At 40.8% G+C, this 57,671-nt stretch carries 56 protein-coding genes and 1 riboswitch (2 of these 57 cut by a window edge); of the genes, 20 read left to right on the top strand and 36 right to left on the bottom strand.

What is annotated here, in order from left to right; genetic code table 11:
- The 3 genes in view from BMZ78_RS04090 to BMZ78_RS04100 are tightly spaced (at most 35 nt apart) and all read right to left on the bottom strand, a layout consistent with a single transcriptional unit that may run on beyond the window.
- Positions 1-286: the 5' end (the start) of a conjugal transfer protein gene (locus tag BMZ78_RS04090; RefSeq protein WP_093228192.1), read on the bottom strand. It extends 623 nt beyond the left edge of the window; the window shows 286 of its 909 coding nt (coding positions 1-286); the start codon lies at positions 284-286; its stop codon lies beyond the left edge, outside the window.
- A gap of 35 nt (positions 287-321) precedes the next feature.
- On the bottom strand, positions 322-930 hold the full coding sequence (locus BMZ78_RS18485; protein WP_245739726.1) for a class D sortase: 609 nt from the start codon (positions 928-930) through the stop codon (positions 322-324).
- Positions 927-1,784 (bottom strand): hypothetical protein, encoded by an 858-nt coding sequence (locus BMZ78_RS04100; protein ID WP_093228193.1) that lies wholly within the window; start codon positions 1,782-1,784, stop codon positions 927-929. The genes BMZ78_RS18485 and BMZ78_RS04100 overlap by 4 nt, the downstream gene beginning before the upstream one ends.
- 502 nt (positions 1,785-2,286) lie before the next feature.
- On the opposite strand from BMZ78_RS04100, the gene BMZ78_RS04105 reads away from it, so the two are divergent.
- The 3 genes from BMZ78_RS04105 (at position 2,287) to BMZ78_RS04115 (ending at position 4,624) form a co-directional block, all read left to right on the top strand.
- A complete protein-coding gene (locus tag BMZ78_RS04105) occupies positions 2,287-2,715 on the top strand; it encodes an RrF2 family transcriptional regulator (RefSeq protein ID WP_093228195.1) in 429 nt (142 codons plus the stop codon).
- A gap of 230 nt (positions 2,716-2,945) precedes the next feature.
- On the top strand, positions 2,946-3,899 hold the full coding sequence (locus BMZ78_RS04110) for an LLM class oxidoreductase (protein ID WP_093228197.1): 954 nt from the start codon (positions 2,946-2,948) through the stop codon (positions 3,897-3,899).
- Between the two features lie 80 nt (positions 3,900-3,979).
- Positions 3,980-4,624, top strand: coding sequence for an SDR family oxidoreductase (locus BMZ78_RS04115; RefSeq protein WP_093228198.1), 645 nt, complete (start codon positions 3,980-3,982; stop codon positions 4,622-4,624).
- A gap of 245 nt (positions 4,625-4,869) precedes the next feature.
- On the opposite strand, the gene BMZ78_RS04120 is transcribed toward BMZ78_RS04115, so the two are convergent.
- The 3 genes from BMZ78_RS04120 to BMZ78_RS04130 form a co-directional block, all read right to left on the bottom strand.
- On the bottom strand, positions 4,870-5,562 hold the full coding sequence (locus BMZ78_RS04120; protein ID WP_093228199.1) for a DUF3891 family protein: 693 nt from the start codon (positions 5,560-5,562) through the stop codon (positions 4,870-4,872).
- Between the two features lie 282 nt (positions 5,563-5,844).
- Positions 5,845-6,156, bottom strand: a complete 312-nt coding sequence (locus tag BMZ78_RS04125; RefSeq protein ID WP_093228201.1) for a hypothetical protein — start codon at positions 6,154-6,156, stop codon at positions 5,845-5,847.
- 748 nt (positions 6,157-6,904) lie between these two features.
- Positions 6,905-8,089 (bottom strand): MFS transporter, encoded by a 1,185-nt coding sequence (locus BMZ78_RS04130; protein ID WP_175482281.1) that lies wholly within the window; start codon positions 8,087-8,089, stop codon positions 6,905-6,907.
- A gap of 433 nt (positions 8,090-8,522) precedes the next feature.
- Here BMZ78_RS04130 and BMZ78_RS04135 point away from each other — a divergent pair, with 433 nt between their 5' ends.
- From BMZ78_RS04135 to BMZ78_RS04150, 4 genes are all read left to right on the top strand, one after another.
- Positions 8,523-9,398 (top strand): LysR family transcriptional regulator, encoded by an 876-nt coding sequence (locus BMZ78_RS04135; RefSeq protein WP_175482282.1) that lies wholly within the window; start codon positions 8,523-8,525, stop codon positions 9,396-9,398.
- A gap of 71 nt (positions 9,399-9,469) precedes the next feature.
- Positions 9,470-9,925 (top strand): DUF2621 family protein, encoded by a 456-nt coding sequence (locus tag BMZ78_RS04140; protein WP_093228205.1) that lies wholly within the window; start codon positions 9,470-9,472, stop codon positions 9,923-9,925.
- Between the two features lie 379 nt (positions 9,926-10,304).
- The gene (locus BMZ78_RS04145; RefSeq protein ID WP_093228207.1) at positions 10,305-10,514 is read left to right on the top strand and encodes a cold shock domain-containing protein; all 210 of its coding nucleotides are present in this window, start codon (positions 10,305-10,307) and stop codon (positions 10,512-10,514) included.
- Positions 10,515-10,649: 135 nt separating this feature from the next.
- Positions 10,650-11,534: a GNAT family N-acetyltransferase gene (locus BMZ78_RS04150; protein ID WP_093228209.1), complete on the top strand. Its 885-nt coding sequence runs from the start codon at positions 10,650-10,652 to the stop codon at positions 11,532-11,534.
- A 202-nt stretch (positions 11,535-11,736) separates the two neighbouring features.
- On the opposite strand, the gene BMZ78_RS04155 is transcribed toward BMZ78_RS04150, so the two are convergent.
- Positions 11,737-13,992 (bottom strand): MMPL family transporter, encoded by a 2,256-nt coding sequence (locus BMZ78_RS04155; RefSeq protein WP_093228210.1) that lies wholly within the window; start codon positions 13,990-13,992, stop codon positions 11,737-11,739.
- 214 nt (positions 13,993-14,206) lie between these two features.
- Between BMZ78_RS04155 and BMZ78_RS04160 the strand changes: the two genes are divergently transcribed.
- A complete protein-coding gene (locus tag BMZ78_RS04160; protein ID WP_093228212.1) occupies positions 14,207-15,136 on the top strand; it encodes an RluA family pseudouridine synthase in 930 nt (309 codons plus the stop codon).
- A 23-nt stretch (positions 15,137-15,159) separates the two neighbouring features.
- Here the strand turns inward: BMZ78_RS04160 and BMZ78_RS04165 are convergent, their stop codons facing one another.
- A complete protein-coding gene (locus BMZ78_RS04165; protein ID WP_093228213.1) occupies positions 15,160-15,462 on the bottom strand; it encodes a YunC family protein in 303 nt (100 codons plus the stop codon).
- Between the two features lie 56 nt (positions 15,463-15,518).
- Entirely contained in the window at positions 15,519-15,764 is a 246-nt protein-coding gene (locus BMZ78_RS04170) for a DUF6154 family protein (protein ID WP_093228215.1), read from the bottom strand.
- Positions 15,765-16,026: 262 nt separating this feature from the next.
- Here BMZ78_RS04170 and BMZ78_RS04175 point away from each other — a divergent pair, with 262 nt between their 5' ends.
- Entirely contained in the window at positions 16,027-16,497 is a 471-nt protein-coding gene (locus BMZ78_RS04175) for a QueT transporter family protein (RefSeq protein ID WP_093228216.1), read from the top strand.
- On the opposite strand, the gene BMZ78_RS04180 is transcribed toward BMZ78_RS04175, so the two are convergent.
- The 3 genes from BMZ78_RS04180 to BMZ78_RS04190 are packed head-to-tail and all read right to left on the bottom strand — an operon-like array spanning position 16,498 to position 19,657.
- On the bottom strand, positions 16,498-17,934 hold the full coding sequence (locus BMZ78_RS04180; protein ID WP_093228218.1) for a bifunctional metallophosphatase/5'-nucleotidase: 1,437 nt from the start codon (positions 17,932-17,934) through the stop codon (positions 16,498-16,500). It abuts the gene before it with no gap.
- 15 nt (positions 17,935-17,949) lie between these two features.
- Positions 17,950-18,777: a sulfite exporter TauE/SafE family protein gene (locus tag BMZ78_RS04185; protein WP_093228219.1), complete on the bottom strand. Its 828-nt coding sequence runs from the start codon at positions 18,775-18,777 to the stop codon at positions 17,950-17,952.
- 28 nt (positions 18,778-18,805) lie between these two features.
- On the bottom strand, positions 18,806-19,657 hold the full coding sequence (locus tag BMZ78_RS04190) for a DUF72 domain-containing protein (RefSeq protein WP_093228221.1): 852 nt from the start codon (positions 19,655-19,657) through the stop codon (positions 18,806-18,808).
- Positions 19,658-19,824: 167 nt separating this feature from the next.
- On the opposite strand from BMZ78_RS04190, the gene BMZ78_RS04195 reads away from it, so the two are divergent.
- Both BMZ78_RS04195 and BMZ78_RS04200 read left to right on the top strand, forming a co-directional pair.
- Positions 19,825-20,232 carry a M67 family metallopeptidase gene (locus tag BMZ78_RS04195; RefSeq protein WP_093228222.1) on the top strand — a complete coding sequence of 136 codons (408 nt, stop codon included), beginning with the start codon at positions 19,825-19,827 and terminating at the stop codon, positions 20,230-20,232.
- A 33-nt stretch (positions 20,233-20,265) separates the two neighbouring features.
- Complete coding sequence (locus BMZ78_RS04200; RefSeq protein WP_093228224.1) at positions 20,266-21,729, top strand: nicotinate phosphoribosyltransferase; 1,464 nt, start codon at positions 20,266-20,268, stop codon at positions 21,727-21,729.
- A gap of 345 nt (positions 21,730-22,074) precedes the next feature.
- On the opposite strand, the gene aceA is transcribed toward BMZ78_RS04200, so the two are convergent.
- Entirely contained in the window at positions 22,075-23,361 is a 1,287-nt protein-coding gene (gene aceA / locus BMZ78_RS04205) for an isocitrate lyase (RefSeq protein WP_093228225.1), read from the bottom strand.
- A 17-nt stretch (positions 23,362-23,378) separates the two neighbouring features.
- Positions 23,379-24,995 (bottom strand): malate synthase A, encoded by a 1,617-nt coding sequence (aceB, locus tag BMZ78_RS04210; RefSeq protein ID WP_093228227.1) that lies wholly within the window; start codon positions 24,993-24,995, stop codon positions 23,379-23,381.
- Positions 24,996-25,463: 468 nt separating this feature from the next.
- Here aceB and BMZ78_RS04215 point away from each other — a divergent pair, with 468 nt between their 5' ends.
- The gene (locus tag BMZ78_RS04215; protein ID WP_093228228.1) at positions 25,464-26,021 is read left to right on the top strand and encodes a GNAT family N-acetyltransferase; all 558 of its coding nucleotides are present in this window, start codon (positions 25,464-25,466) and stop codon (positions 26,019-26,021) included.
- Between the two features lie 190 nt (positions 26,022-26,211).
- On the opposite strand, the gene BMZ78_RS04220 is transcribed toward BMZ78_RS04215, so the two are convergent.
- The 4 genes from BMZ78_RS04220 to BMZ78_RS04235 form a co-directional block, all read right to left on the bottom strand.
- Complete coding sequence (locus BMZ78_RS04220) at positions 26,212-26,628, bottom strand: MAG6450 family protein (RefSeq protein WP_093228230.1); 417 nt, start codon at positions 26,626-26,628, stop codon at positions 26,212-26,214.
- A complete protein-coding gene (locus tag BMZ78_RS04225; RefSeq protein WP_093228231.1) occupies positions 26,612-27,082 on the bottom strand; it encodes a Panacea domain-containing protein in 471 nt (156 codons plus the stop codon). Before BMZ78_RS04225 ends, BMZ78_RS04220 begins: the two co-directional genes overlap by 17 nt.
- 564 nt (positions 27,083-27,646) lie before the next feature.
- Positions 27,647-28,741 carry an AI-2E family transporter gene (locus tag BMZ78_RS04230; protein WP_093228233.1) on the bottom strand — a complete coding sequence of 365 codons (1,095 nt, stop codon included), beginning with the start codon at positions 28,739-28,741 and terminating at the stop codon, positions 27,647-27,649.
- Between the two features lie 133 nt (positions 28,742-28,874).
- Positions 28,875-29,684: a YihY/virulence factor BrkB family protein gene (locus tag BMZ78_RS04235; protein ID WP_093228234.1), complete on the bottom strand. Its 810-nt coding sequence runs from the start codon at positions 29,682-29,684 to the stop codon at positions 28,875-28,877.
- A gap of 193 nt (positions 29,685-29,877) precedes the next feature.
- On the opposite strand from BMZ78_RS04235, the gene BMZ78_RS04240 reads away from it, so the two are divergent.
- The 4 genes from BMZ78_RS04240 to BMZ78_RS04255 all read left to right on the top strand — a co-directional run bounded on the left by BMZ78_RS04240 (position 29,878) and on the right by BMZ78_RS04255 (position 34,575).
- A complete protein-coding gene (locus BMZ78_RS04240; protein ID WP_093228236.1) occupies positions 29,878-31,215 on the top strand; it encodes a helix-turn-helix domain-containing protein in 1,338 nt (445 codons plus the stop codon).
- A gap of 187 nt (positions 31,216-31,402) precedes the next feature.
- On the top strand, positions 31,403-32,113 hold the full coding sequence (gene dapD / locus BMZ78_RS04245; RefSeq protein WP_093228238.1) for a 2,3,4,5-tetrahydropyridine-2,6-dicarboxylate N-acetyltransferase: 711 nt from the start codon (positions 31,403-31,405) through the stop codon (positions 32,111-32,113).
- Between the two features lie 92 nt (positions 32,114-32,205).
- On the top strand, positions 32,206-33,426 hold the full coding sequence (locus tag BMZ78_RS04250; RefSeq protein ID WP_093228239.1) for an aspartate aminotransferase family protein: 1,221 nt from the start codon (positions 32,206-32,208) through the stop codon (positions 33,424-33,426).
- Entirely contained in the window at positions 33,427-34,575 is a 1,149-nt protein-coding gene (locus tag BMZ78_RS04255; protein WP_093228241.1) for an N-acetyldiaminopimelate deacetylase, read from the top strand.
- Between the two features lie 49 nt (positions 34,576-34,624).
- On the opposite strand, the gene BMZ78_RS04260 is transcribed toward BMZ78_RS04255, so the two are convergent.
- Together BMZ78_RS04260 and BMZ78_RS04265 are read right to left on the bottom strand one after the other, a co-directional pair.
- Positions 34,625-35,362: a 3-deoxy-manno-octulosonate cytidylyltransferase gene (locus BMZ78_RS04260; RefSeq protein ID WP_093228242.1), complete on the bottom strand. Its 738-nt coding sequence runs from the start codon at positions 35,360-35,362 to the stop codon at positions 34,625-34,627.
- Between the two features lie 395 nt (positions 35,363-35,757).
- Complete coding sequence (locus tag BMZ78_RS04265; RefSeq protein WP_093228244.1) at positions 35,758-36,516, bottom strand: hypothetical protein; 759 nt, start codon at positions 36,514-36,516, stop codon at positions 35,758-35,760.
- 444 nt (positions 36,517-36,960) lie between these two features.
- Here BMZ78_RS04265 and BMZ78_RS04270 point away from each other — a divergent pair, with 444 nt between their 5' ends.
- On the top strand, positions 36,961-37,809 hold the full coding sequence (locus BMZ78_RS04270; protein WP_245739727.1) for a glycerophosphodiester phosphodiesterase: 849 nt from the start codon (positions 36,961-36,963) through the stop codon (positions 37,807-37,809).
- Between the two features lie 72 nt (positions 37,810-37,881).
- Here the strand turns inward: BMZ78_RS04270 and sufB are convergent, their stop codons facing one another.
- The 12 genes from sufB to BMZ78_RS04330 all read right to left on the bottom strand — a co-directional run bounded on the left by sufB (position 37,882) and on the right by BMZ78_RS04330 (position 52,660).
- On the bottom strand, positions 37,882-39,306 hold the full coding sequence (gene sufB / locus BMZ78_RS04275) for a Fe-S cluster assembly protein SufB (protein ID WP_093228245.1): 1,425 nt from the start codon (positions 39,304-39,306) through the stop codon (positions 37,882-37,884).
- A gap of 30 nt (positions 39,307-39,336) precedes the next feature.
- Positions 39,337-39,771, bottom strand: coding sequence for a Fe-S cluster assembly sulfur transfer protein SufU (sufU, locus tag BMZ78_RS04280; RefSeq protein ID WP_093228246.1), 435 nt, complete (start codon positions 39,769-39,771; stop codon positions 39,337-39,339).
- Positions 39,758-40,978 (bottom strand): cysteine desulfurase, encoded by a 1,221-nt coding sequence (locus BMZ78_RS04285; RefSeq protein WP_093228247.1) that lies wholly within the window; start codon positions 40,976-40,978, stop codon positions 39,758-39,760. The genes sufU and BMZ78_RS04285 overlap by 14 nt, the downstream gene beginning before the upstream one ends.
- Positions 40,975-42,270 carry a Fe-S cluster assembly protein SufD gene (gene sufD, locus BMZ78_RS04290; protein ID WP_093228249.1) on the bottom strand — a complete coding sequence of 432 codons (1,296 nt, stop codon included), beginning with the start codon at positions 42,268-42,270 and terminating at the stop codon, positions 40,975-40,977. The genes BMZ78_RS04285 and sufD overlap by 4 nt, the downstream gene beginning before the upstream one ends.
- Positions 42,271-42,285: 15 nt before the next feature.
- Positions 42,286-43,071 carry a Fe-S cluster assembly ATPase SufC gene (gene sufC / locus BMZ78_RS04295; RefSeq protein ID WP_093228251.1) on the bottom strand — a complete coding sequence of 262 codons (786 nt, stop codon included), beginning with the start codon at positions 43,069-43,071 and terminating at the stop codon, positions 42,286-42,288.
- Between the two features lie 953 nt (positions 43,072-44,024).
- On the bottom strand, positions 44,025-44,231 hold the full coding sequence (locus tag BMZ78_RS04300; RefSeq protein WP_093228252.1) for a hypothetical protein: 207 nt from the start codon (positions 44,229-44,231) through the stop codon (positions 44,025-44,027).
- Between the two features lie 659 nt (positions 44,232-44,890).
- Positions 44,891-45,691, bottom strand: a complete 801-nt coding sequence (locus BMZ78_RS04305; RefSeq protein ID WP_093228254.1) for a CPBP family intramembrane glutamic endopeptidase — start codon at positions 45,689-45,691, stop codon at positions 44,891-44,893.
- A 262-nt stretch (positions 45,692-45,953) separates the two neighbouring features.
- Positions 45,954-46,826: a hypothetical protein gene (locus BMZ78_RS04310; protein WP_093228256.1), complete on the bottom strand. Its 873-nt coding sequence runs from the start codon at positions 46,824-46,826 to the stop codon at positions 45,954-45,956.
- Positions 46,826-48,163 (bottom strand): SWIM zinc finger family protein, encoded by a 1,338-nt coding sequence (locus tag BMZ78_RS04315; RefSeq protein ID WP_139203258.1) that lies wholly within the window; start codon positions 48,161-48,163, stop codon positions 46,826-46,828. Before BMZ78_RS04315 ends, BMZ78_RS04310 begins: the two co-directional genes overlap by 1 nt.
- Positions 48,164-48,193: 30 nt before the next feature.
- Positions 48,194-49,312: a VWA domain-containing protein gene (locus BMZ78_RS04320; RefSeq protein WP_175482283.1), complete on the bottom strand. Its 1,119-nt coding sequence runs from the start codon at positions 49,310-49,312 to the stop codon at positions 48,194-48,196.
- The gene (locus BMZ78_RS04325; RefSeq protein ID WP_093228262.1) at positions 49,299-51,569 is read right to left on the bottom strand and encodes a DUF5682 family protein; all 2,271 of its coding nucleotides are present in this window, start codon (positions 51,567-51,569) and stop codon (positions 49,299-49,301) included. The genes BMZ78_RS04320 and BMZ78_RS04325 overlap by 14 nt, the downstream gene beginning before the upstream one ends.
- Positions 51,566-52,660 (bottom strand): ATP-binding protein, encoded by a 1,095-nt coding sequence (locus tag BMZ78_RS04330; RefSeq protein ID WP_093228264.1) that lies wholly within the window; start codon positions 52,658-52,660, stop codon positions 51,566-51,568. Before BMZ78_RS04330 ends, BMZ78_RS04325 begins: the two co-directional genes overlap by 4 nt.
- Before the next feature lie 574 nt (positions 52,661-53,234).
- Here BMZ78_RS04330 and BMZ78_RS04335 point away from each other — a divergent pair.
- Positions 53,235-53,756: a hypothetical protein gene (locus BMZ78_RS04335; protein WP_093228265.1), complete on the top strand. Its 522-nt coding sequence runs from the start codon at positions 53,235-53,237 to the stop codon at positions 53,754-53,756.
- A gap of 510 nt (positions 53,757-54,266) precedes the next feature.
- Positions 54,267-54,405: riboswitch (cyclic di-AMP (ydaO/yuaA leader) on the bottom strand.
- 114 nt (positions 54,406-54,519) lie between these two features.
- Here BMZ78_RS04335 and BMZ78_RS04340 read toward each other — a convergent pair.
- The 3 genes from BMZ78_RS04340 to crcB form a co-directional block, all read right to left on the bottom strand.
- A complete protein-coding gene (locus BMZ78_RS04340; RefSeq protein ID WP_093228268.1) occupies positions 54,520-54,996 on the bottom strand; it encodes a CBS domain-containing protein in 477 nt (158 codons plus the stop codon).
- A 247-nt stretch (positions 54,997-55,243) separates the two neighbouring features.
- The gene (locus tag BMZ78_RS04345) at positions 55,244-55,606 is read right to left on the bottom strand and encodes a fluoride efflux transporter FluC (protein WP_093228270.1); all 363 of its coding nucleotides are present in this window, start codon (positions 55,604-55,606) and stop codon (positions 55,244-55,246) included.
- Positions 55,607-55,613: 7 nt separating this feature from the next.
- Positions 55,614-55,979 carry a fluoride efflux transporter CrcB gene (gene crcB, locus BMZ78_RS04350; RefSeq protein WP_093228272.1) on the bottom strand — a complete coding sequence of 122 codons (366 nt, stop codon included), beginning with the start codon at positions 55,977-55,979 and terminating at the stop codon, positions 55,614-55,616.
- Positions 55,980-56,142: 163 nt separating this feature from the next.
- Between crcB and BMZ78_RS04355 the strand changes: the two genes are divergently transcribed.
- Positions 56,143-56,424, top strand: coding sequence for a hypothetical protein (locus BMZ78_RS04355; protein ID WP_093228274.1), 282 nt, complete (start codon positions 56,143-56,145; stop codon positions 56,422-56,424).
- A gap of 128 nt (positions 56,425-56,552) precedes the next feature.
- On the opposite strand, the gene BMZ78_RS04360 is transcribed toward BMZ78_RS04355, so the two are convergent.
- A complete protein-coding gene (locus BMZ78_RS04360) occupies positions 56,553-56,756 on the bottom strand; it encodes a hypothetical protein (RefSeq protein ID WP_139203259.1) in 204 nt (67 codons plus the stop codon).
- A 345-nt stretch (positions 56,757-57,101) separates the two neighbouring features.
- Between BMZ78_RS04360 and BMZ78_RS04365 the strand changes: the two genes are divergently transcribed.
- Positions 57,102-57,671, top strand: partial view of a DMT family transporter gene (locus tag BMZ78_RS04365; protein ID WP_093228278.1) — the 5' portion only. It continues 282 nt past the right edge of the window; the window shows 570 of its 852 coding nt (coding positions 1-570); it begins with the start codon at positions 57,102-57,104; its stop codon lies beyond the right edge, outside the window.

A 57,671-nucleotide genomic window follows, 5' to 3' on the forward strand; every position in this document is an offset into this window, starting at 1 on the left:
TCATATTTTGCGGCAAAAACTCAGCTAAACGTTTGTCACGCTCTTCCTCCCTGTTTTTTTTCCAAACAAAATATTCACGTGCAAACTGTTCAGCAAATGACGCTTCCCCCAAATGAGTGACAGATGTTACAGATTGATCGGTTTTAGGGGTCCCTTCGACTGTACGAATATGCCGGGGTATGAGTCCTAACTGTATAGCCCAAACCAATGAAGTACTGATCGCAATATAAACCATTAACATCCAAAACAGAACCCTTATAACCTTTTGGCCAACTGATGTAGTCAATGCCCTATCCCTCCTTTGCTCTGACTCTTGGTAAGTTAATGAATTCTTTCTTTGAGAGTGGACTGGATAATATATCGCTTTGGTGCTGGACCTATATAGTAAAACGGATAGCAAGTTGTGAGTGTGAGAGTTGGTTGGTCATGTGGAACAATCACAGTGCGATCATCTGCATGAGTAATCCATGTTTTATCAATCACGTAGACAAAAGTGCCTCGGCTTGTTTTAACATGTAACTCATCTCCTGGCTTCAGCTGTCCAATTTTGCGAAAAATCGTATCACGATGCCCTGACAATACCGCATTATCCGGTTCTCCAGGCAAAACACTGCCAGCGTAATGACCAACACCTTGGGCGAGTTCATCTTCGTCCGTTCCTTCAATCACTGGCATTTGAGCTTTTAAACGCGGGATCACCAAATCAGCAAAATGCTCGCCTTTGATCGGCCTTTCTTTTGCGGAATAGATCACCCAGGAATTTTGATTTGTTTTCTCCTTTGCTTGAGCAGATGCATGAGCTGAAGCTTTGGGAGTTGGGTCGATCTCTTTTACTACATCCAGCTTTTGATAATAGCTGATCGCTGAATAACTCGCATAAGCCACCCCACATACAACAAGCCCATATGCCAGTAAGCGATCCCATTTCACCGTTTTTTGACCTTCCTATCCTTGAATAAGATATACAATGCTCCTAAAAGAGCGGCAAAACTTCCGAAGATGACTTTTTCCAAATCTCGCCCCGCAGTATCTGGCAGTTTTCCACCCTTCTCGGTTGTGGGTTTGTTTGGAGGGATCTCGGGTTTATCTGAAGGTTTGGTTTCTTTTTTCACCAAGGATGATTGATCTGAAGACCCAGGTTTGGCTGGTGGAGTCGTGATTAATCCCTTTTTGGTTCCTTGTTGCGTTCCACTTTCACCCAATGCTTTCGTTGATGTATCTTTTGCATCAGCTTGTCTGGCCGAAGAGCGTGACTCACTGGTTTGTGACTTTTTCTGAGGATCTGCGGCAATCGGTGGTGTCTTTTTGGATGAATTCTCCTTTTTCGAACTATTATTTACCCCATTGGACGGACTTTTAGGCTTTTCTGTTTTTTTATCATAATCTTCTTTATTTTTATCAGTTGTATATGTACTGGCACTGCTTTTCCTTGTTGAATCCGTTTTCTTGTCAGATGACTGCGTGGTAGAATCAACGTCGGGGTCTTTGGGTGGAAGGTTTAATTCTTCATCCTGAATATTAGCTGCCGGTTTCGTGTCTGGAAAACGATCTGGCGGATCCAAATCACTCGCAAAAGCTGTGCTTACTCCAATGGTCAAGCCTGAAACCATACATAAAGTCAGGACAGTTGTCCGAGATAATCGAAAAGGGGTACTTTTTCTTCTCCTTTTCACTTTTCGGCGCATCCGCTTTCCCATATCATTTTGAACAGGAAGATTCCATTCACTAACATGACTTCTGCTATTTTGCAGAGATTCGACTATTCGTTTCGACTGGTTCAACATCTTTCGCCTCCTTTTGCCAATTTCTTTGTATTCATATGGTGTTTTTTACCCGAACTCCATCTTTTTAATCAATTTTTTTACAAGAAGAAAAGGAGATTTGGTACATACCCTGACCAAAGCCTCCTCTTCATTCTTCGATGCATATCAACATTTGTACCAGTTTCATATTTTCGACAATAATTTGTTCTTTTTTGTCCAAAAAGTTCACTCTTTGTCCTTATATTATTACACCTAACTTCAACTTTTCAACACTTTCTATAAATTTTTGGCAGATTCAAGCAAATACTTGGTAGAATCAGCTGTTCCTGATTGCATGTTTATGCAATCATTCGGTTATTTATCAATTCTGATCAAAGATATTCCGAAACTTCATATGGCACTTAGCCATGTTTAATCCAGACCATCCCCTTCTTTGACCCCCTCCCAAAAGGGCATAATTTGCGGGAGGGTTGACAAACCTAAATGTAATATTTATGATTACATTTAGACGAGGGGTGATTGATTGAACAGTGAATTTAATATAGCCGTTCACAGTCTGGTTTTTTTAGCCTATTTACCTACCCATATGGCATCGAGTGATCTTCTTGCATCAAATGTCTGCACGAATCCCGTTCGTATACGAAGAGTCATGAACTTATTGAAAAAGAACGGATTGATTCAGGTTCAAAAAGGAACGGGTGGCGGTTATATATTGAATTGTGATCCGAAAGAAGTTACATTGGGGCAAATATACAGGATTACGTCATCAGGATCATTGGTTTCTGACTGGCGATCCGGTGATCCAAACATGGAGTGTAGGATTGCATCTCAAATCGGTGACGTAATGAGTCAAATCTATGAAGGTGCCGAAATCAGTTATGTGAACTATTTGAGTCAATTTACCATCCAGGATATCCTTGACAAACTTACAGCAGATAAAAAACAAGTCTAAAAGGATTTTCATTTCTTTTTTTGGGTAAATTGTAATTAAATTAGTTACAATTAACTTTTAATTGATGGGTAACCCAACCATGAGCACAAGCTTTTATCAAAAAGAAAATCTTCGAATAGAGAAACTCACTATATGGCTTATGATCTGAAAGTTATGGTAAAGACTGAAGACAGGATGGACACTGTCATCATAATAAAACTCGCTAGCACGTAGAAAAGAGGAATGAGAAAATGGATCAATTTCGTCAGCACCCGGGTTATAGACGCATGTTTAAAGAAAATCATATGACACTGGGATTGTTTTTCCCGATCGAATCCTATACGGGAAGTATTCCTAGAATGGATCTTGAAGAACAGATAAAACTTGCACAGAGAGCAGAAGAATTGAATTTCACTTCGTTGGTTGTCCGAGACGTACCGCTCCATGATCCCTACTTTGGAGATGTGGGCCAAATCTATGACCCATGGGTTTTTCTCGGATATCTTGCAGCAAATACGGAAAAGATTGCTCTTTTAACCGGAAGCATTATTTTAACCTTGCGTCATCCTTTGCATGTAGCAAAAGCTGCTGCTTCCGTCGACAAAATTTCTGGAGGCCGGTTGCTTCTTGGTGTAGCAACGGGGGATCGACCTATTGAATTCCCGAGTTTTTCCGTTGATTTTGAACAAAGAGCGGAATTGTTCCGGGAAGCGATGTCAGTCATCAAACAGGTTTGGAAAACCGAATTTCCTGCAATCAACACAGCGAGGGTGAATATGTCCAATGGGGATCTTATCCCGAAACCGGATTTGCATGATATTCCGGTGTTGGTGACCGGTCACAGCGGGCAGTCGGTCGAGTGGATCGCAAAAAACGCTGATGGCTGGATGTACTACCCCCGCAACTTGACTTTCCAATCAGAGCTGATCCGAAATTGGCGTTCGCTTATCAATGGATTCAAACCGTTTAGCCAGTCCCTTTATGTTGATTTAACCGAGGATCCGGACGTAGATCCTACCCCCATCCATTTGGGATTCCGGACAGGAAGAAAGTTTCTCATCCGCTTCCTTGAAAGCTTGAAAGAAATCGGTGTAAACCATGTGATGCTCAATCTAAAATACGGACAACGACCCGCATCCGAAGTGATTGAGGAATTAGGTGAAGAGGTTCTGCCGCTTTTTCCTCCATTAACCGTTGACGAATAATTACGGTTTTGAAAATAGATTGATTCCTCGCTGGGTATGTCACCCGATTATCTACTGTTCGATCATAAAGGAGGGAAATTATGAAAGTACTTGTAGCAGGCGCAAACGGGCACACTGGTCGATTGATAGTGGAGCTGCTGGGGAAAAGTCATCACCATGAAGCTTATGCAATGATCAGGGATAGAGCCCAAGCAGAAAAATTGAAACAGCTGGGTGCCAAAGAAACGGTATTGGCCGATCTTGAAAAAGATGTTTCCCATGCCGTCAAAGGTATGGATGCTGTTATTTTCGCTGCAGGTTCCGGCTCAAAAACAGGTCCGGATAAAACCATTACTGTAGACCAGGAAGGAGCCAAACGCCTGATTGATGTAGCCAAGAAAGAAGGTATCGCTCATTTCGTCATGCTAAGTTCATATGGATCTGGTGATCCGTATGCTTTACCAAATTTGGCACATTATCTTAAAGCAAAAGGAGAAGCTGATCAATATTTAATAGCCAGTGGACTAACCTATACCATTATTCGTCCGGGTTATCTAAGCTTTGAACCGCCTACGGGTAAAGTCGAAATTGCCAAGCATTTTGTAAGCATTGAAGGAAGAGGCATTCCACGTGCAGATGTGGCACAAGTAATCGTATCTTGCCTTGATATCGAAAATGCCAAAAACAAAACTTTCGAGCTCCTCAGCGGCAATCAAGCTATACAGGATGCACTCAAAGCCCTCTGAAGCAAGCATGCAGTGATCAGCGGACGCTAACGCCCCCTGAATACTATGGCTTCAGCCATCAAAGCTATAGAAAAATGGGTTGACTCTTAACCTTTTGAGTCAGCCCATTTTTCATTCAGTTAAAATGATATCTGGAGTATTTGACTAAAATATATTCTATATATTGTGGATGGCACGCTTCTTTCATCCTGTTCTTCCACAACTCAAACGCGAATCAAAATCAGATAGTTGTAAAGGTGTCGATTTTAGACCAATATCTGATAAACATATACTTGTTCATCAATGACTTCCCGGTTTTTGCTCACTACCTGATACGGAATACGAATCGTAAAGGAACGGCTAAAACAATTGGGTTCCAGACGCAAATGGGTATCACTTTCCCAGATCCACTGATATTTCTCACCTTGATACCAAATTCCATCTCGATACCAGGGATGTGTATTGGCTTGCGGTTCATTTAAACATAATGCCAAAGAAAGGTCATCACAAAACTGTAATAAAGCAAAGTTCTGTTCCACATGCTGCATTTCTGCCCGAGTGAGACGTTGCTTGAATAAACACTGTCTTTCCTGTTCCTCTTCATAAAATTTCTTTCCCAAGTCGGTCAAATCCCGTTGAAAAAAAGAAGCATAATGCTTGCTACATAGATATCCGGCATAAGGCTCTTTTGCCCCCACTTTGGATATTCCTTCTTTATATGCTTCAATTTTTTCTTTCAAGGGATAATGCAAAAAGTCAGTCGGTTGATCCGTTTTCTCATCCCATAAGAACGTTTCATCCAGTTTCATCCATCCAACATCATGGTACGAAATGGCAAATACCGTTGCAGCCAATGGTGTAATCGCTTCACGCCAATACACGGCAAACTTGCCAGATACCAAAGCGTGATCATGTTGTTTAATTAAAACAAAGTGGTCATCTTTCGGGCGAACAATCATTCTTCATAATCCTTTCTCACTATAACCAGTAGCAATCCACTTATACCCCTCTTTTCCCCTTTTTCTCTCCACACTAACCAAAGTTAGGGAATTGTCATGGAAAATAAAAACAGCGAGAGGATGAACCATCTCGCTGAAATGGTTACCAAAATGGTACCGTTCCTTTTCCATTTCTCCCGTTCCATCAAGCTGGGTAAAAAAGTCGCCAAACTTAAATGAAAAAAATTGGTTCCTGCATACGAAACCGAACCGTTTTTTCGTGACTATACCCTTATTTTTGCATTACGATCCTGAAAATGCCAATGGATAATAGGTATATGTCACCAGGATATTTGGACCCGTACAATGAGCAGATTCGCAGTAACAATGATACTGTTTGGCCACAGGATGATCTAACCAGCGCTGAAAAACATCTGTTAGTGAATCTTCTTTTATATTTCCTAAAGGAGGAATGTCTCCAAAATCGGTTACAACTACATCACCGTTGACACTCCACACGGCTGAAGCCGTGGATTCTTGGGTCGTTAGCGTCCGCAGTCCGTTTCCGTTTTGGTGGGCGCCCAAGTTTAGGGGTGTGTCATCACCCCGTCCCATGCAGTTCTACGGCACCAAGCCGCATGTACCCACATGGGCGGCATACCTGTTACCAGTATGCTAGTTCCTTTCATTCACTCTCATGGTTTTACCCGGTAGGAGACTTTTCGCTACCAGAACCTCATACCATGACGTCCACAGGAACATTCGACCCACTACCAGTAGGATGAGCACCGCTTATTCCTGAAGATCATTTCCTCATACTTGTTGTAAAGCTTTTTGAGCATTCTCTACGACTATATCAGCAAAAATCAGACAGAAAACGAATTTCCTGGGAAATTTGTCATAATAACAAACAAAATTGTTACGACTGTAACAATCTTGTCATCATCCTATTTCGTTTCAATCTCTTGTTTTTCAAAGCTTCCTTTCCCTTTTCCATTTTAATCTCTGTCATTTTTTTGTTGTTTTTTTTCTATTAAGTAACCCCAACATTACATCTCCTTTACATTTCGCCAAAACGAGAGACAAACACGGATCCCCTTTTTTATAATAAAGATAAATCAATGGCTTGGAGGTAATAAATATGAACAATGCAGCGATTGGATTAGTTAACGGAACTTTACTCAGTCTTCCGATCTGGGCTCTGATCTTCTTCGTATGCCGGTTCCTCTTCAGTTAAAAAAGTGGAGGGAAAATGAAAGTGAATGATCAAACGATAAAAGGCTTTCCTTAAAAAAGCGCTTTTCACTCATCGGACCAAGAGTGAAAGCGCTTTTTTATTTCAAAACCATGATGTTGACAAAGTTCAACCCCTTGTCTTCCACATGCAAGCCAACAATAAAAGAATAACCGCTCCTCCATCAAATAAAATCCATTCTCCCCATTTAAATTGCCCCAATACATAAGACGCCCATAACGGTCCAAATGCTGCCCCGATATCTACCACTGATGTATACAGAGTACTCAGACGATTCACTGAAGTTCGTTTGGCTCGATCGGCCATCATCGAATCTGAAATGGTAGTTAATACAGTAGCGAGTATAAGCAAAAATAAACAAAGCATGAGCCATATAATAAAAGAAAATGTCATGGAAAATAGTGCGAAAGCAACTGCAAATAAAGAAATTCCCCAAAGAAGAAATGGTTTTCTGCCCCGGTGATCTGAAAACCGACCCACATATAAGGCCAAAAAAGGTTCCCACATCCACCGAACCCCTGATAAAACTCCTGCCAAAATCGTAGAATGAAGAAAGAAACCCCCAAATGAAACCATACCAATATCTGTATACTTGTGTGTCAATAAATATCCAATGGTCCAATTAAGCACACCTTGAATATGAAATGAAATAATAAAACCCGTAAGGAGAAGTAACCACTCCCCCCGAATATTTTCTAGAAATTTTTCTTCATTGTTACCGCCTTCTTCATCTACTTGAGGTGAATGGATCCATTTCATCCAAGGAATGAAAAAGAAGACAAGTCCTCCCAACAAATAGCATGTATACTGAAAGCCAATCGACACAACTAAAACAGCACCAGCCAAAATGCCTACTAAACTCCCCAATCGATAAAGACCATTATATAATCCCATTCCTTCACCGTGCTTCTCTTCGGCTGAATCACAGGTTACAATGATTAATCCACCTATTCGTAGCAAAGTCCAGCTACAACCCCATAGAACCCGCAAAGTCAACCATGGGATTAAACCTTCCGCCCACCCATATCCGATGGTCGTAAACCCTCCCAAAAACAAGGCGATCCATAGCCCTGTTTTAATTTTGATTTTCCGGTAAATCCCGCCAACAAACAGTCCCAATGGAATACGTACCAATCGATTGATTGACAATAACAATCCAACCTCAAAAAGAGTAAAACCCAATTCTTTATAATAAATCGGTAAAATGAGATATAGCATAGAGTCACCCAATAAACAAATCGCAGTCAATAAAGAAACCGCGATGATTTGGCCATTTTCAACTTTTGCTTTCACATGCTCCACACTCCCTCCTTTTCTTTCCAAGATAGTACAAAAAAATATATAATAAAAATATATATTTCTTATTAACCTATAACTTTTTCTTATAAATGTGATATTTATAGATTGAATCATTTACCTTTCATCGCATCTAATTCATGTATTTTTCTATTTATTTACATTTACGAATAAGATAATAATCTATAATGCAATTATTATCATAATTTATTGTTTATTCAGATATTAGATCCTGTTTTAAACGTCCTCCCACGCTTCGGGAGGGATTCGTTCCTCCGTGACAACTTCTGTAGCATCACAGTCACTCTGTAAGGAACCTACCCTTTTCGCTTTATAAAAAATACACTGATGGTGTGGCTCGGCAACATAAGGTTCTGTTGCCAAACCTGGTACATTATCTTGGTTTCACATGATGAAGGAGTTAGCAAAGATGAATTTATATGCGTTACGATTGTTTGTCGAAGTGGCCAAGCAACAAAGTGTATCAAAAGCGGCATCACTTCTTTCTATCAGTCAACCAGCTGTGACCGCACAAATACGTAAACTGGAAAGAGAATTGGGCATTCGTCTATTTCATCCGCATGGGCGAGGAATTCGCTTAACGGATCATGGACAATTTTTACTCGAAAAATCGATCCAACTTTTTTCGCTTGAAAAACAGATTGAATCTGAACTAAGGCAAATTCTACAAGGGGAAAGCGGTATATTGCGCCTTGCTGCTACACACTTGCCTTCCGCCATTTGGTTACCTCAATGGATGGCCCGTTTTAAACAAAACCATCCTCAAGCGACACTACAGCTAAAGAGAGGAAATACAGAGCAAACGCTCCAACTATTATTGCGTTATGAAGCAGAACTGGCCATCATTGCCGGAAGTTGGGAACACAACCAAATTGAACGGCAACTCCTATTTACCAATCATTGGTGGTTTGTTGTCCATCCTTCCCATCCTCTTGCCAATCGAACAGTCGATTTGGCAGAATTGGTTCAATATCCATTTATCTGGCGAGAGACAGGAAGCTCCAGCAGAGAAAAACTGATCGAAATCTGCCATAATCATCAAGTTTCTCTCCCGACAATAGGCCTGGAATTAAATGGACTGTTTGAATGTATTCAAGCAGTGAAAGCAGGGTATGGTGTCTTTTTTGTTCCTGATCGGGCTGTTCGCTCTGAGATTGCCAATGGATTATTAACAAGAGTTTTTGTTCAAAAAGTACATCTAACCCAACCGGTTTGTTTATGTCGTAGAAAAGATGATTCTTTGTCCCCACTTGCTCAAAAATTTGTCACACTCATTCAAGAGTAGCTTGCCCCAGAGGAATCCCTCATCTATAATGAGATGTTGAAATCTACACATAGCTAAGAGGTGTAACAGTTATGCACTTCCTGTCTTTTTTCAAATTGGACTTGCCCATATGGCTTAGTTTGTTTTTTCAGTTCTTCTGGGTTTTTCTTGTCGTATTCTTGGCAATTGGCGGATACTTTATGTTCCGCAAATTTTTAAAAGCACTACCTAAGGCAGATGGGAAATCAATCTTGGATTGGCAAGATTATTACATAAAACAGACATTGCACCTATGGAAAGAGGAAGACAAAAAGCTGCTAAACGAGCTAGTAGAACCCGTTCCCAAATTATTTCGTGATGTGGCTAAACAAAAAATCGCCGCCAAAATTGGCGAAATCGCCTTGGAAAACAACGCTACTGAAATGAAGCAGGAATATATTATTCAAGGCTATATTTTGGCAACTCCAAAACGGGACCATAAATGGTTGATACAAACCTTGAAGAAAAAAAACATCGATTTAACGCCTTATCAACATCTCTTATCATAATCACTGACAGGATCATCTCCCTAAGCATGAAGAAAAATGGAGAATTTCATAACAAATTACCATTCTTTTTTCATTATGCTTGCAATGTCAAACATGATATGCTATGCTCTGTATAGCATTAAAAAGTGGTTTGAAAGACTAAGTATCATCTTGGGCCTCGTGTTTTACCCTAGTAAGAACTCTTTGCCACGCAAAGAGCGAGTAATACGAAAGGTTCAGATGTCTTGAGTTTTTCCCGCTTTTTATCATGATCCACCAACGAAAGTTACCTTTGTGTAAATGTTTGTTGATGGGCTTTTAATGCAAACAATCATGTTTGCAAAATGTATTTCATTCCTCTTGATCGAGGAAGGTTGATTGGCGAAAGGAGGCCCAAGAAATGAAAGGCAAAGTAAAATGGTTTAATGCCGAGAAAGGCTATGGATTTATCGAGCGTGAAGATGGTGGCGATGTATTCGTTCACTACACAGCGATTCAATCTGAAGGTTATAAAACCCTTGAAGAAGGTGAGCCTGTAGAGTTTGACATCGTTGAGGGTGAGCGTGGCCTGCAATCTGCTAATGTTATTCGTCTAAACCACGTAAAGTAAACCTGAAACCGAAAAAGATAAGCACTTTCCTTTGGGAAAGTGCTTTTTTATATTTATGGAAACGGACAATCAATGATATGATGATATAAGAATATATAATTTTTAAAACGAACTATTTAAAGGAGACCTTTCAAGATGTTACAGCTTACCAAATCAAAAAGGTTAACAGAACAAAAACTCCAAAAAATTCAAGAATTACATAAAATTTGCAATGATTATGAGAAGATCAATATTGCTATTAATTATTACATGTTAAAAAATCGTCCCGACATCGAGATCAATGATTTTTTATACTATGAAGATGGAAAATTAATAGGTTATGTTGGCCTTTTTGTATATACAGGAGAAGAAGCCGAAGTCAGTGCCCTGGTGCATCCCCATTATCGCAGAAAAAGCATATTTAAAGACTTGCTCTATCATGTCAAACAAGAATTGCAACGAAGAAAAATAGAACGAATCATTTTTATAGCAGATGCCCGCTCGACTTCGGCCATGCAGACATTGCAACGATTGGGTGCGACTTATCGTCATTCAACGTATCGCATGCAGTTAGATTCAACACAAATTCTCCAATCATCTCATTCAACTGTCATCTCCAGGGCACATCCATCTGATCTGGACGAATGGATCCACCTGGAATCAAAATGCTTTAACGAGACAGAAGAAGAGTCCCGCTATCATATGCAAATGTTTTGGAATCGGACTGATCACTTCCACTTCAAGTATGTCCAAAATGGCAAGATGATTGGGAAAATGAGCGTAGGTACTGACGAGAAAAGCGCACATATCTATGGTCTGTGTGTAGATCCTGACCATCAAGGAAAAGGGATCGCAAAAGCACTTGTTTTACACATTCTTTCCCAATTAAAGGATCAATATGAGATCTTCACACTTGAAGTGGAAACAAACAATGCCCCCGCTGTTGGTTTATATCAAAAGTGCGGATTTCAAATTTTGGCCAAAGATGATTATTATGAATTTCACTTTTCATCAAGGGGCTGTCCCAAAAGGTCACTTTAAGTAATCTTTTGGTCAGTCCCGTCAGTGTCGTACCATTTAGGATAAGCGAACGAGAAAAATCCTCCCCATTGAAATGGAGAGGATTCTCATTTACTGTCCCAAAAATGTTTTTTTGATTCATATTCTTCTTTCATTTTTTCCATCAATGTCTGCCCGTGGTTGAAGCATACAAGGCTTTTGGGTCAACTCCCTTCACAGGTGCTCATTTTTTTTTCGTACTTCGAACCCATACGACTTGATCATGGACTTTTGTCTGCTGTTTGACAAATGGAAGCCACCAGTTGATTTTTCCAAACAATCGCATGGTAACAGGAACGAGAATGGAACGGACCAGAGTCGCATCCAAAAAAATAGATACAGCCAAACCGAATCCCAGCTCAGCCACTACTGAAATATCAGCAAACGCAAAGGCTACAAAAACAGCAATCATAATAAGTGCAGCTCCATTTACAAGCACTGCAGTTTCAGCGATTCCTTGTGCAACACTTTCTTCATTGGATTTTCCTTCATCATATAGCTCACGGATTCGACTAATGATCAACACTTCGTAATCCATACTAAGTCCAAATAACACCGCAAACAGGACGATCGGGGTGACTGAATTAATGGTCTCCGTCTCACTACCCACAAAGAAATAAACCAATGCACCCAAACTGGCTAGCATAACCAAAGAATTGAGCAACAAAGCCTTTACAGGAATCAGTAAGGAACGAAACGTAAGAACCAGGATAACAAAACTGATGAGCATCACGGATCCAATCACATAAGGCAGGCTATCCAAAATTTGCTGATCAAAATCGTAGCCAATGGCTGTTAGACCACCTACATAAACATCTATGGTTTGAAATGAAGAGGAATCAACGATCTGGCGAATGTCTTCAACCAACTGATGGGATTTGACATGGTCAGGACCTGTTTTTGGTGCTACCATCATGAAACTCACTTGTTTTCCTTGATAGGGATTGATGAGTTTTTCCAAGGATTGTTTTATCTCTTCTGGAAGATCCACCCAATGTTTGTATGCCTGTTGATATTCTTTGATACTCCAATCTTTCTTCCAATTGGTCAAGCTCGTTACTTCCTCTACATGGGGTAACTTTTCAATACGCTTTGTTAGCTGTTCAACTTCGCGTAAATTTTTTTCGTCGAAGAAATCCCCCTGTTTCGCTTTCAACACCACTTCAACCGGAAAAACTTCCCCTTGTCCAAATTCTTCCAGTAACAATTCAAATCCTGTTCGTATCGGATCATCTGGCGGTAGCAACGAAGAAGAGGCGACAGGTACTTGCATATGAATGTTCCGTACCGGCCAAGCGAGTAAAAGGAGAAGGCATAACGTTGGGATCAGGAACAAAACGGGTCGCCTCATCAATGCATAAGAAAAAGCAAGCCAACGGGACTTTCCTTTTTTCTTTCGATAAAACGGAAGAAGACCTAGATTGACTTTCCTTCCCAACAGAGCAAGGATAGCCGGGAGTAAAGTCATGGCAATCAAAACGGAGATAATAACGACGGTCACACCGCCAATCGCCATCGAAGTAAGTACCATAATATTGGGAATAAACAAGGAAGACAAGCTGACAGCTACTGTAAGACCTGAAAAAAATACAGCTCGTCCTGCTGTCATGACTGCAATTTGGACTGCTTGTATGACATCATGATTTTGTTCCAATTCCTGTCGAAAACGACTCACAATAAATAAGCAATAATCAACAATCACCCCTAAGCCAATCATCGACACAGAATTGGTTAACAACACATTTAAAGTCACTTTCTCTGCAATAAAGTAACAAATGGCCATGGTAGTGCCCAAGGCAAACACACTCATTACGAGAGGAATCAATGTGGCTACAACCGAACGCAAGACAAGCAACAAAATGATTAACAAAGCCGGAATCGCAATCATTTCCGCCTGTGTAACCTCTTCTTTGGAGGCAACGGTTAGACCATAGGCAAGTGCCGGTCCGCCTGTCAACCACCAAGAAAACTCTTTCATCTCTTCATCATGCAATTGGCGAAGTTCCTGGTTGATTTTGGGTACAAACTCATTCGCCTCTGACTCAGTCCCGCTCATTCCCACTTTGATAAAAGTCTTCTTTTTGTCTTTCGAAATGAGAACCTGGTTGTGTCCATCATATGTCTCCACTTTGCGCACAATATCATGTTTTGCAATCGTATTGGTCAGGCGTTTTATTACACGGCGAAATCTTTCATCTTGTACTTGGTACTTTTTGCTCTCTACCAGCACAATCAAGGTATGAGGATATCGGTCTGGGAAATGCTTTTCTAATAGCTGTTGCGCTTCAATCGATTCACTATCTGGATCTTTAAATCCTCCCGCAGCAAGTACAGAAGATAATTGGAGTGCAAAATAAGACAATCCGGCAAGAAGAATCATCCACCCGATCACTATTTTCCAGGGATGACGGGTAGTTATTTGGGCGATCCAACGAAACATATAAAAATCCTTCCTATCCGAGCAGTATTCTTACTCCTATCCAATGTCAGCAAAAAGATCTGTACCCTTTTTCACAAAAGAACTTTCAAAGGTAATGATACCACAAAAAGCAAAATTATTTGACTTGTTCTGCTAGTGATCCCTTCTATTTACAATCACGACTCTGTTTAGTTAAGTTAATAATAAATAACTCGCAAGAAAGGTGACAGTATCTATGAACCACCAAGGACAACCCAGCAAATGGATTTCTTTTCGTGTCACCAAAGAATGGGAAGGGCAAACAGTTGAAACGATTTTAAAACAACCTCTCCAAATCTCGAATCGGATGATTAATCGTTTAACACGCATGAAAGGGATTCGTTTAAACGGACGGACACCTTGGCTAAAAAAGCAAGTGAAAAAAGGGGACCGCTTACAGGTAGCAATTCGCCCCCGTGAAAAAGCAGAGCTTCCTCCTCGGCCTGTTCCCTTACAAATTGTTTATGAAGATGCCGACTTAATGGTTGTCGACAAACCTGCTGGTGTACTCGTTCATCCTGTTCACCCTGAAGACGAGCATACACTCGCTCATGGCATCACTTTTATTTGGAAAGAGCGTGGATTTGAAGGGATTGTGCGCCCTGTTCATCGATTGGACCGTTATACATCTGGTCTGATCTTGATTGCCAAAAACGCCTATATGCACCAACTGTTAGACCGCCAACTTCGGCAAAAACAAATCGAGCGCATCTACCTGGCTTTGCTTGGAAAGCCGTTACCCAAGGAAAAAGGAACAATCCAAGAGCCCATTGGAAAGGATCCTGACCATCCGACCAAACGCATGGTATCACCGAATGGGAGTCCAGCCATTACACACTATCAAGTTATTGAACAAAACGAGCACGGATCATTGATTACTGTCCGCCTGGAAACAGGACGTACCCATCAAATTCGCGTTCACTTCGCTCACTTGGGATTTCCATTAATCGGTGATCCGCTATATGGAGGAGATTGTACACTCATAAGCCGCCAAGCGCTGCATTCTGCCAAGCTATCCTTTACCCATCCACTCACCGGAAAAATCCATACTTTCACTTCACCCTTACCTGAAGACATGAATCGGGTATTATCCCATCTCAAGATAAAACAACCTTCGCTGGACTAAAATCCCAGTGAAGGTTGTTTTTGTTACATCATTTTTTGTAATGCCTCTTTTCCTGTCATGCCTTTGGTAATCCCCAACGTTTCAGCTTCATGCGTCACTGATTCGAGTGGAGCTGCCAGTAATTCCTCCAGGCTCCGCACCCCTACCGCCCGTCCGGCAATAATCCGTCGATCAGCTAAACGTTCATTAAGTAAAGCGACATCTAAAGCACCACACATAATATATCCTTTATCTGTCGCAATCGCCAGCAAATTGGTTTTGGGTAACTGAACTTCAACACCAAGTACCTGCTGACCGTTTATTTCCATCGGCTTCACTTGAATCAAATCAGATCTCTCCTCTCTCGCCTATATATACACTCTATGCAGGAGAGGAACAAAAGTTAATGGATAATGGATGACTTGCGAGGCGGGAGCTTTCCATCCTGAATCATTTTCATCTTTAACATCTCTACAAGATAAACGCCCATCATTTGTACTACCTCATCATCGCTCATCTCTTCAATCAGTTTCATAATATGCTCACGGGACTGATCTTCTAAAATACTTAAAACAATCGCTACTGCATCTTCTTCATCATCTGTCAACTGATCACGATATAAAGAGTACACTTGGTCCAAAAATCTCATGATGTTCCTCCTATTCCAAGCAGTCATTGTTCTTCCTGATAAAAAGTTTGTCCACTTTCAAACCCCTATGGGTCATTGAGTATGTTCTTACATTCCACTTAGGCATTCGTTCCTTTCTCTTCCCAAGGAACCGATCGATCGTATTTTTGTGGAACAAACGGAACTGAATCGATTTGAACTATGTACATTCCTGTCCATAAACACTATTATGAATCAAGTAAAGGTCTCCATAACATACTGAATACAAAGGGAGGAATCATCGATGACCGCAAGAAAAATAGCAATCATCTCCCTCATCGCAGCTGCTTATGTGGTTTTAACCTATACTTTTGCTCCATTATCCTACGATTATATCCAATTTCGCATCTCAGAAATTTTAACTGTACTTCCATTTATTACCCGTCTGGCTATCCCTGGGCTGTTGGTCGGAACGATCATCGCCAATTTGTCCAGTCCATTTGGCATATACGACATTGTTTTTGGAAGTTTGGCCACTCTCATTGCCGCATGGCTTACTTCCAAAATGCCACATCGTCTTTTGGCACCTTTACCACCTGTCCTAGTCAATGCCGTCATTATCGGAAGTGTTCTTGGCACCATTGGAAACATCGGCGTATCGATCCCGTGGGCGATGCTGTATGTTGGTCTGGGGCAATTTGGCGTGTGTTATCTCTTGGGAATTCCTTTCTTATATATGTTGGAACGGATCCAGCATCTTATTCCCAAAAAATAATTAAACTTCAATCCATCTTTTCTTCTGACATTCCTCTATGGCATGAGGTTGCCGCAATTGTGCCACGATCAAGTCACGCAAAAACTCTGGAAGGTAATATTTGAGCAGTTTGCCCTTTTTCAGCGCCAAATACCCTGAACCAAAAGTAAACATATCGATCGTGGCAACTTGCACCTCATCGTTATCAGCCAATAAATGATCACCCAATCGAATCGAACAAATCCGTTGGTATGCTGGACGTGCAGGATCATACATGACCGTTAAGCCTGACACACACATCGACCCCAACACTTTTCCCCGAAAACCCAACCCACGAATTTGTCTTTCTCTAAATTCATCCAACAGTGATTCTTCGAGTGTTTGTCGAATCTCTTTCCCCGTGATCTGAAGTAGCACCGGATTAATCGGATGTGGACATAGAGCATGTACTTGCCCTTTCGTTATCTTGCCCGCTGGAAGATGATCCAAAAGCTGTCCGCTGTTTACCAAAGCAGCCTCTGCTCCTACCCAACTACGCAAGCTATCAGCCAGTAAATTTCCAAAGGGTGACTCCCCCTGCCAGTCGATCTGCAGCGGCTTCTCCATATAGGCAATCGGTTCAGCCAGTTTCGTTTTGGCTTGCTCTCGATACTCAGACAGTAAGTGAGTGATTTCGTTCGCTTTTTTTTCATGTGCAACAGACAAACAACATCCTGTCACCTTTTGCAGTTTGCTTTGCTCTACATCCCATTCCAGTATGACTTTTCCTACATATTCACCAAATTTTCCGGCAGCGACAATCCAGGTTGTTCCCACTTGCTCTGCTTCTTCCAACAAATGATGGGTATGAGCTCCAATAATCAAATCAATTCCAGGGATCACTTCCGCCATTTCCCGATCTCGTTGATATCCCAAGTGAGACAAAACAATGAATACATCAACAGATGATCGTAACTTTTGAACCACTTGCTGTAAACAATGCAAAGGATCTTGCACTTTCCAACCCATCAGCTCATACACGGACGGGTAAGGGACTGTTACTGCCGTTACACCAACCCGAAGGCCATTTACCATAAATACTTTCCATGGTTTTAACCAATCCGGCTGTTGATCGGTCTCTTGATCCACTACATTACTGCTAATAACAATAAAAGAAGCATCTTTGTAAGTCAGGCGCAATTCTTCTTTTGAAAAAGTCAGTAGCTCATTGTTCCCAAGCGTAATCGCATCATATTGGGTGGCTTCCAAAATCGCTCCATTGACGAGTCCATCCGTTCCTTCTGTTTCCATACGGGCCCGATCCATGTGATCACCGATATCAACTAACAGTCCTTCTACTCCCTGGTTGGACCATTCTTGCCGCAAGCGCTGAACCAATGAATAAATTTGAGGTGTTTGATCCAGATGACTGTGCAAATCATTGGTATGCAGGATATACAAGCGTTTAACCTGACCCACAGTGACCCTCCTGACTCATGCTAAATGCGAACCTTTCATTATCATACGAATGGCTACCAAAACCAATGCCAGACGCAAGGCGATTAACAAACCTCGACCACTTAATTTGGATGAAATCCAGGCACCTGCTTTCCCGCCCATCCATGCACCAGGAGCCAATAGTAATGCAGACAGCCAGTGGATGTTTCCCTGGATGATATTGGTGACAGTTCCGAGACTCGAAGACAGCAAAATGATAAACATGGATGTTGCCGTAGCTACATGGGGTGGAAAACAGAAAAGCATGATCATGATGGGAACTAAAAGTGATCCACCACCAATACCAAACAATCCGGAAATGATTCCAACGAAAAAGGAGAGAATAACGACAGTCAGGCGATGGTAACCATACTCATATTTGTTTCCTGAACCATCTTCAAACGTGCGAAAGACATCCCATCGCACTTTCTTTTGTGGTAAGCGGTCTTTTAAAGAGATAAGAATCGAAATAAAAATCATAAACAGTCCAAAAGCAATAAAAAAGTAATCAGATTGAAAATAACGGGTCAAATAAGCGCCTACCATCGCTCCAGGTCCTGAACCGATAAAAAATAACCATCCACTTTGAAAGTCCACTCTTTTCTGCTTGGCAAAAAAGAGTGTGGATGATAGGGAAGTAAGAATCACCAAAAGCAGTGAAGTACCTACGGCAACGGCCGGAGTAATATTGGAAAATTCAGGATAAAGCTGTGCAATGACAAGCAATGAGGGAACAATCACAATTCCTCCACCGAGTCCCACAAGACTTCCAACCGTCCCGGCAATAAAACCGACTAGTACCAACAATAACCAAATCCATGACATGGCGATCTTCCTATTCTTTTTCGATTCACTATAATATCTCCAACTGCCTTGGAGCCAAGCCCTCAAAATTCAGGCCCAGTTTTCGAATCATCATTTTGGCACTATCTACAGCATCTCCCTGTGAGTTGTTGTTAAACAAGAGAATGATCTGATTGGCTTTCTTTTGCAACTCTCGAATTCGCGGAACCCACTCATCGAGTTCCTCTTCAGAATACCGATAAGCATACCTGACATCTCGCCAATCCGGACGACCTGTATTGTTCCAGCCATCTACGTTTCGACCATGAAAACGCACGAGTACAGTATCTGGATGGGTCACTGCTGGCACGATCGGAACAGAACCTTGTCCAGCTTGTGGTTCATCGCAAACAACATGAATCAATTGCTCTTGTTCCAGGAAGTGGAGCGTTTTTTCCTGGTAGTGAGGGGTAAACCAGCTCTGATTACGAAATTCGATCGCAACCGGAAAGTCACGAAATGCCTCACGAACCTTGCGGATGTATCTTACATGCCGAGCCGAACAGTCATACCAGGGAGGAAACTGAAACAAAACCATAGACAATTTGCCGCTTCGCTTCATCGGTTGAAGTGAAGTTTTCATATCATGAACGATTTCTTGCCATGAGCGAACCGGTGCCCGTTCCAATCGCCCATGTCCAGTCAACTCCCGATATGCTTTTACGACAAACCGAAATGAATCAGGAGTTTCATGAACCCAACGCTCCATACGCTCAGGAGGAGCAATCGCATGATAGGTGCTGTCAAGTTCTACAACAGGAAAATGTCCTGCATAGATTGCGAGCTTATCCCTAGAAGGTGTACCTGGCGGATATAAATCATGGTCTCCCCAGCCGCACACACCTACAAGGATTCGATTCATTCACCATCCGCCTCTCCTACAAAGCTGCTTCTATATTATTTTAGCATATTTTATGGAAGGGATTGGTCATCATCGGAAGAAAACTTCGTAGACTTTTTTACAACAAGAGTTATAAAATAGAAATTGTCTAAGATTAACGGGTTAAACCTGGTAAGGTGGACCAAATTATGCCCTTATCCTATTTTTCCATTGACTCGCATGTCATCAAAGACATTGAGAACTATTGCCATAGCCAACTTCCTTTTCAAGGTTACGGCATATTGGCTGGACAGGCTCAACGGATCACCCATTTTTTCCCGATCACCAATACGAACGCTTGTCCGTGTTCTTTTGAATTTGATCCACGTGCTTATCTTGAAATAATCAAAAAGCTCCGTGACCACCGACTCGATTGGATAGGCATTGTTCATTCCCATCCGCTCACGGAAGCCTATCCTTCAATCCGTGACCTGAATCAGTGGTGTTATCAAGAGAAAAGTTGCTGGATTCTTTCTTTCAAAGAAAAAGAATTGAAACTTTGTGCCTATTATATACAATCCGGCCAAGTGACCCCGATCATATATGAAATTCTATAGGAATCGGTTAAAAAACGAACAAGAGGTGTCAATATGCAACCACCTGTTTCTGCTTTACATACAGATAAATATCAAATCACGATGATGTATGCCCACTGGAAAAATGGAAGTCATCTCAAACGTCGGGCATTTGACTTATATTTTCGTTCTCTTCCTTTTGGAAATGGTTATGCCGTATTCGCAGGATTGGAGCGAGCGATTCAGTATCTGGAGAATTTACGCTTTACCGAAGAAGATATCGAGTATATCCAGTCGCTTGACGAAGGTTATGAACCCGAATTTTTAGATTTATTACGTTCTTTTCGCTTTACGGGCGATGTATGGGCCATGCCAGAGGGGAGTATTGTCTTTCCAGAAGAGCCGCTTTTACATATTCAAGGAAATATCATGGAATTACACCTGATCGAGACGGCCCTGTTAAACTTCATCGGCTATCAAACCCTAGTGGCGACCAAAGCTGCACGTGTTCGTCATGTTGTGGGAGATGATCTTCTTTTGGAGTTTGGATCACGAAGAGCACAGGAAAAAGATGCAGCCGTTTGGGGTGCTCGTGCAGCGTACATCGGTGGATTTAATGCTACATCCAATATGTTGGCAGGCAAATTATTCGGGATTCCGATCAGTGGGACACATGCTCATGCCTGGGTACAAGACTTTGAGCATGAAGTGGATGCTTTTCGCGCCTATGCCTCAGCATTCCCAGATCAAACGGTTTTACTTGTCGATACGTATGACACCCTGCGCAGCGGCATTCCCCATGCCATCCAAGTAGGCCTGGAGATGAAAAGGCAAGGGAAAACATTGGCTGGAATCCGATTGGACAGCGGCGATCTCGCTTATTTATCCAAGCAGGCACGGCAGATGCTGGATCATGCGGGACTCACTGACACCAAAATTGTCGCCTCCAGTGACTTGGATGAACATACCATCTTGCATTTAAAAACACAAGGAGCCAAAATCGACGCTTGGGGCGTTGGAACCAAGCTGATCACAGCTTACGATCATCCAGCTTTAGGTGCTGTCTATAAAATGGTTGCCCGTTATGAAGAGAATCAATGGGTTCCAACACTAAAAATATCATCCAATCCAGCCAAAATCACCACTCCCGGCCTTAAAGCGGTCTACCGGATCATTGACAAGAAAACAGGAAAAGCACGTGCAGATTTAATTACTTTGGCTAATGAAAAGATTAATCCCAAGAAGCCACTCCTCCTCTTTCATCCAGAACAAACCTTTAAAAAGAAGAAAGTGAAGAATTTCACAGTTATACCTTTGCTACAGCCCATTTTTGTTGGAGGTCAAAGAGTTTACTCACTTCCTACATTGCAAGAGATTAAAGCTTACCATCAATCACAGCTTTCTTTATTCTGGGAAGAATACTTACGCATTCTCAATCCAGAAGAATATCCTGTCGACTTATCCCAAAAACTTTGGGATCAAAAACAAAACCTGATCAAAGAAATTTATGCAAAGATTAAACAGGAAATGGAAGAATAATGACCTTGTAGAAATACACTTATAAGAGATTTCCTATCACTTTCTACCCAACTTCCTCTATAAAAAGATAGAGGTAAAACATATGGGGCTATATCCTAATAATAATATAGATACATTTCTTCCCGCTTCGGGATGGGTTCCTTCCTCCGTGACGATTTCTGTACCATCACAGTCACTCCATCAGGAACCCATCCCTTCGCTTTTGAACATTCAGTCATTTGTTTCGTCTGGCACTTTTCATTTGAGAAGCCAAAAAAAGCGGTTACTGAGCCAATGTCAGTAACCAAAGATGGGGTGTTTTATTTCAACCGCCACACATTGAATCAACCGCTCACTTGTCCAACATTAAGCCGTCGTAAACTGTTCCGCTTCCGTCGAACCAGCCAAGGCTGTTGTAGATGATTTACCTCCAGAAATCACCATCGATACTTCATCGAAATAACCAGTACCTACTTCACGTTGATGACGAGTAGCTGTATAGCCATTCACTTCTTCGGCAAATTCAGCTTGCTGCAGTTCAGAGTATGCTGTCATGCCCGTTTCATTATATTTTTTCGCCAACTTGAACATGCTGTAGTTGAGCGTATGGAAACCAGCCAAGGTGATGAACTGGAACTTATATCCCATTTTGCCCAACTCATCCTGGAACTTCGCAATCGTTTCATCATCCAGCTTCTTCTTCCAGTTGAAGGATGGGGAGCAGTTATAGGCAAGTAATTTACCCGGGAATTTCTCATGGATTGCCTCAGCAAAACGACGTGCTTCCTCCAAGTTGGGTTCTGAGGTCTCACACCAGATGAGGTCTGCATATGGAGCATAAGCCAGACCTCTGGCAATGGCTTGATCCAAACCGCTTCTTACGCGGAAGAAACCTTCTGGTGTACGCTCTCCGGTCAGGAATTGATGATCCGCAGGATCAATATCGCTTGTTAACAATTCAGCTGCATTGGCATCTGTGCGTGCAATTAAAATCGTTGGTACCCCCATCACATCTGCTGCTAACCGTGCAGCCACCAAGTTACGAACCGCATTTGATGTCGGGATCAAGACTTTTCCTCCAAGATGTCCGCATTTCTTTTCGGAAGCAAGCTGATCTTCAAAGTGAACCCCAGCTGCTCCTGCTTCAATCATTGCTTTCATCAATTCGAATACATTGAGAGGGCCACCAAAACCGGCTTCTGCATCAGCCACAATCGGCGCAAACCAGTAGCGTTCACTTTTTCCTTCGGCATGCTCAATTTGATCAGCCCGTTGAAGTGCCTGGTTAATTCGCTTCACAACATGCGGCACGCTATTGGCTGGATACAAGCTTTGGTCTGGATACATATGTCCTGCCAGGTTAGCATCTGCCGCTACTTGCCAACCACTCAGGTAAATGGCCTTCAATCCTGCTTTCACTTGTTGAACCGCCTGGTTACCTGTGAGCGCACCTAAAGCTCTTACAAAGGGCTCTGTATGGAGCAAGTCCCACAAGCGCTCTGCACCTTTTTGGGCCAATGTATACTCAATTTTGATGGAACCTCTCAAGCGGATTACATCTTCAGCCGAATAGGGACGGGTAATTCCTTTCCAACGCGGATTTTCTTTCCAATCCTTTTCAAGCGCCAACACTTCTTCTTTAAATTGAGTCATTTCTGATCTCCCTTTCCTTAAGATTCAAATTGGATTAAATGTCGATAACCTGAAATCGTCAAAAACTCTTCAAACTCATCACTCAAAGTCAAATTGATAAAGAGCTGTTTGGCTTGCTCATATTTACCTTCCTGAAATTGCTGTTCACCCACATGCAGACGGATCACTTTCATTTCTTCTTTTAACAGTTGCATAAACAGTTCGCGTGTCACTTTCCGTCCGTCATTTAAAATGCCTTTCGGATGACGGATCCACTGCCATACTTGAGCACGTGAAATTTCCGCTGTAGCTGCATCTTCCATCAAGTTATTGATGGCAACGGCTCCATATCCCCGTAACCATGCTTCGATATATTGGATGCCGACACGGATATTTGTGCGCAAACCGGCTTCGGTAATCTCTCCTTCTGGTACTTGCAACAAATCAGCTTGAGTAACTTGTACATCATCCCGTTTTTTATCAATTTGGTTAGGCGTAGGCATAATCCGGTCAAATACTTCCATCGCTACAGGTACAAGACCTGGATGCGCTACCCATGTTCCATCATGTCCATCCATCGCTTCCCGCTCTTTATCTGTACGCACTTTGACCAACGCTTCTTCATTCGCTTCTGGATTGTTCTTCACAGGAATTTGAGCAGCCATCCCGCCAATACAAGGAGCATTGCGTTTATGACACGTTTTGATCGCCAAGAGTGTATATGCTCGCATAAATGGTACCGTCATTGTTACTTGGGCCCGATCTGGCAAAATAAACTCCTTATGATTTCGCAATTTTTTCAAGTAGCTGAAAATATAGTCCCAACGACCACAATTTAAACCAGCGGAATGCTCACGAAGTTCGTATAAAATCTCATCCATTTCAAATGCCGCCAAAATGGTTTCAATCAACACAGTTGCTTTAATGGTTCCCCGTGGAATGCCCAGCTCTTCTTGTGCAAATACAAACACATCATTCCATAGTCTTGCTTCCAGATGACTTTCGATTTTGGGTAGGTAAAAATAGGGTCCTGTTCCCATTTCGATTAATTTGTGTGCATTGTGAAAGAAGTAAAGTCCAAAATCAAATAGTCCACCTGGTACTGGTTTCTTATCTACCAACACATGCTTTTCATCCAAATGCCAACCCCGTGGCCGTACAATTAACGTGGCTACTTGATCTTTTAAGCGATATTTCTTTCCATTTGGATTGACATATTCAATCGTCCGGCGAATCGCATCGCGAAGATTGATTTGACCTTGTATCGTATTCTCCCAAGTGGGCGAGTTGGCATCTTCAAAGTCAGCCATAAACATTTTTGCCCCAGAGTTTAAAGCATTGATGACCATTTTTCTGTCACTGGCCGGTCCTGTGATCTCTACCCGACGATCTTGGAGATCGGCCGGTAGAGGAGCAATGGTCCAATCTCCTTCACGAATCTCTTTGGTTTCAGGTAGAAAATCTGGTAACTTTCCTGCATCGATCTCTTTTTGTCGCTTCTTCCTGTTATACAACAATCGATCTCGCGTGGCAGTAAATTTTTTCGCCAACTTGGCAACAAAAGCCAGTGCTTCCGGAGTCAGAATTTCATCAAAAGCAGGTGTTCTCTTACCCAAAATCTTTATTCCTGCATTTTTCTCTTCTATCTCTGGCATATCTCAACCGCCTCTCACCACTATTATATAACAGTTATCTCTTTTGATTACTATATTAACACAGTATCTGTTATATAACAATACTTTTTTCTAAAAATAGAATATAGGTCGATATCAAAGAAAATTGTCCGTAATCACACTTATTCTCCTGATATCTCGTGATGATGCATCATCGTACATAAAAAGAAATAATATTCTTGATTTTTAAGAAGGAATCAGCGGTGTCGTGATCCAGAGCAATAAAACGAAAACAGAGTGCTTTGACTTGCTTCTAAACGGAAGTTCGCCATAATTATTCGACTTTTGTGTTATTTTGCACAATACAAGGACTTTGTGAACAAGCTCGACTTTAAAAACATGGGTAAACTTGGATGATGAATCAATAGTAATTTAATAGAATCTTTATTGATTTCTTCATTTCTTTTCAGTAAAAATATACTGTTAGCACATCACAAAAGGATGATCTGCATGCTGATATTACGTGATACCCACGAAACCGATTTGCAAGCAATTATTGATATCTATAATCATGCTGTCATTCATACCACAGCTACATTTGATCTTGAACCTCAAACGCTCGAGCAACGAAAACAATGGTTCGTGAAAAATGAGGGACGCTATCCATTTATTGTTGCTGAACTGGAAGGAAAAGTAGTTGGCTTTTCAAGCTTATCCCAATTTCGAAGCAAGCCCGCTTACAACTCGACAGCTGAGCTTTCTATTTATGTAGATCCTGAATGCAAAGGACAAGGCATTGGTAAACAATTAATGCAAGAAATCATCGAAAGAGCCAAACAGAAAAAGTTTCATGCGATTGTCTCCAGCATCGCCGATGGAAATGTAGTCAGCATGAAATTGCATGAAAAATTTGGATTTCAACGAGTTGGTTCATTCAGGGAAATCGGTTTTAAATTTGATCGCTGGATTGATGTACATTTTTATCAACTTATTCTTGGAATACATGACAAAACCAACCGTAATAACAAAACCGGGAATGACCAAAAATCTCTGGAAGCTATTTCATAACCAATAAATGTAAAATTCACAAACAAACTTATGAGACGAAAATAACATGGATTTACTATCTATATCACTCACAAAATAAAGGAGTCGATCTTTGAGCGGCTCCTTTATTTGAGACACCTCTGGCACCTGCCTCAGTCAATAAAAAGGAGCTGAGATTCAAAAATAATCCCAACTCGGCTTAGATCCGGATTCAGCTCATATTATGTACTTTATGATTTCTGTCAAACCAAACGATATAAAATACTTGACCTATTCTGTAACCAAAAATGACAAATTTAGGTGATGGTTTGAGGTGAATAATTTTTGCATCAGGAGGAATATCCTTTGGTAAGTTTTTAATTTCTGATTGATCATATGTTTCCCATCGGAAACTTCTGTATTGTTTAACATCAATCCAGCTCATACTCCCCATTTTCTTAAAAAATGACATTAATTCTTTCAGCTCTTTATGTTCCAAATCCCATAAGCAATGCCGATTTTCATCGCAACTTGTAAACGAGAAAACGGGGTACTCTCCATCTGTACCCCCTTTTACCTCAGGAATATTAATCACATGGCCACGGATTTTATCTTTTTTCTTTTTACCTAGCTTAATTCGCTTCCCCATTGTCCATCAAGCTCCTGTAATACCGTTTCATCGTTTCTTCACTAATTGGCCTGGTACAGTGAACATTAGGCGGATAACCTTTCCTCGCTTCCAACCATGGTTCTTCTACATGAGTTAAATTTTCCAAATATTTTGCCGTATATTTCCCATAAACATCCCAAACCTCATCCAGAAAACTTCTCTCTTCTTCTGTCAGCACATTTGGGTCAAAATCTTTTGGTGGATCAATGGGGTGGTATTTGTAGTCTCGATATTGATCCCAAAGATGTGGACTTACAGGTCCATGAACCCACGCTTGAAATTCAGTGTCGCACAGTGGGACTCCTTCGATTGCCAAATGCCAAGCCTGAGCATAATAACATAATTTTTGCAGTTTGAGGTGAGTGATTTCATCACCTGCATCACGATCCACTTTAACCAAGAAATACTTCGCAACGTCTAAAATATTGGCCATCGCCAATGACCTCCCTTAGCCTTCAAGGTTAGAATATTCCCGGAAGCTATTTGTTGTCAATCAGACAAATACACTGTTTTAACGACATAATTAAACGAATATGCGTTCGCTTATGATTTTGCATATTGTTTCTCTGTAAAACAAAAAATATACCGAGCAGGTGAAACAATTCTACCCGGCTTCCTATACTTAACGGCTAATCTTGGTCAACGCCTATTTGGACGCATTTCAGAGTGCCAGTGCTGACGCTGAAATGATTAGCCCGTATCACATTGGAGGTGATAGGGGCTTTTTATTGATTTCTGCATTTTTGTAAAAAGTCATATTTTTTAAATTCGACTCATCGGTAAAAAGCCAGATCCATCTTTTAGCCATACTAGATATTCATTTTTCTATAAAAAAATTGAAGAAAAACAGAATATATCCACATTTAATCTCCAAAATATGATATATTATAAATATAACCTATTTAATATAACAATTGATATAATTATCAGAATAAACATACGGACAATAGATCCAATAGCCCCAACCTTTGTGGCCAGGGCTTGTCTCCAATTCTTATCAATCAAAGAAAAGCGTTCCTCTATTTTGTTGTACCTTTCGCAACTGGATCAACCGATAGACATGGCTAACAACCACTTTTACGACTGCATATGTCGGAACCGCCAATAACAATCCAAGAAATCCTCCTAGTCCGCCAGCAACAAGCAATATCAATATAATCGTGAGCGGATGAATATTTAATGTTCTTCCCATTACAAGAGGGGATACAACATTCCCTTCCAATTGCTGGGCAATTACAGCAACAATCAGTACTTTGATCACCATCATCGGACTGTGAATCCATGCAACCATCAATGCAGGTATGGTCCCAATCAATGGTCCCACAAAGGGAATGACGTTGGTGAATACAGCCCCTAGTGCCAAAATCAGCGCATAATCCAAATCAATGATCAAATAGCCAATGTACACAACCAATCCTACAAATAAACTGACCAATACCTGACCTTTAATATACGAACTTAATGCCAAATCCATATCCCGTAGAATTTTCATTCCATGCTCCCGTTCCTGGGCTGGGAGAATACGAAGAAAATACTTGGGCGCTTTTTCTCCTTCTTTCAACATGTAGTACAAAATAAAAGGAACGGTTACAAAAACCACAATGATATTCATAATAATCCCAATAAACTGGGCAATGTTTCTTCCAATGTCAGTAATGCTATTTTTTAAATAATTGACCGCCTGGGAAGAAATATCATTCCATTGTATGTACGGGCTAATCCAGGGATGCTTCTGCAATTCAATCAAACGTTTTTGCACCTTGTTCATGATCGCTGGGAAATTATCCACCAGATTTTTAAACTGATCGCTTAAAATGGGTCCCAATAAAAAACCAAGCATCACAAATAAACTGATAAAGGCAACATAAATCAGCAAAATCGACAGAACTCTAGGGACTCCCCATGATTCCAACAGCTCCACAATGGGTCGAAACAAGTAATAGAGGATCCCGGAAAGCAAGAAAGGAAAAAACAGCGTTTGTACCAATACCACAATCGGTTGAAAAATAAAACTCACTTTACTACCGAGATAAATAATCAGCAAAACAACTATCACACCGTACCCAAAAATAAACGGCTTGGATTTTGGCATTTAATCACCTCACTCCTATTGTGTTACCTTTATAGATTAACATATATACAGCTGGCAAAAATTAAAAATTTTAAAAACGAAGAATCTGTCTAAGAAGGTTTCTAAACTTTTGCTGGAGAAAACATATATCAAACTAATTTTTCCTCCATTGACATAAAATGGCATTCAATTGACCACCCACAATAACGATCAGTGCAGAAAAATAAAACCAACCAACCAAAATCATGATCCCACCCAAGTTCCCATACAATTGCGAGTAATCATTGATGGAAACATAATAGGAAAAGCCGTAAGAAATAATCTGCCAACCAACCGTAGCCAACAAAGTACCAGGTAAAGCTTGATATATGGAAACTTTAGTATTGGGTGCAAAAATATATAAACACAAAAAGACGAACCCAAGAACCAAACTGCTGAGCAACCAGCGAATCAAATTCCATATCTTAAAAAAAGTAGGTGTTAATCCCAGAATCAAAAAGAGGGCTTCACCAATGATCTTGCCAAAAATGGGGAGAATCAGCGAAATCACTAATGCAATAAATAATCCAAACATCAAGAAATATCCCAATACCATATCTGCCCAAAAAGGTCTGGTTACTTTTACCCGATATGCTCGATTCAAAGCACGAATCATCGATTGAAAAGCTAACGATGCCAAATACAACGAGGCCAAAATACTCAACCACAGTGCTTTCCCATTCTGTTGATCTAAAATATGAACCAGATTGGATCGGATCAATTCATATGTACTGGGAGGTGCATAAGGTCGAACCAATTCCAACACATGTTCACTCGAAAAAGGCAAGTAACCGAGTACACTAAAAGACAGGAATAAAAACGGAAACAATGACAGCAAAAAATAGTAAGCTAACTGTGCTGCCAGATCCATCACCCGATCCTGAATTAAACGATTCTTCCACTCCAGTAAAAAACGAATCATCATGTCTTCCTCCTTCTCATTTCTTCAAAATACTACTATTCATGTATTTCCAGCATTTCGTTTCCTAACCTCAAAATCTCAAAAAAATCTAACTATCTTTTCGAATATTTTATTTAAAAAAAGCAGTACTAGTTGTCCGAGTTTTTTTCTACAGTTTAATATATTAATATACTGAAAATAAGTAGAGGTGAAAAAAATGAAATCATTGGCTCTACATGAAATTGGCGAAGTTATTCGCAAAGTGCGCAAACAACGTGGTTTGCGGCTAGAAGACCTGGCTGATGAAAACATTTCCCCTGCAACAGTGAGCAATATCGAACGGGGCATAGCTCACGTCAGTCCAGAAAAAGTATCTTATCTTCTGGAAAAACTGGATCTTCCCAAACACAAACTCCCCGAAATGTTAGTAAAAGAGCAAGAAGATCTAAAAAAAGTCCAATTTGATTTCTTAACCATTTCAACTTTGCAACAAATCGGCCATCTGGAAGAAGCGCTGGACAAACTCGAACAACTGAATCTCGATGAAAACCATCCTTATATCGCTCACTATTACTACTACAAAGGTTCGTGTTATCTATCAAAGAAAAAATGGAAGCAAGCCGAAAGAGCTTTCTACAATGCACTGAGAAGCGCTCAACACCATTCCTCCTACAAAGAAAGCAATATCGAAGCAGCAACCTATCTTTTGCTCGGCCTTTGCCACTTCTACCAAAACCATATTGAACAAGCACTCGAGTATACCAACAATGGGATCAAAGCTTTCGTCAAAGATGGCAAGCTGCAATATATCCGTATTCGACTTTATGCCAACAAGGGAATGTTTCTCCACCGGCTAGGCCGTTATGTAGAAGGGATGCGCCTCGTTGAAGAAATCTGGGACTCCATTTCCGCTGCTGATGATATTTTCTCATTGCTCCAGCTCTATTGGCTGCGTGCCGAGTTTTCCTTCCAGTCCGGACTGATTGAAGAAGCCATTCATTACGCTTACGAAGGGATCGAGATTGCCAGAAGAAACAAAATGTACTCTGCCATGTTTTCACTTTGGACATTGCTTGGGAATATCTACACACATGAAAAGAAATGGGAGCTTGCTGAAACATCACTGATCACTGCTCTTAAGTTGGAAGAACATTTTCCAGCCTGTGATATGAACAGTATCGCTTATACCAGTCTTGCCGTTCTCTATATCCAGCTCAATCGCAAGGAAAAAGCGTATAACCATCTGCTTAAAGCGATTCAGTATGCCGAGCAGTTCCAAGATCATCAACGCTTGATCTTCAATCTCCAGCTTACCGGTGACTTGTGCCATTCGACGGGAAATACATCTGAGGCTACTCAGTTTTACCGTAAAGCGATTGAACTTACACAAAAACATGGGTATAAAGAAAAAGAATATCAATTGTGGTTCAAACTGGCACGTTGCTACGATGGACAAAACGAAGTGGAGTTTCAGAATTGTATGAGAAAGATGTTTGAACTTAAAGGAGACAATACTCCAGTCAAAGTTGATTTAACCTTAAAGTACACCTCTTGAGGGCTTCGTGACTTATACTCGGTTAGCCTATCTTTTTTTCATCCACCTCTGATATAAAAACATGTAAGGCCCAGCGGGAAACAGTAAAAAAACGCTGGGTTTTTTGTTATCCCAATTGATCTCTTTTGATTCTGATACTGATTGTGATATACTTTGAACAGGAAGACGAGGGAAAGGATGAACCACCATGAAGTTGATGGATGCAAATCAAATTATTGAATTTATACAAAAAAGCGAAAAGAAAACCCCTGTGAAAGTACATATCAAAGGAAAGCTTGATGAGATCAAATTTGCGCCTGAAATCCAAACCTTTATCTCTGGGAATGCAGGCGTTATCTTTGGAGACTGGAAAGTAATCCAACCCGTTTTGGAAGCAAATAAAGAAAAAATTGAAGATATGGTTATTGAAAATGACCGTCGGAATTCTGCGATTCCTCTCCTTGACATGAAAAACATTCATGCACGGATCGAACCTGGTGCCATTATCCGTGAAAATGTCGAAATCGGAAAAAATGCGGTGATCATGATGGGAGCCGTTATCAATATTGGTGCCGTTATTGGTGACGGAACCATGGTTGACATGAATGCAGTTATTGGTGGACGCGGAACCATCGGCAAAAATTGTCATATCGGTGCGGGTGCAGTAATTGCTGGCGTCATTGAGCCTCCATCCGCTACTCCGGTTATCATTGAAGATGATGTCGTCATTGGTGCCAATGCTGTCATCCTTGAAGGAGTTCGTGTTGGTAAAGGTTCTGTAGTTGCCGCAGGTGCTGTTGTGATTGAAGACGTGCCTCCAAATGTAGTAGTGGCTGGTACTCCGGCACGGATCATTAAACAAATCGATGAGAAAACTCGCTCCAAAACAGAAATCAAACAAGAGCTTCGCCAACTGTAATGTTGGAATAGCCCTAAGAGGTTTTCTGGTCTGTTGGTATCACCAATATGATAGCCCTACGGGGCTTTCTTTTTATATAAGGAGGAAGATGGATGACTCAGTGGCAAATATTGGATCAAACCTATATCATGTCAACAGTCAAACGCTTGCCCATTGCGATTGATCGTGCTGAAGGCAACTATTTATATGACACAGAAGGAAATAAATATTTGGATTTATTTACGGGACTCGCTGTCAATACACTCGGACATTTACATCCACGAATCATGAAAGCACTAGAAGAACAAAGTCATCGCTTTTTGCACATTTCCAATCTCTTTTTAAACCCGCCAGCGATCCAATTGGCCAAACGACTGGTTGAACACACCTTGTCCGGTGGAAAAGTATTCTTCTCCAACTCAGGAGCTGAAGCAACCGAAGCTGCCATCAAATTGATTGATAGATGGACGACGCGAGAGCAAAACGGAAAAAGCGGCATCGTCGTACTGAAAAATAGCTTCCATGGCCGTACCTTGGGTGCATTGCGCTTAACCCGTCAGCCCAGTGTTTATCAAGATTTCCCAACCCTCTCGTTTCCAATCTATGAAATCAAAGCAAATGATATCGATGACTTGGAAGAAGTTTGCCAAAGACATCAACCTGCTGCCGTTCTTGTCGAACCTGTTTTGGGAGCCGGAGGCGTAATCACACTTACCGAAGAGTTTTTAACCGCAATCCGTCGCATTTGTGATGAACATCAAATGATTTTCGCTGTAGACGAAATCCAAACCGGTATCGGACGTACAGGAAAACTGTTTGCTTACCAGCACTTTAACTTCCAACCAGACCTGATCCTCTTTGCCAAAGGAATTGGTGGCGGTCTCCCACTTGGTGGAATCATTGCCGGTCCAAATCTGGCAGATGTGTTCCAACCTGGTGACCACGGAACCACATTTGCCCCTTCTCCTCTAAGCGCAGCTTTGGGAAATGCGGTACTCGACGTCTTATTGGAAGAAGGACAGCTGGAACGCGGTCGCCAAGCTGCTGAGAAACTATGGAGCCAGTTACAGGCCCTGCAAGAGAAATATCCACAAGTCTTTGCATATATCGATGGCAAAGGCATGATGCTGGGAATTCGCACTCATCTAAGCGCTGAGGAAGTGAAGCAACTCCAATTAAACCTGTTAAAACAAGGTATTCTGGTCAATGTGACGGCAAAAACGGTCATACGTTTATTGCCACCTCTCACACTCAATGATGAAGACATTCAATTTTTTATTAAGACCCTCGAAAACTATATTACCGATCATCTCTCAGTAAAGGAGGGGAAATGAATGTCGTCATTGGCTATTGAGCCTTTTATTCAGCTCAGACGCGAGTTGCATCAAATTCCAGAACCTGGTTTTGCTGAATACAAAACACAACAAACCATTCTTTCTTATCTAGCCACTTTACCCTCAAAGCGTTTGCAAATTCAAACCTGGAAAACGGGTATTTTAGTCAAAATTCTTGGAAGCAGGCCAAGCAAATGTATAGGTTATCGTACCGACATGGATGGTTTACCCATCCAGGAAGAAACAACTTATTCCTTCCGTTCCAAACATGAAGGCTATATGCATGCGTGTGGCCATGACATGCATATGGCCATCGCTTTGGGTATATTAACCTACTTTGTTCATCATCCGATCGCAGATGATCTTCTCTTTGTCTTTGAACCGGCAGAAGAAGGACCTGGTGGAGCGCTTCCGATGCTAAAAAGTAAAGAATTTCAAGCCTGGAAGCCAGACATGATCTGCGCTTTACACATCGCACCCGAATATCCTGTTGGTACCATTGCCACACGGCCAGGCATTTTATTCGCCAATACCTCCGAATTATTTATTGACTTGGCAGGCATTAGCGGTCATGCTGCCAGACCTCACCTGGCCAATGACATGGCGATTGCCGCATCGGAGCTCGTCCTGCAGCTACAAAGCATTATCTCACGCAATATTGATCCACTCGACTCAGCGATTATCACCATTGGTAAAATGGATGTAGGCACCAAACAAAATATTATTGCGGGGCATGCTCGCCTTGAAGGAACCATCCGTACCCTTTCTTTGGACTCGATGGACAGGATCAAATCCCGGATCAAGGCGATTGTCCACGGAATCGAACAAGGTTTTGACTGTCAGGCTACAATCGATTGGGGCGCCAACTATTGTCAGGTAGACAACGATGAAAAGCTTACCCTGGATTTTATGAATTGGGTTCGAAGCCAGACAGAATATCAACTGGTCGAATGTCGTGAAGCGATGACCGGAGAAGATTTCGGCTATTTCCTGCAGGAAATCCCCGGCTGGATGTTTTGGCTTGGCGTTGAAACTCCCTACGGCCTCCACCATCCCAAAATTGAGCCCAATGAAGGAGCGATTCAAGTCGGAATTGATACAATGGTAAGGTATATGGAGTATTTGACAGGGGCTGGAACTCGTTTGTAGACAAATCACTCACCTGCTGATGAAACAGCAGGTGAGTCCATTACGTCCACTACTTCAAAACATAACCTTTGGCCATGATTTCATTCACTTTTACCAAATCATGGGGAGTATCTACTGACATCGAATCACTTTCTACTTCCACCATTTGTACTGACCATCGATGTTCAATAAACCGCATCAGTTCAATTTCTTCACTTTTTTCAACAGGACCTTGTGGAGTTTGACTAAAAAAGTGAATAGCTGCAGGCGAAAAGGCATAAATCCCCAGTTGCTTAAAATAAATCGGTTGACAGTTTCCTTTAGGATATGGAATCGGAGAGCGCGAATAATAGATTGCTTCTTTCTTATCATTCACAACCACTTTTACAACCGTTGATCTCAAAAGTTCCGACTCATTTTTTATCTTCGTCATTAAATTGGTAACAGAAAGATGAGGATGATGAAAAAAAGGCTTAATGGCTTCTTGAATTTCCTCTGCCGAAACTAACGGTTCATCCCCTTGTATATTGACATACAGATCTGCATCAATACGTTCCGCTGCTTCACAAACCCGGTCTGTACCTGTAGGATGTTTTTCTGAAGTCATCACGACATTCATCCGAAAACGTCTGCATACTTCTTCGATTCTTTGATCATCCGTTGCAATATAAACAGAATCAAAATCTGGCACTTTGATCGCATTTTGATATACCCACCAGATCATTGGCTTACCAGAAATATTGGCGATTGGCTTTCCGGGAAACCGTGTAGACCGATATCTTGCCGGAATAATCCCCACTATTTTCATCTTGATTCTCCTCTCTTCGGACTCTTTCACTCTCTATCTATTTACAAATGCTGTCTGAAAGCCCACGGTTTGAATCGTGGAATGTCCGCCTTATACGCTTTGCTAATGGATAATAATAGATAAAAAATATTTTCCTAATGTATGCCACTCATTCTAAAACTATTCATTCACCCACTCCTCTTTACCACCATCCTTTCATTCGGTTCTGATCCCACAGAAAAACAAAAATAAAAACCCACCTTTTCAGGCAGGTTATCCCTTTTCTCTCTTTTCAAAGAATCCCCTTTAGGAATATTTTATCATCTTATGTGTTTTCTTACTACTTCTAAATTGAAACCGTTTATGCTAACAAACGCCCAATGAGTATCATTTTATTTGTTTAAATTCGTTTTCCTCTACAATCTCTTTTCACTATCATCTATAAACATACGGGTAATCTTTAAAATAGACAATACATATATAATGGTAGAAATAGTAAGTAATTTTGGGTGATTGTCATATTCAAACACCCATAAATAAGCCATCGAAAAAAAACTGACCACCCACATACCATAGATATAAAAACTTCTTTTTAACACTTTCTTGGCATTTTTGTTAAAATAATTAGAAAATTGAAATTCATCTTGGGTACAGCATAATTGTGATAGGCGTGGCTCAATTACATCTCTTAAATATTTAGTTAAAAAGTCATGAACGGTAAAGCTGTATAAAATTTGCAACGTATAATATATCGATAATAGTGGGATTAAAAGGATAATAATGCGATATTCTTCATTAGGGACCGCAAATCCTGCCACCACCCCCATTGTTGCAATTAACTGATTGGATAATGAATCTCTTTGTTCGATACGATTTTTAATTTCATTTCTTATATCTTCTCTTGTTTTTTCCAAGTGGTGAATCTCTTTATCATCACGATCTTGAATAACATGAACATAGCTAATCGGTTGATCCAAGACTTTTTTCTGTTTATCTCTACTCTTTTTACTGTTATTTTCTTTTTTTATTTGTTGTTCTTGCCAGTCCAATTCTTTTTGTCTTTGCTCCAACTCTTTCTCTTTTATTAATAATTCTTTTTCTTTTAGTTCTAACTCCTTCTCTCTAAATGTTAGAATTTTTTCTTTTTCTTCCCATTCCTTTCTATCTGGTTCCACGGTACTCCCTCCCTTGCTGTTATATTCTATTTTTGTAATGAAATTATATTTATAAAATATAAAGATATATTTTAATGATTCCAAAGAATTATTTTATTTCAATAAATAAATACCCATTTCGGATGAACATAATCCTTTCCTCTAACCATTATCTAAAATTCTTTTAACACTTTAAATTGAAAAGGGAATCAAACAATTGATTCCCTTGAAACTGTTGGAAACCCGATATTCTTTTTCCAGTTGAACGACTTAGATTCGTTTTTATGGAGCGAGATTGAAACGAGAAGGAAAAACTGCATATAACGGAAACTACGACACCCAAACAGGAAGTTTATTAAATAAACTCGATTTTTAACAAAAATTAATACCATATGCAATAATTCTTTATATTATATCCAAATTTTTTCTTTATATTGAACTTAACAGCAAGAAAGGAGGAAGCATATGATTAAAAAAATGAGCAAGTTCTTACTGTCCACAGCGCTCATTACTGGCCTGTTTACTTCAGTCTTGTCGAGCCAGGCAAACGCCACACAACCAAGCACCCAGGAAAAGTATCGTGTTGAAACCATTGCTCACCGTGGTGCATCTGGATATGCGCCAGAGAATACAATGTCCGCTTTTCGTAAAGCTGAAGAAATGAAAGCCGATTACTTTGAGCTTGATGTTCAAATGAGTAAAGATGGCCATCTTGTAGTGATCCATGATACAACCGTCAATCGTACAACCAACGGAACAGGCAATGTCAAAGATCTCACATTGACCGAACTAAGACAATTGGATGCTGGAAGTAAGTTTAATCCGACGTTTGCTGGCGAAAAAATTCCTACCTTTGATGAAGTACTGGAAGAATTCCGTGGAAAAATAGGGATCCTCATTGAGCTGAAAGCACCAGAATTATACCCGGGTATCGAAGAAAAAGTAGCTCAAGCACTAAAGAAACACAATATGCATAAACCCAAAAATGAAAAAATTATCGTCCAATCTTTTAACTTTGAGTCCATGAAAAAGTTTCATCAGCTTCTCCCAGAAGTTCCGGTCGGAGTATTAACAAGTGATCCAAACCACCTCTCCGATGCGAAAATCAAAGAATTTGCAACTTATGCGAATTACGTCAATCCAAATCTAAAAATCGTAAACAAACAAGTTGTCGAAAATATTCACGCTCATGGCATGAAAGTGCAATCTTGGACAGTTCGTAGTCGTAGCGCCGTCCAACCTCTTCTGGATGCCAAAGTGGACGGAATAATCACAGACTATCCTGATTATGTACCTCGAAATAAAAGCAACTAACACAACAGGAACGAGGGAAGTGTTACAATAATAAAGCCACCATGTTTGAGGCAACATGGTGGCACTTGTTTGTTAACCGATCGAACCTTCCATCTCAAACTTAATAAGACGGTTCATTTCTACGGCGTATTCCATTGGCAATTCCTTGGTAAATGGTTCAATGAAGCCCATGATGATCATTTGGGTTGCTTCGCTTTCCGACAAACCTCGGCTCATGAGATAAAAGAGTTGGTCTTCACTTACTTTGGATACAGTAGCTTCGTGTTCCAAGGTAATATCATCGTTTTTAATTTCATTGTAAGGAATGGTATCTGAAGTGGACTCATTGTCCAAAATCAGGGTATCGCATTTCACGTTTGCTTTGGAGCCTTGTGAATTGCGGCCAAAGCTGGTCAATCCTCGGTAAGTGACTTTTCCGCCCTGTTTACTGATGGATTTGGAAATGATCGTAGATGTACAGTTTGGTGCAAGAGCAACCACTTTGGCTCCAGCGTCTTGGTGTTGACCTTTACCGGCAACAGCGATGGACAGAATATCGGCTTTTCCGCCTTCCCCTTTCATAATGACAGCTGGATATTTCATGGTCAGCTTACTACCGATATTTCCATCTACCCATTCCATGTGAGCATTACGTTCACACACAGCTCGTTTGGTTACCAGGTTATAAATATTTGGTGCCCAGTTTTGGATCGTGGTATAACGACAACGTGCATTATCCTTTACAACAATCTCAACAACCGCACTGTGCAGTGAGTCTGTGCTGTAGATCGGAGCCGTACATCCCTCTACATAGTGAACAAAGCTTCCTTCATCCGCAATAATCAACGTCCGTTCAAATTGACCCATATTTTCCGAGTTAATCCGGAAATATGCCTGGAGCGGAATTTCACATTTTACCCCTTTTGGTACATAAATAAAGCTTCCTCCACTCCAAACTGCACTGTTGAGTGCGGCAAATTTGTTATCAGATGGTGGAACGACTGTACCGAAGTATTCACGCAGAAGCTCTGGGTATTCTTTCACTGCCGTATCTGTATCACAGAAAATAACCCCTTGTTCTTCCAGTTCTTTCTGCATGTTATGATAAACAACCTCAGATTCATACTGAGCGGATACCCCTGCCAGGAACTTTTGCTCTGCTTCTGGAATACCCAGTTTATCAAATGTTTTCTTGATTTCTTCTGGTACTTCATCCCAAGAACGGCCTTGGCGCTCTGAAGGTTTGACATAATAGGTGATATCATCAAAGTTGAGTTCGTCCAATTTGCCCGGCAAAATCGAGAACCATTTACTATTCATCGAGCTAGGCATTGGCATTTTATAAAATTGCTCAAGCGCTTTAAGGCGAAACTCCAGCATCCAGTCTGGCTCGCCTTTCATGCGCGAAATCTCCTCTACAACCTCACGGGATAAACCACGTTTTGCACGATAGACCGAAACGTCTTTATCACGAAACCCGTACTTGTAATCGGAGAACTCAGGCATTTGGGTAGCCATAATTAACTCCTCCTTTTGCGGGATTACTCCCTACTGACATTGACACTCCCTAATTCCTTTCTCCAATGCTTTCCATGCAAGTGTGGCACACTTAATCCTTGCTGGAAACTTGGAAACACCCGTCAGTGCTTCAATATCCTCCAACGGGAATTTGTCGATATCAACCTCTTCACCTTGCATCATTTTGGAGAACAAATGAACAAGTTCAAGCGCTTGTTCAATCGTGAGTCCTTTGACGGCTTCGGTCATCATGGAAGCCGAAGACAGACTGATCGAACAACCTTCTCCCAAAAACTTGGCTTCTTCAATCACACCGTTTTCTACACGCATTTGTAAAGAAATGCGGTCACCGCAGGTGGGATTATTGAGATCGACCGTGACCGCTCCTTCTTCAATTCGCCCACGATTGCGTGGTCGTTGGTAATGATCCATAATCACACGACGATATAAATCATCTAAAGACATTTCCGAAATACTCCTTTGTTTTTTGTAGACCTTTTACAAGTCGATCAATATCTTCTTCGTCGTTGTAGATATAGAAACTCGCCCGGGCAGTAGCTGTGGCCCCAAGCCATCTCATCAAAGGTTGGCAACAATGATGCCCTGCGCGTACAGCAATGCCTTCTGCATCCAGGACAGTCGCCACGTCATGCGGGTGAACACCATCCACATTGAACGTCACAACGCCCATGCGATTTTCTTTTGGACCGTATATGGTAATCCCTTCAACCTGGCTTAATTTTTCGCAAGCAAGCTTGGTCAAAGCACGATCATGTGCTTCAATTTGATCCATACCAATCGACTCCAGATAGTCGATCGCAGCGCCCAGCCCAATCGCTCCAGCAATAATGGGCGTACCACCTTCAAACTTCCAAGGAAGCTCTTTCCATGTGGAATCATACAGATCCACATGGTCAATCATCTCGCCGCCAAACTCAATGGGCTCCATTTCATCCAACAAGGCTTCCTTTCCATATAATACACCAATCCCTGTTGGCCCGAGCATTTTATGACTCGAAAAAGCGAGGAAATCAACATCCAAATCTTGGACATCCACCTTCATATGCGGCACACTTTGCGCACCATCCACCAGGATCACGCCACCATGCTGATGGACGATTTGAGCAATTTCCTTGATTGGATGCACCGTTCCCAAGACATTGGACACATGTTGAATCGCAACGATTTTTGTATTAGGCGTGATCGTTTCTTTCACTTTAGCCAAATCAAGTGTACCATCCGCTTCCAGGGGGAAATATTTTAATGTCGCTCCCGTGCTTTTTGCTACTTGCTGCCAAGGAATGAGATTGCTATGGTGCTCAGATGGTGTAATAACAATCTCATCTCCTGGTGCCAAACGTGTTCTGGCATAACTGCTGGCAACCAGGTTAATCGCCGTTGTCGTACCCCGGGTAAAAACAATTTCTTTGGTAGAGCGAGCATGAATAAAACGCCGTACTTTTTCCCTCGCTCCTTCGTAAGCATCGGTGGCCTTACTTCCCAATGTATGCACACCACGATGCACATTGGAATTGTAACCTTTATAGTAATCTTCCAGTGCTTCAATCACAGGAATGGGCTTTTGCGAAGTAGCAGCACTATCCAAATAGACTAATGGGTGACCATTGACTTCTTGATGCAGAATCGGAAAGTCCTTTTTGTATGATTTCATGCTCCAAATTTCCCCTCAATCACGTGAATGATATTTTGACGTAAAGATTCAGAAGGAATTTCAGAAATCACTTGATCCAGGAAGCCAAAGATAATCAGTTTTTCAGCCTGTTCTTTTGTAATGCCACGAGACATCAAATAATAAAGTTGGATTGGATCAATCCGACCCACACTTGCAGCATGACCTGCTTTTACATCATTCTCGTCGATCAAGAGAATCGGGTTGGCATCTCCACGAGCTTTTGGATTCAGCATCAGTACCTTGCCTGATTGTTGACCATCCGATTTGCTCGCGCCTTTTTCAATCTTCGTGATACTGTTTAAAATGCTTGAAGCTTCATCTTTCATGACCGAACGAGCTTGAATATCACTGTTGGTATAGGTACCAAAATGATGAATGTTTGAAGTGATATTCGCCCGCATTTTGCCAACACCGAGTGCTACAGCCTTAACGTTCGCTGTACCACCTTGACCATTCAAATAAGAAGTGTTATCCGAAATGATTCGTCCTTCGCTAAGGTCACCAATAATCCATTCCATCTTTCCATCCCGGTCAACCAATGCCCGACGGTAAATCACTTCTACGGCGGATTTACCCATATTGTTGATCGTAGCCACACGCACTTGGGCATTTTGTCTCACAAATACTTCAATGACACTATTGTTTAGGGAAACCAGATCATCACCTACATAGTTTGCAACGAACTCTACACGGCTATTTTCGTCTGCAATAATTAAAATATGTGGATGAATGCCCACATTTTCCCCTGCGGCCCAGAAAAGAGACTGGAATGGGACTTCCACTTCCACATTGCGTGGTACATACAGGAACACACCACCTGTCCACAATGCGGCGTTTAGCGCAGCCAAGCGATGCTCCTCTTTTTTCACTGCCTGGGTCAAATATTTTTTGACCAAGTCACCATGCTCTCTACTCGCCGTCGTTAGGTCAGTAAAAATGATCCCTTTTTGCGCTAACTCGTCAGCCAGCTGTTTAAATACAACACTGGAGTTTTTCTGTACTAAGAGATTGCCACTTTTTTCATCAAACAGATAACTCTTCACATGATCAGGTAATTGATCGATTTGCACTGGGCTTTCTTCCGTATAAGGCTTAAAGTTGGTAAAATTCCAACCACTGATGTTTGTTTGCTCTACTTTTGGCAAGGGTAATTGGGTTGCAAGCTCCAACGCTTCCAAACGATCCGCAAGAAGCCAGTCGGGTTCTTTCAGACTTTGGGAGAGTTGCGTAATAACCTGTTGATCAAATGGATAGGTTGTTTCTACACTCATCTTATCTACCTCACCTTATGCCGTTGGATTCGCTGCTTCGTCTTCAATACCCAACTCTTCTTTCACCCAATCATACCCTTCAGCTTCCAAACGCTCTGCCAATTCAGGTCCACCGGATTTCACAATACGACCTTGCATAAAGACGTGAACAAAATCTGGTTTGATGTAATTCAGGAGACGTTGATAGTGTGTAATAATGAGGCAACCAAATTCAGGACTGCGCATGGAATTGACACCTTTGGCAACGACTTTCAATGCGTCGATATCCAGTCCAGAATCAATCTCGTCCAAAATGGCAATCCGTGGTTGAAGCATTAACATTTGCAGAATCTCGTTCCGTTTTTTCTCTCCACCCGAGAACCCTTCATTGAGATATCGAGTAGCAAATGACTCATCCATCTCCAACAATTCCATCTTTTTATCCAGTTCACGAATAAACTTCATCAAGGAGATCTCGTTTCCTTCGCCACGTTTCGCATTAATGGCACTACGCAGGAAATCGGAGTTGGTAACCCCACTGATCTCACTTGGATACTGCATAGCCAAAAATAAACCGGCACGCGCTCTTTCATCTACTGCCATTTCCAGAAGATCTTGATCATCAAGGGTAACGGTACCGCTTGTCACTTCATATTTTGGATGTCCCATCAACGCTGAAGCCAACGTACTTTTACCCGTTCCGTTTGGCCCCATGATCGCGTGAATTTCTCCACCTTTTACTTCCAGGTTAACGCCTTTCAAGATCTCTTTTCCTTCAACAGCTACATGTAGATCTTTAATCGTTAGCTTTGGTACTGACATAAATTCATTCCTCCATCATGTATACATCATTTATCTTCAAACCGAAGATGCCAAGACATCACCGGGAATGTTTGGATCAGAACCCTCGGTTTGCAGGGTGAGTCAATAGATGATAAATGAATCACAAACTCACCTTATTTAAAGTGATTATCATGTGATTCTCATTCTATTTTATCTTACTCAAATGGGTATAGCAAGTAAAAGTCTTCTTGTCGTTTGTAGTATGACCTGTTTCATGGTTTAGATAAAAGGTTTTGTTGTTCAGTTTTTTCATACTTTTATGATAAAAATGGAATATTGTCCATGTTTTCCTATCCCATGCACTATAACATATCGCAAGCAGCTTCTCAACATCTATTCAGAAAGATCATTTTTTCATATACCAATTCAACTGATCTCTGCTTATTGACATAGTTTCCGTTATAGGCCGGGTTTGTCAACGGACCCTCATGTTGCCAAGCAACATCATCAGAAGGATGAAAAAAGGTAACGGAGGAAGAAACCCATCCCGAAGAGTGAAAGAAACGTATCCATATTTTCAGGATATAGCCTCTTTCTTGATCTCTTTATGATAAAATGAAATCAAATTATTAAAAGGAGAGGGGCATGCATGTTTGACAAAAGCGCTGATTTCCCCTTGATCCGCTTATGAACCCCCAGCCTATCCGCTGTATTGAATGTTACAAACAACGGCCAGGTGGTCGCTGTAACTACTGTCCCTTGCACAAAAAAAACCGTCATCTTTATCGTCCGATCGGTGCTGGATGGTATCTGCCCATTTCCAAAAACGAAGAAAAACAACCAAATTCAGACAAAGAAATCAAATAAAGCATCCCTTTCCTATATGGAAAAGGATGCTCAGACTGAAGAATAGCTCTAACCTTTGTTTTGCAAGGTGTAAAATTTTTTCGATTTCATCTATTTTTAAAGAATAAACTAAAAAACCAATAGGATCAACTTTGTAACCTTCTAGTGACTTTTATTAAGGAGGAAGCAATCTCTCTCGCTTTTTGATCCAGTTCGTAATAGGTTGTTTTTTCGCATTCTTCCCCATTATTCAAAAAGATATAAGCGACTTTATGTGGTTGTTGATTTGCCCGCATTTGAAGTAAAGAGACCAGAGATGTATTTTCATTTTCTAAAGGAAATGTTACTTTCACAGTGAACCCTTTCCTTTCTAATGAGGAATAACATTTTAATTATGACTATCCTTACTATATTGACAATATAATTTAAATCTAAATTCTAGATTAACATTATATGAATATTACTTAATAGTAATTATAAAATCATATTAAATATAAAAAATGTACTAATTTATTGATAATAATTATATTTTAATAATATATGAATAAAATTGATTTGTCTATATAATTATGTAAAAATTGAAGTTATAGATTAAAGAAGCTCTCTAGGAGATAAATATCTGAGAGCAGAATGTATTATCGGACTGAATAAAGCAATCGATATCCTTTCTGTCTTCCAAAAGGATGTGTATTTCTGAAGCCAAACCGTTTCTTCTCTGAAACTTGGACCCGGAAATGCTGATTATACTTATGAATTTATAAAACAAAACGAGTAAGGCCGATCTATAGACCTTACTCGTGGGGCTGTTGACTGAGAAGGGAGATTCCCTTCCATTATTGATTTACTCTTTTCAGTTTACAGAAATCCGTTTTTCTACACATTGTATCATATATCTTATGAAGCGAAAATTATGACATCTTCCGTCGATACCTCCTACCCTCAGTACATTACGAGATGATAAAGAAAGTCAGTTTCATCAAATTTTTGTGTAATCAAGAATCAATATCATTGTTTAATCTATCTTCTTCCTACCATATAAATAAATCCCCCATATACTCAACAATGAAAGAACAATACTGATGACACTGCCTTCTACTCCAAAAGCTCCACCTGAAATCAAGGGATGACCCACTTTCTTAATATGAAACAAAGAAGGGACTTCCAAGCCCGATACTTCAAAACCAAAGATGGGCCCTTGAAAAAAGTTCCATGTCAGGTGCAGGCCAATCGGCATCCATAAACCACCTGATACCTGACGCAGCATGGCAAATAAAACCCCTGCAAAAAACAGTTCCAGCATTGGAATCACATTTGACCAAACATTCGCATTAAAACTGTGCAGCAAAGCAAAAACCACTGCTGAAACGATCACCGCAACTTTTTTGGGAGCGTATAAGTATTTGACCAGTCCAAACAAGTAACCGCGTGCAAAAATTTCTTCTGCCAAAGCAACAAGGAAAAAGAGAAACAACCAGTAAACGATCGCCCTGCCAATCTCCGGATTCCACTCTATACCTGTAATTTCAACGCCCCCCAAGATCACAATGAGTCCAAAGGCAATTGCCATCAGGATAATTCCAAATAAAGCACCCATAAGAAAAAGAAGAAAACATTTCGGTTGTTTAAGACCCAGTGTCCATCCTTTTTGCTTTTCAAACCCATAGTAAAAGATCAATACGGATACGATCATGGCTATTTCCTGGATGACAAAAAGATCCATGTTCGGTACAAAAAATATTGGAACAACGGCTAAAAATAGAAACAAACCATAAAGCCCTATCGTTTTGAGGACCATTTCCAGAGCTTTTTGCATTCTACACCTCGCCCATTTTCATTGTTGTTCATCTGGCCAGCCAGATATTTATCCAATTTTTACACAGAACTGTTTCTTTTGTCTATGATGAATTGTGTGTTCATTTACCAAATCATATGATGGAAGCCGATGTTTGAGTCTTGGTGCGTTCCTTTTTAAAGAAATCCGTTACATCCGCTTCAGTCTCACGGTAAAGGGGGACGTGCAAAACTCGTGATCACTCCGGACTGTTTGCACGCTTCTCCCCGACACGTACTCCGCTTCACCCTTTTGGTTGTAGCGGCTTTTCTTTATTCAATTGAAAGGCTTCCACCGCTTCCGCTGTCCAAACACGCTCAAATAAATGTAACACCCTTGCTGAAAACAGATCAGGTTGATCCACAATAAACAGCGGCAAGTGATGGAGGGAAAGATAATAGTAAAAGCAATATCCTTCCAGTTTTTGTGCATGCTGTACATTTTGCTGTGCAATCGGATGATTCTGACAGAATTCATTTGTAAACAGGTCTTCCGCGATTTTATCCAAATAAAAATATCCATTTGCGGTATCCCATAACATCTTGCGTTTCTCATTCCATTTCACATGTAATATGCTGTTCTCCGGATGATGAACCAATTGTGCCTGAAACACGGGAAGCCACAGATTTTCTTGAAGGGCAATCGACCGTTTAAATCGAATCGCTTCGACATGGAATACTTCTTTCAATACATCGCTTTGTAATGTGCCTTCAAAAGCGGTCGCATCGATCAAAATCTGCTCTTTCTCATCATCTTTTTCATCCCAAAGTAAACACATTACCGCTTTTTCATCATTCCATGTCATGACTGACAATGGCAACAGTAACCATTTAGAAGCAACCCTTTTTTCTTTTTGTCTACTTCCTTCACGCTCGAAAGCAAACCATTCCCATTTCAACCATTCCAATTGTCTAAGCAGAAGAAACAGATGTGTCAGTCGGGCTTTCTCATCCACTTCAGCGATCTGCTGAATATTGAATGCAAGCTGAGGAAAACCTGCCTCAGCAAATTCTTTCGCAATGTGAGTCAGCTCTTTCAGATCCTGATGAGTGTGCTGAAAACCAGAAGATACGAAAAACTGCAGTTGCTCTTCTAACTGCTTGATTTTTTCAATCATTACCAATACCCCTTAGACAGTTTAATGATTGGCAACTGATGCAAATCATTGAGATCACTTGGTGTCTTCATTGATACGATTGAGATCACATACAATTGAAATTCACTGGTTACTCTCAATAAAAGGAAATCAGGTTGAAAGACTTTGGCATACGTTTTTAAACGGTAGTTAGACATTAGAGGATAAATCTGGCCATTTTCATCCACCAGATAAATCTGATGGTCTTTTTCTATGACTCTTTTGGGTTGAAATAATACATAATGGTCTGGATGTGGAAAAAGATAAGCATCATTGGCTTGAACCTGCCTGACAATTTGATCAAGAGAAGTAAGGGCAAAGCGAGAAAGACTTTCTACATCCTGGTCGGTTAATCCTCGAACGGTAAAGCTTTCCAGTTTGATTCGCCTTGGTTCCCTTCCTGGGTAAAGGTAGGCTTCATTCACTTCTATCATCTGATGATAAGAAGTTTTAGGCGAAACAGACTTTACTTTCAGTGGTGTAATCTGTTTTTCTGTAAAGAGACTTCCCTGTTCCAAATCGATAAAAATACTTGTTTCCACTTTAAAGCCAGATTTTAATTTTTGCACTTCATATCCCAGTTCTAGCAAAATTAAACGCTCTACTTTTTCCAGTTCGGTTTTACGCCATGTTTTACCCACAAGCTCGTCCAACATGGCTTTATCTGTCAATTCCCCATTTAAATGCTTACGTATGGCTGCTACCGTAAACCAGCAATCACCAAGCAGTTGGATAATCCTTCTCGCATTTCGATCCGTTTGCAATTCTTCTTTTAATTCAGTGAGTAAATGACCCAATCGCCGTAATTTATAGGACTTGACAAATTCAGACAGCTCTGAAAAGGTAGCAATGGTTTGTTCACTAACCATGTCAAATCCTTGGTGAGTAATCTCCATGATCAGCTTTTCCACCAAATCGAGGCCTTCTGCCATCAATTGTTCTTTTTCTTTTTTGGTTTTCTTCTTTTTCTTCGTTTTAAACTGTTCCTTGCGCTCTTCCAGTTGTTGATCATCGATCAATGCGAAAGAATCAGGTTCCTGGATCCAGGCGATTAAGGCGGCAACCACATGTTTACAGTATTTATTCCGACGATAAGCGGGACAGGTACAGTGTGTTTCCAGCTTCTTTTCCTGAAAGCGGATGCTGACCTGATAATTTTTGGAACCAGTCACCTTCGCAAAAATGGCCGAAGAAGTGTGAGTCCTTGCTTGCACTTCGCCTTTGGTAAAATATTTCTCACCATTTTTAAAGCTTTTCGCATCCGTCCATTCTTTTACTTGCTCGATCGTTAATTCTTTCATCAAAGAGGGTGTTTCCAAACTTTCTTCATCCTTTCTGACACAAAGCACTTATTTGGCTTCACCGACAAAAATCTTTTCCACCCAATCAATCAGCTTATTAGGAGTACAGGCAAATGCTGGAATCCCCAGATTTGCTACTTCTTGTGCCAGTACACGATCATAAGATGCACGACCTTGATCATTAAGAGCAAGCAAACAGAGCGTTTTTACCTGATCCTCCCGCATCTTGGCAAGCCGGGCCAATAGTTCATTTTGATTGCCGCCTTCATACAAATCTGTAATTAAAATAAATATGGTTTTATCCGGTTGAGTAATCAGTCCCTGACAATATTGAACCGCCCGATTGATATCGGTTCCGCCTCCCAGTTGGATCCCAAACAAAATATCAATGGGATCGGTTAGGTACTCGGTCATATCTGCAATTTCCGTATCAAAAAAGACTAAATGGGTTTGAAACAGATTCAGCGATGCAAAAATGGACCCCATGATCGATGAGTAAACGACAGATGTTCCCATTGAACCGCTTTGATCCACACAGACAATCACATTCCAATCGTTTAACTTATTTTGTTGCTCATAAAAATAAATTTTTTCCGGGATAAATGTGTTAAGTTCTGGTTGATAGTTTTTGATATTATGGCGAACGGTCTTTGCAAAATCAATTTGTTTGGTTTTGATATAAGGCGTGCTTTCACGACTGACTGCCCCAATCACAGTCTGTGCCACTTTTTGTTCCAGTTTTTTTCTCAGATTGGCTACAGTATCCTGTATGACTAACCGGGCAGTCGCTTTGGTCTGATCTGGAATCAAATGCTTCAATTCAATCAAGGTAGCTGCCAGTTCCACATTTCGTTCCAGTTTTTCCAGTGTTTCAGGCTCTAGCAACAATTGACGCAATCCTTTTTTCTCAATCGCTTCTTTCTGCAAATAGGAGACCGTATCAGTAGGGAAATAGGTACGAATATCCTTCAGCCACTGAGCGACATAAGGAGACGAGGCTCCGGTGCCGCCCCGTCTTGATTGGTTCTCACCATATAAAAATTCCAATGACTGATCCATCCCTGCCCATGCGCCTTCCAATGGCTTCATATCCGCAAACAAAGGTTGTTGTTCTATCTCTTTACCTAAAATCAAGCGCCAACGCAACGGATCCTCACGATAATCCATATTCATTCTTCCACCTTTCTGCCATGGCCGCTAGAACCTGATCCAGATGTAAATGGCGATCCCGATTAAGCAAAGGGTTCACAAGCGACTGCGTTTTCTTTTGGTCCATATCCAAAACTTTTGCCAGTGTCTGGGTTAAATTACGCCCATCCATCGGAGATAATTGCGAAAATACTTGCCGTAACATCGGCAAAAGCCGGACAAACGTATCTTTATCCAAAGACACGACAAAGGTGTGGATCGCTTGAATCAATCCCTGCTTGCGAATAAAGTAGGCACGATTCAGGTGAAATAATCCCTGGATCAAATAAGTCATATGATCAGGTTGTTCAGATGTACGGAGCCAACTTTGCAAGGTAATTTCCAATTGCTCATCCGAAACTTGTCCCATCAGATACAGCAAGGAAAGCGAAAAACCCCGAATTAACGGATTGGCATCCTTTCTTTCAATGACCTTGTTTAGCGCATGGATGAAATGAGTACGTTCCACTCGCTTAGAATCGCCCAAGACATCATACAAGGTTTGAATGCCACGCAGAATTTCATGCGCTCCTTCCTGATCTACAACCGTGGCAGGCAACAGCGTCCAAATCGCCCGCAACATCAACTTTTCTAACAAACCTGTAAATAATTCGATATGTGACAGCTTTCGCGCTGTTCCATACTTCAACAGAGTTGCTACATGAAGCACACCTTGACTTAGTGCAGTAAAATTCCGATCTTCACTCGATAAGCTTTCGCAAATCCGCAAAGCTTGCGGAAATAAATGTTCCAATTGGGTAAGACCCATTTGGAGCAAGATCTCGGTCACTTCATCAATTTGCTTCACTGCTTCCAGCTTTTTCATCAGATATCTGGAACAGGCCTCTTCCAATGTACTGCCGTAAGCCGAGAATTCAATAAGCTGTGCATCCGTTGCAGGTGTCCAAACCACTTCCCAGCGCTCCCTGACAGCTGTCAGCAATTGATATGCTTTTACACTGGCATTCATTTGCAGTGTTCCAAATGGAATCCCCAATAATCGCAGACGGTGCAAAAAAACGGAGGTCATCTGTTCTGTTGGCTGTGTTAACTGTAATTGAACGGACTTAGGAATATCCTCCAGCGGAATACCCAACTGCTGAACATGGGAATAAAATTCCCGTTGAAGGGGTGTTTGTGCAATTCGACTTGGCAAGATACCTACGGATGAGCCAATCAGTGTCTCACGCCAACAAGACAGTAAACGATCTCGATAACCTTCTCCATAACATGAAACCGTTGCATCCATTACTTCTTTCAAGCCAGGAGCCCGTTTCCCGCGAATCAGCGCTAACGTATGGCCAAGCTTTCCGGCTTCAATGGCATGGCTCAGATTGGTTCCATATCCTTGACGCCGTAAATACTTTAATTGTTCAACCAAAACCTTTTTCACTACAAAACCGGTATCACCTTTTGCTTCCCATACGAGCTGATAAAATCGGGGTGCCTGATTACCCGCTCCATAGCCTGATTGCTCGCTTAATCGATGGTAACTATATGGAATTAAGGTTACTTCCGCCGGTACATCCACATTTGATGACAACTCATCTTCTGATGAAAATGATTGGATTCCCTGTTCCAAAGCATTCAAATGTGCAGCACCGCAAATGACAACAATGGGACGAGTCGGTTCTTCACGCACTGCCTTGACAATTTCTCGAACCATATACGCTTCTCTTTGGATCGTTACAGGTGACACTGCATCATCCTGTTCCTCCAGCTGACGAATCAAAGAACCATATGTACCAATTTCAGCAAAAAATTGATCAGCTGTTTTATGGAATCCCTCGATTTCAAACCGTGCCTCCCAAAACTCTTCAAAAGAGTCAAAACCCTGCTGTCTAGCCAGGGCTTGTGTATAGCGACTCGTTCCACTTTCCCAAAGTGGTTCACAATCTTCTGGGGAACACTCACGTGCCTTCATCATCCAAGCCGATGGTATATCCATAAATGAACAGGCAGCTCCTACTTCATTGCCTGTTTGAATGGCTACATATTCAGGGGAATACTCACAAAGCGGATAGTAGAGCATATGAGGTGACTCATCTGTTTGATATGCATAAATGGCGACAGGCAATCGCAAATCCTCTTCGAGCAAATAAGGAAGTAACGCATTGGCATCACTGGGCCCTTCGATAAGTACTCGGCTTGGCTGGACTTCACGAATTTTCTGTTGCACGTGAAAAGCACACACAGGAGAATGATGTCGAATCGGCAAAAAGATGATCTGACTCATAATTGCTCCTTACAGATTTGATAAAACTCTTGCCAAGGTTGTTCTTGTCGATCGCGAACCACTGTCTCTACATAATCTTTAATCACTTCCAAGTCAGCATCATTCTCTTTGGACACCGCTCCAAACATACTGCGAACCACTTCTTTCATGCCAACAATTCCTTCACCAAAGTAAGCAGAAAGCAAGGCACTATTGGACATCACAGAGATTAATTCAGCTGTGCTCAAAACAGTGGATGGCTTTTTGATTTGAATCTGGCGATCCAATGTTTTACCTCTTCGCAGTTCCTGAAACACCGTTGTCATCAATCGAATTAAATCTGGAGAAATCTCAGGTTCAATACCAAGTTGAGTAACGGCTTCTTTGGTACGCTCCTCAACGACTTTAATCTCTTGTTCCAGATCTGCCAAAACCGGGATGATCACAAAGTTAAACCGTCTTTTCAAAGCCGCACTCATTTCATTAACGCCCTTATCTGCTGTATTGGCTGTAGCAATGACATTGAATCCTTTTTCTGCATAAACCACTGTATTTAATTCCGGTATGGAAATCTGTTTTTCAGACAAGATCGAAATCATCACATCCTGTATCTGCGAATGGCATCGAGTCAGCTCTTCAAACCGAACCAACTGACCTTTTTTCATCCCTGCCATCATCGGGCTTTCCACCAGAGCTTCCGGGGTTGGCCCTTGAGCAATCAACATCGCATAATTCCATGTATATTTGATCTGGTCTTCATTCGTCCCTGCTGTCCCTTGAATAATCAATTGTGAAGTTCCCGAAATCGCCGCTGATAAATGTTCAGATAGCCAACTCTTCGCCGTTCCAGGTTCTCCAGCCAGCATCAAGCCACGATCCGAAGCAAGCGTGGCAATCGCTACCTGAATCAAGGTCCGATCTCCCCAGTATTTGGGACGGATCCTGATTTTTTCTCCATCTTCTGTCATAAATTCTTGATCCGAACCCAAAATGAACAACTCAACCATTCGTGGAGATAAAAGCCAACCTTGTGGCTTTGGATATGTATCAGCCAATTTCAATGCTTCCAATTCTTTTTGGCAACGTATTTCTGCAGGATAACGGATGGCCATAATCGCTCTCCTCTCATGTCTCCGAAAAATCGACTTTTTTATGTATATTATAACGGACAGAAACATATGTTCTCAATATAAAAATCCTCCAAAAAACAAGTTTTTCATTACCTACCTGTTTTTTGGCGTAACCTAAAGCAATATACGTTTGCGCTGATCCCCATAGTCCTCTTTGTTCGATGGACCAAATGTATTTTCAATACTGTTGCTTTAATCGCTGTTTTGCTTCAATTAGACAAACCAGGATGGGCAATTTCCTCCACATGCTGATTGCTGGACAACCTGATGGCCATCTTGTTATTATAGTAATAATTTTCTGTATATTATTCCGGTGTATTTCTTTTTTCCATTTTTAGTATAAAATGAGAGATATATTATTTATTTCATTTTATTACCATCCATCACTAACATCTTCTTTTCAATTTTTACCGACTTTTCACATTGCTTTTCGAATTTATAAGTGAAAATAGTGTAAAATATAAATTGTGTTGGTTATTTCCTTATATAGAATACCAAATCTATTTTTACTAGAAAGGAAATATAAATGGAGGAGTAACGAACAGGAGGCATTTTTATGAAAAAATACCATTATTCTTCTTATGGTAACAATGTAATCCCCTTCGATTCTCACCACTCGTCCACACCCATTTCAAACATATATCAAAGTAACGAAGCAACTAAATGGGGCTATATTTTGGAAGAACAAGCGAATGAGTATCACAAAGTAGAAAGTTTATTGCTAGATAAATATAAAAACAGCTTCAACAAAAAGAGATTAATTAAAATTTGGGAGAAAAACCGTACTCAAGTCAGTATTGCACCCTTGTTACCTTCCATTATCGAAAAAGTGATCTATCAAAATGTGTATGAAGATATCAAAGGATTAATCTTCACTTGTTATCATGAAGATTTCGACCTCCCTTATGTAGAAATCACTCTCCATAACTGGTTGCAACAACTGAATTCTGTCGCCAAGGAATTGGACAGAGAATGGGATGCGATTTATTGGCAAGAAATGATTGATTTCTTCAAACAGTGCAAGAAGTTCGACTTGCTGGATTTCGAGCAAACCATTCATACAACAAAAAATTACTAATCCAGTCATCATCATATTCATCATTCAAACACTTAACCAATCATCTTACACATATAGTAAATAAGAATCATTCCTTTCATTCTTTCTTCCATAGCGCATGTGCGAACATCCTCACCATCTTCGAGCCAATATATTTTTCATATAGATCCAACAGTGCCTCAAACTTTCATCACCCCTCTTTTTTGTTTGGCCTTTGCGAATAACCATATATTTTTTCTTCTTCAAGATTTTCCCAGAAATTTTCATACGGGAGACAGTCCAGCTCAATCATCAATCCATTCCGCCTTTATCCAATTACTTGAATTTTATCCTTGTTAAGATGGAAAATGAATGCAAAAGGTATGAATCCCCTTATCTCATGATCAACCAAATGAAGAAAGGTTGATCATTTTTTTACGAAAAAAACAACCAAGAAAAACGGACACGGACTATTGATACTAAGGATACTCACATAAAAAAACCACCAGAGCGGTCACCCTGCTGGCAAACAAAATGACAGCATAAAAAATAACCACTCCTCTCCAACGCTTACGAGGTTAGCTGACGGATTCGGGTCATATGAGAGCTAACCCTACCTGCAATGAATGCAGGATTCACCCCAAAAGTTTGGTTCCCCCGCTCCATGAAATGGATTCAGCGATTGAATGGTGCTGGACAAATGTTTAATTTGAGGATTAATCTAACTCGTTCTGATCCACTTGTCAATAAGAATTTCTTTAAAAAGAAAACCATTCCTCTAAAAAGAGGAATGGGAAAACGAGTATTATTTCGGCTTGGAGATCGTTTGCAAATACTCTTCTTGGAAATATTCAATCACTTTTTCCATCATCACTTTTCGTGTCAATATTCCTATAAATTTATTTTTCACATCAATGATCGGGATATATGACCGATTCACCAGCACTTCAAAAGCAAAGGAAAAGATGGAATTAGCCAAGATCCCACCGTGTGTTTGGTTCATTGCCTCGCGTACTTTGTGCTTTCGAAGCTGGGAAAAATCGATCTCACCACTTCGACTTTTTGTCAACAGAAAATCAAGAATGTCGGTTTTACTGATAATCCCTTCCACTTCATCTTCCTGGTTAATAACCGGAACAGAAGTCGTTCCCTTACGAGTTAAAACCAAGAGGGCACGCTCCAACGACCAATCGGGATCTACCACTACTACTTGTTCTTTGGGAATAATGAAAGGGGCAATTTCTTTAGAGAACAAATAACTTGTTCGGTTTTGGCCTTTCATACGCACAATCTCCCTACATGTTTTAAAATTATTTATAATCAAAAAATAATTTTAGACGGCATGGAAAGTATCAGAAAAATATGAGTTCCAGTAAACAAAAACATGTCATAGTCATCTTGATCAAACTTTTCGCTAGAAACTCTCTACTTGTAGTTTATCATAGGATTAACCTGAGAAAAATAGCCTAGACGCAAATGTTAAAATAAAAATAGAAAGTTATGTAATAATCCTTTTCATTCCTGATCTGCTATTTTGCGATGGTTTTTTCAAAAATAACCCATCCAACCCATGCCAAAAAAACTCCCCCCATATAACTGACACCCAGATATATAGCGGATATTTTCCAACTGTTATTTCGAATCATTTGTAAAGTTTCCCATTTAAATGTGGAGAACGTAGTAAAAGCTCCTAAAAAACCGATTCCCATCAAGTATTTTGTTATCACAGAAGGTGGAAGAGATAGAATCCCTCCCAAAAAAAAAGAACCACTTAGATTGACACATAACGTTCCCCATGGATAAGACGAAATTCTTTTGAACCAAACACTCACGCCATAGCGAAAAATGGCTCCCAGAAAACCCCCCAGTCCAATCAGCAATACAGAAAACATACGGATATCACCTCTCTCCGATCCTCCATCCACACCAGGCAAAAAATAAACCTCCGAGTGCGCTCAGCATAAAATATAAAATCGCCATCAGCCAAACATGTTGTTGAATGAGTTGAATCAATTCTACACTAAAGGTAGAAAAGGTCGTGAAAGACCCAATGAATCCTGTACTGATAGCTGTACGCATGGTTGGTGTAAAAAACCCATGCTTCACTGACCACATGGAAAACCAACTTAACAGAAAACAGCCTCCCCAATTAATCAACAAGGTGGATACAGGAAAAATTCCACCTACTTTCGGAATGATTTCTCCGATGCCATATCGCAACAAAGCACCGATGACCCCAGCGATTCCAATCCATATCACTCGCATCCTTTTATCACCCGTTCACTTGAAACAAAAAGATTGACAGATTGATTACAAAATGTAAAGTGTTTATTGATAATTTCTAAAGAATTTGTAGTCATGCACGAGCTTTGTTATAATATCAATTGTATTTGCACTCATTTTTAAAGAATAAAGAAAGGGATTTATAATGGATCAACAAAAAAAACAGTTAGTAGCGATGATTTTAGCTATTTTAAAAGATCTATATGACAAAATCTGCAAGCTTGAAGCCGTATTTGATTCCAATAGCATACATATTCTGTCTCGAAATATTGATCCAGTCCAACAACTGTTACAAATTCTGGAAATTCCAGAAGACAGCCATGATCACTTCTACAATTTGATGCAGCTCTATCTTGAAGAAGAAATGACTCTTCCAGAAATCCTGCTTGAATTTGAACGATATGCCGCAATGAATCAGTCAGCCTAGTATCAATAGGGGCTTCTTCCGTTAAGAGGATGTGCCCGAACATTTCTATAAACACTTCATTACAAAACAAAATTTCTCACAAGAGAGCCTGGCATCCTGAAACAATACGAATACCAGGCTCTTTTTCCTTATGTATCCGCATATCGTACTGATTCAGTTAAACGATTAAATGCTTTTTCCGGCTCTTTTTTTTGCAAGAGTTCGTCCGCTTCTTGAATTCCTGCCTCATCTTTTTCTATCACATAATCAAGCATTTCCTTAAATTTATGAACAGCTTGTTCCCAATCTCCTTCATCGCATAAAATAAATCCCATTGATGTATGGCATAACAAAGTCCTGGACTTCCCAATCCCAAGATTTTTTGATGGATTGACTGATTGACATAAAGAAGCCTCCAATTGCTTTATTCCCCGTCTCCAATAATCATGCCGCAGACCTCTGATTCATGTCAATCTTCCCCCATTTCCAGGAAAAATATGGTCACTCCTTCATATAAATAAATGATGGATCCAGGTTGACCACATTCATCCGAAATCAAACTGATAATTCCTTTGTGCTGTCCAACCGTTTGAATTTCTTGCTCTTTTGTACCTTTCCAATGATAGACGTTAAGCCATTCTCAAGGTAAGATGATAAGGTTATGATTTCCTACATTGTAGAAAGGAATGTAGTTATTTATGTGGTTTATTCTCGCTCTTCTCAGCTCTCTTACCTTTGGATTGGCCGGTTTCATGATGAAAGCAAGTTCTGCCAATCGAGGATCGACAGATCATCTACTATGGGGGCTTTATTTTTCGGGAAGTCTTGGCTTTTTGGGCTGGGTCATTTATACCCAGACATGGAACCTTCAATTCTTTGTTTTGCTGGCTGGCTTCATTATCGGGTTTGGATCAGCAGTAGGCAATTTGTTATTTATGAAGGCACTGGATCACGGACCAGCAAGCCTCACCTCACCTGTGGTCAATAGTAATGTGGTTCTAACGGTTGGACTTTCTATGCTTTTTTATGGTGAAACCATATCGCTAACCGAATGGATGGGTGTCATTTTACTGATCATCGCCGTCATTGTCTTGCCCATTGATCCCAATGAAGATTTACGCATACGCAATACCCGCTGGTATCTATTTGTTTTGACAGCTACTTTTCTCTTCTTCTTACGCAATGGAGGATTAAAAATCACCGAAGAAATGCACCTTTCCAATGCGATGATACTATTTGTCAGCTATTTATTTGGTTTCATTTGGTTC

It is taken from the genome of Thermoflavimicrobium dichotomicum, assembly GCF_900114055.1.
Classification (GTDB): Bacteria; Bacillota; Bacilli; order Thermoactinomycetales; family Thermoactinomycetaceae; genus Thermoflavimicrobium; species Thermoflavimicrobium dichotomicum.

What these genes read in the sequence shown, in the direction of transcription:
- sufB (WP_093228245.1), bottom strand. Translation starts at nt 39,306, where the DNA reads ATGGCTACCCAAATGCCTGAGTTCTCCGATTACAAGTACGGGTTTCGT.
- sufU (WP_093228246.1), bottom strand. Translation starts at nt 39,771, where the DNA reads ATGTCTTTAGATGATTTATATCGTCGTGTGATTATGGATCATTACCAA.
- BMZ78_RS04225 (WP_093228231.1), bottom strand. Translation starts at nt 27,082, where the DNA reads ATGGCCAATATTTTAGACGTTGCGAAGTATTTCTTGGTTAAAGTGGAT.
- crcB (WP_093228272.1), bottom strand. Translation starts at nt 55,979, where the DNA reads ATGCGAGTGATATGGATTGGAATCGCTGGGGTCATCGGTGCTTTGTTG.
- BMZ78_RS04355 (WP_093228274.1), top strand. Translation starts at nt 56,143, where the DNA reads ATGGATCAACAAAAAAAACAGTTAGTAGCGATGATTTTAGCTATTTTA.
- BMZ78_RS04235 (WP_093228234.1), bottom strand. Translation starts at nt 29,684, where the DNA reads ATGATGATTCGTTTTTTACTGGAGTGGAAGAATCGTTTAATTCAGGAT.
- BMZ78_RS04170 (WP_093228215.1), bottom strand. Translation starts at nt 15,764, where the DNA reads ATGAGATTTTTGGACCAAGTGTACTCTTTATATCGTGATCAGTTGACA.
- BMZ78_RS04145 (WP_093228207.1), top strand. Translation starts at nt 10,305, where the DNA reads ATGAAAGGCAAAGTAAAATGGTTTAATGCCGAGAAAGGCTATGGATTT.
- aceA (WP_093228225.1), bottom strand. Translation starts at nt 23,361, where the DNA reads ATGACTCAATTTAAAGAAGAAGTGTTGGCGCTTGAAAAGGATTGGAAA.
- BMZ78_RS04125 (WP_093228201.1), bottom strand. Translation starts at nt 6,156, where the DNA reads ATGGGACGGGGTGATGACACACCCCTAAACTTGGGCGCCCACCAAAAC.
- sufC (WP_093228251.1), bottom strand. Translation starts at nt 43,071, where the DNA reads ATGTCAGTACCAAAGCTAACGATTAAAGATCTACATGTAGCTGTTGAA.
- BMZ78_RS04240 (WP_093228236.1), top strand. Translation starts at nt 29,878, where the DNA reads ATGAAATCATTGGCTCTACATGAAATTGGCGAAGTTATTCGCAAAGTG.
- BMZ78_RS04230 (WP_093228233.1), bottom strand. Translation starts at nt 28,741, where the DNA reads ATGCCAAAATCCAAGCCGTTTATTTTTGGGTACGGTGTGATAGTTGTT.
- BMZ78_RS04325 (WP_093228262.1), bottom strand. Translation starts at nt 51,569, where the DNA reads ATGAGTCAGATCATCTTTTTGCCGATTCGACATCATTCTCCTGTGTGT.
- sufD (WP_093228249.1), bottom strand. Translation starts at nt 42,270, where the DNA reads ATGAGTGTAGAAACAACCTATCCATTTGATCAACAGGTTATTACGCAA.
- BMZ78_RS04260 (WP_093228242.1), bottom strand. Translation starts at nt 35,362, where the DNA reads ATGAAAATAGTGGGGATTATTCCGGCAAGATATCGGTCTACACGGTTT.
- dapD (WP_093228238.1), top strand. Translation starts at nt 31,403, where the DNA reads ATGAAGTTGATGGATGCAAATCAAATTATTGAATTTATACAAAAAAGC.
- BMZ78_RS04310 (WP_093228256.1), bottom strand. Translation starts at nt 46,826, where the DNA reads ATGATTGAAAAAATCAAGCAGTTAGAAGAGCAACTGCAGTTTTTCGTA.
- BMZ78_RS04270 (WP_245739727.1), top strand. Translation starts at nt 36,961, where the DNA reads ATGATTAAAAAAATGAGCAAGTTCTTACTGTCCACAGCGCTCATTACT.
- BMZ78_RS04320 (WP_175482283.1), bottom strand. Translation starts at nt 49,312, where the DNA reads ATGGATTATCGTGAGGATCCGTTGCGTTGGCGCTTGATTTTAGGTAAA.
- BMZ78_RS04120 (WP_093228199.1), bottom strand. Translation starts at nt 5,562, where the DNA reads ATGATTGTTCGCCCGAAAGATGACCACTTTGTTTTAATTAAACAACAT.
- BMZ78_RS04195 (WP_093228222.1), top strand. Translation starts at nt 19,825, where the DNA reads ATGCCCTTATCCTATTTTTCCATTGACTCGCATGTCATCAAAGACATT.
- BMZ78_RS04140 (WP_093228205.1), top strand. Translation starts at nt 9,470, where the DNA reads ATGCACTTCCTGTCTTTTTTCAAATTGGACTTGCCCATATGGCTTAGT.
- BMZ78_RS04135 (WP_175482282.1), top strand. Translation starts at nt 8,523, where the DNA reads ATGAATTTATATGCGTTACGATTGTTTGTCGAAGTGGCCAAGCAACAA.
- BMZ78_RS04160 (WP_093228212.1), top strand. Translation starts at nt 14,207, where the DNA reads ATGAACCACCAAGGACAACCCAGCAAATGGATTTCTTTTCGTGTCACC.
- BMZ78_RS04190 (WP_093228221.1), bottom strand. Translation starts at nt 19,657, where the DNA reads ATGAATCGAATCCTTGTAGGTGTGTGCGGCTGGGGAGACCATGATTTA.
- BMZ78_RS04305 (WP_093228254.1), bottom strand. Translation starts at nt 45,691, where the DNA reads ATGCAAAAAGCTCTGGAAATGGTCCTCAAAACGATAGGGCTTTATGGT.
- BMZ78_RS04330 (WP_093228264.1), bottom strand. Translation starts at nt 52,660, where the DNA reads ATGGCCATCCGTTATCCTGCAGAAATACGTTGCCAAAAAGAATTGGAA.
- BMZ78_RS04250 (WP_093228239.1), top strand. Translation starts at nt 32,206, where the DNA reads ATGACTCAGTGGCAAATATTGGATCAAACCTATATCATGTCAACAGTC.
- BMZ78_RS04200 (WP_093228224.1), top strand. Translation starts at nt 20,266, where the DNA reads ATGCAACCACCTGTTTCTGCTTTACATACAGATAAATATCAAATCACG.
- BMZ78_RS04285 (WP_093228247.1), bottom strand. Translation starts at nt 40,978, where the DNA reads ATGAAATCATACAAAAAGGACTTTCCGATTCTGCATCAAGAAGTCAAT.
- BMZ78_RS04255 (WP_093228241.1), top strand. Translation starts at nt 33,427, where the DNA reads ATGTCGTCATTGGCTATTGAGCCTTTTATTCAGCTCAGACGCGAGTTG.
- BMZ78_RS04220 (WP_093228230.1), bottom strand. Translation starts at nt 26,628, where the DNA reads ATGGGGAAGCGAATTAAGCTAGGTAAAAAGAAAAAAGATAAAATCCGT.
- BMZ78_RS04155 (WP_093228210.1), bottom strand. Translation starts at nt 13,992, where the DNA reads ATGTTTCGTTGGATCGCCCAAATAACTACCCGTCATCCCTGGAAAATA.
- BMZ78_RS04215 (WP_093228228.1), top strand. Translation starts at nt 25,464, where the DNA reads ATGCTGATATTACGTGATACCCACGAAACCGATTTGCAAGCAATTATT.
- BMZ78_RS04150 (WP_093228209.1), top strand. Translation starts at nt 10,650, where the DNA reads ATGTTACAGCTTACCAAATCAAAAAGGTTAACAGAACAAAAACTCCAA.
- aceB (WP_093228227.1), bottom strand. Translation starts at nt 24,995, where the DNA reads ATGCCAGAGATAGAAGAGAAAAATGCAGGAATAAAGATTTTGGGTAAG.
- BMZ78_RS04345 (WP_093228270.1), bottom strand. Translation starts at nt 55,606, where the DNA reads ATGTTTTCTGTATTGCTGATTGGACTGGGGGGTTTTCTGGGAGCCATT.
- BMZ78_RS04110 (WP_093228197.1), top strand. Translation starts at nt 2,946, where the DNA reads ATGGATCAATTTCGTCAGCACCCGGGTTATAGACGCATGTTTAAAGAA.
- BMZ78_RS04185 (WP_093228219.1), bottom strand. Translation starts at nt 18,777, where the DNA reads ATGTCATGGATTTGGTTATTGTTGGTACTAGTCGGTTTTATTGCCGGG.
- BMZ78_RS04100 (WP_093228193.1), bottom strand. Translation starts at nt 1,784, where the DNA reads ATGTTGAACCAGTCGAAACGAATAGTCGAATCTCTGCAAAATAGCAGA.
- BMZ78_RS04115 (WP_093228198.1), top strand. Translation starts at nt 3,980, where the DNA reads ATGAAAGTACTTGTAGCAGGCGCAAACGGGCACACTGGTCGATTGATA.
- BMZ78_RS04340 (WP_093228268.1), bottom strand. Translation starts at nt 54,996, where the DNA reads ATGAAAGGCCAAAACCGAACAAGTTATTTGTTCTCTAAAGAAATTGCC.
- BMZ78_RS04175 (WP_093228216.1), top strand. Translation starts at nt 16,027, where the DNA reads ATGACCGCAAGAAAAATAGCAATCATCTCCCTCATCGCAGCTGCTTAT.
- BMZ78_RS04335 (WP_093228265.1), top strand. Translation starts at nt 53,235, where the DNA reads ATGAAAAAATACCATTATTCTTCTTATGGTAACAATGTAATCCCCTTC.